At 33.6% G+C, this 43,246-nt stretch carries 32 protein-coding genes; 18 read left to right on the top strand and 14 right to left on the bottom strand.

The window, feature by feature from the left end:
* On the bottom strand, positions 1 to 232 hold a 232-nt coding region (locus BMW37_RS03210), incomplete at its 3' end, for a transposase (protein WP_218139452.1).
* Between the two features lie 977 nt (positions 233 to 1,209).
* Entirely contained in the window at positions 1,210 to 2,094 is an 885-nt protein-coding gene (locus BMW37_RS03205) for an IS982 family transposase (protein ID WP_177168563.1), read from the bottom strand.
* 433 nt (positions 2,095 to 2,527) lie between these two features.
* Here BMW37_RS03205 and BMW37_RS03200 point away from each other — a divergent pair, with 433 nt between their 5' ends.
* From BMW37_RS03200 to BMW37_RS03175, 6 genes are all read left to right on the top strand, one after another.
* A complete protein-coding gene (locus BMW37_RS03200) occupies positions 2,528 to 4,912 on the top strand; it encodes a DUF3772 domain-containing protein (protein ID WP_143047591.1) in 2,385 nt (794 codons plus the stop codon).
* Between the two features lie 331 nt (positions 4,913 to 5,243).
* Complete coding sequence (gene infA, locus BMW37_RS03195; RefSeq protein WP_093317776.1) at positions 5,244 to 5,462, top strand: translation initiation factor IF-1; 219 nt, start codon at positions 5,244 to 5,246, stop codon at positions 5,460 to 5,462.
* A gap of 304 nt (positions 5,463 to 5,766) precedes the next feature.
* Positions 5,767 to 6,063: a DUF5339 family protein gene (locus tag BMW37_RS03190; RefSeq protein WP_093317775.1), complete on the top strand. Its 297-nt coding sequence runs from the start codon at positions 5,767 to 5,769 to the stop codon at positions 6,061 to 6,063.
* Positions 6,064 to 6,210: 147 nt separating this feature from the next.
* Positions 6,211 to 7,284: a BMP family lipoprotein gene (locus BMW37_RS03185; protein ID WP_093317774.1), complete on the top strand. Its 1,074-nt coding sequence runs from the start codon at positions 6,211 to 6,213 to the stop codon at positions 7,282 to 7,284.
* Positions 7,285 to 7,371: 87 nt separating this feature from the next.
* Positions 7,372 to 8,283: an EamA family transporter RarD gene (rarD, locus tag BMW37_RS03180; protein ID WP_245711011.1), complete on the top strand. Its 912-nt coding sequence runs from the start codon at positions 7,372 to 7,374 to the stop codon at positions 8,281 to 8,283.
* Between the two features lie 73 nt (positions 8,284 to 8,356).
* Positions 8,357 to 9,295 (top strand): SEL1-like repeat protein, encoded by a 939-nt coding sequence (locus tag BMW37_RS03175; protein ID WP_093317769.1) that lies wholly within the window; start codon positions 8,357 to 8,359, stop codon positions 9,293 to 9,295.
* Here the strand turns inward: BMW37_RS03175 and BMW37_RS03170 are convergent, their stop codons facing one another.
* The 4 genes from BMW37_RS03170 to BMW37_RS03155 are packed head-to-tail and all read right to left on the bottom strand — an operon-like array spanning position 9,296 to position 13,786.
* A complete protein-coding gene (locus tag BMW37_RS03170) occupies positions 9,296 to 9,742 on the bottom strand; it encodes a SufE family protein (RefSeq protein ID WP_093317768.1) in 447 nt (148 codons plus the stop codon). It abuts the gene before it with no gap.
* A complete protein-coding gene (locus BMW37_RS03165; protein WP_093317766.1) occupies positions 9,735 to 11,006 on the bottom strand; it encodes an ABC transporter permease in 1,272 nt (423 codons plus the stop codon). Before BMW37_RS03165 ends, BMW37_RS03170 begins: the two co-directional genes overlap by 8 nt.
* Before the next feature lie 42 nt (positions 11,007 to 11,048).
* Positions 11,049 to 12,239, bottom strand: a complete 1,191-nt coding sequence (locus tag BMW37_RS03160; protein ID WP_093317764.1) for an ABC transporter permease — start codon at positions 12,237 to 12,239, stop codon at positions 11,049 to 11,051.
* 50 nt (positions 12,240 to 12,289) lie between these two features.
* On the bottom strand, positions 12,290 to 13,786 hold the full coding sequence (locus BMW37_RS03155; RefSeq protein ID WP_093317762.1) for an ABC transporter ATP-binding protein: 1,497 nt from the start codon (positions 13,784 to 13,786) through the stop codon (positions 12,290 to 12,292).
* A 719-nt stretch (positions 13,787 to 14,505) separates the two neighbouring features.
* Here BMW37_RS03155 and tamA point away from each other — a divergent pair.
* From tamA to dinB, 8 genes are all read left to right on the top strand, one after another.
* Positions 14,506 to 16,413 (top strand): autotransporter assembly complex protein TamA, encoded by a 1,908-nt coding sequence (gene tamA, locus BMW37_RS03150; RefSeq protein ID WP_245711010.1) that lies wholly within the window; start codon positions 14,506 to 14,508, stop codon positions 16,411 to 16,413.
* Between the two features lie 37 nt (positions 16,414 to 16,450).
* Positions 16,451 to 20,401 (top strand): autotransporter assembly complex protein TamB, encoded by a 3,951-nt coding sequence (gene tamB, locus BMW37_RS03145; RefSeq protein ID WP_093317760.1) that lies wholly within the window; start codon positions 16,451 to 16,453, stop codon positions 20,399 to 20,401.
* A 24-nt stretch (positions 20,402 to 20,425) separates the two neighbouring features.
* Complete coding sequence (locus BMW37_RS03140) at positions 20,426 to 21,388, top strand: acyltransferase family protein (protein ID WP_093317759.1); 963 nt, start codon at positions 20,426 to 20,428, stop codon at positions 21,386 to 21,388.
* A gap of 196 nt (positions 21,389 to 21,584) precedes the next feature.
* Positions 21,585 to 22,100, top strand: a complete 516-nt coding sequence (locus tag BMW37_RS03135; RefSeq protein WP_093317757.1) for a CinA family protein — start codon at positions 21,585 to 21,587, stop codon at positions 22,098 to 22,100.
* 137 nt (positions 22,101 to 22,237) lie between these two features.
* The gene (recA, locus tag BMW37_RS03130) at positions 22,238 to 23,302 is read left to right on the top strand and encodes a recombinase RecA (protein ID WP_093317756.1); all 1,065 of its coding nucleotides are present in this window, start codon (positions 22,238 to 22,240) and stop codon (positions 23,300 to 23,302) included.
* 173 nt (positions 23,303 to 23,475) lie between these two features.
* A complete protein-coding gene (hemC, locus tag BMW37_RS03125) occupies positions 23,476 to 24,396 on the top strand; it encodes a hydroxymethylbilane synthase (protein WP_093317755.1) in 921 nt (306 codons plus the stop codon).
* Positions 24,397 to 24,537: 141 nt separating this feature from the next.
* Complete coding sequence (locus BMW37_RS03120) at positions 24,538 to 25,350, top strand: uroporphyrinogen-III synthase (protein WP_093317754.1); 813 nt, start codon at positions 24,538 to 24,540, stop codon at positions 25,348 to 25,350.
* Positions 25,346 to 26,410: a DNA polymerase IV gene (dinB, locus tag BMW37_RS03115; protein ID WP_093317979.1), complete on the top strand. Its 1,065-nt coding sequence runs from the start codon at positions 25,346 to 25,348 to the stop codon at positions 26,408 to 26,410. The genes BMW37_RS03120 and dinB overlap by 5 nt, the downstream gene beginning before the upstream one ends.
* Here dinB and rsuA read toward each other — a convergent pair whose 3' ends face one another.
* Both rsuA and BMW37_RS03105 read right to left on the bottom strand, forming a co-directional pair.
* Positions 26,411 to 27,109 (bottom strand): 16S rRNA pseudouridine(516) synthase RsuA, encoded by a 699-nt coding sequence (gene rsuA, locus BMW37_RS03110; protein ID WP_093317753.1) that lies wholly within the window; start codon positions 27,107 to 27,109, stop codon positions 26,411 to 26,413.
* Positions 27,109 to 28,719 carry a DUF945 family protein gene (locus BMW37_RS03105; protein WP_093317752.1) on the bottom strand — a complete coding sequence of 537 codons (1,611 nt, stop codon included), beginning with the start codon at positions 28,717 to 28,719 and terminating at the stop codon, positions 27,109 to 27,111. Before BMW37_RS03105 ends, rsuA begins: the two co-directional genes overlap by 1 nt.
* 804 nt (positions 28,720 to 29,523) lie before the next feature.
* Here BMW37_RS03105 and topA point away from each other — a divergent pair.
* Positions 29,524 to 32,145, top strand: a complete 2,622-nt coding sequence (topA, locus tag BMW37_RS03100; RefSeq protein WP_093317751.1) for a type I DNA topoisomerase — start codon at positions 29,524 to 29,526, stop codon at positions 32,143 to 32,145.
* A gap of 450 nt (positions 32,146 to 32,595) precedes the next feature.
* Here the strand turns inward: topA and BMW37_RS03095 are convergent, their stop codons facing one another.
* Together BMW37_RS03095 and fldB are read right to left on the bottom strand one after the other, a co-directional pair.
* The gene (locus BMW37_RS03095) at positions 32,596 to 33,459 is read right to left on the bottom strand and encodes an SAM hydrolase/SAM-dependent halogenase family protein (protein ID WP_425441754.1); all 864 of its coding nucleotides are present in this window, start codon (positions 33,457 to 33,459) and stop codon (positions 32,596 to 32,598) included.
* A 182-nt stretch (positions 33,460 to 33,641) separates the two neighbouring features.
* Positions 33,642 to 34,223: a flavodoxin FldB gene (gene fldB, locus BMW37_RS03090; protein ID WP_093317749.1), complete on the bottom strand. Its 582-nt coding sequence runs from the start codon at positions 34,221 to 34,223 to the stop codon at positions 33,642 to 33,644.
* Positions 34,224 to 34,704: 481 nt separating this feature from the next.
* On the opposite strand from fldB, the gene BMW37_RS03085 reads away from it, so the two are divergent.
* Together BMW37_RS03085 and BMW37_RS03080 are read left to right on the top strand one after the other, a co-directional pair.
* The gene (locus BMW37_RS03085) at positions 34,705 to 36,246 is read left to right on the top strand and encodes a DUF4118 domain-containing protein (RefSeq protein ID WP_093317744.1); all 1,542 of its coding nucleotides are present in this window, start codon (positions 34,705 to 34,707) and stop codon (positions 36,244 to 36,246) included.
* A complete protein-coding gene (locus BMW37_RS03080) occupies positions 36,231 to 36,959 on the top strand; it encodes a response regulator (RefSeq protein WP_093317743.1) in 729 nt (242 codons plus the stop codon). Before BMW37_RS03085 ends, BMW37_RS03080 begins: the two co-directional genes overlap by 16 nt.
* Before the next feature lie 371 nt (positions 36,960 to 37,330).
* On the opposite strand, the gene BMW37_RS03075 is transcribed toward BMW37_RS03080, so the two are convergent.
* Complete coding sequence (locus BMW37_RS03075; RefSeq protein WP_093317741.1) at positions 37,331 to 38,542, bottom strand: hypothetical protein; 1,212 nt, start codon at positions 38,540 to 38,542, stop codon at positions 37,331 to 37,333.
* 478 nt (positions 38,543 to 39,020) lie between these two features.
* On the opposite strand from BMW37_RS03075, the gene BMW37_RS03070 reads away from it, so the two are divergent.
* The gene (locus BMW37_RS03070; protein ID WP_093317740.1) at positions 39,021 to 40,178 is read left to right on the top strand and encodes a transposase; all 1,158 of its coding nucleotides are present in this window, start codon (positions 39,021 to 39,023) and stop codon (positions 40,176 to 40,178) included.
* 833 nt (positions 40,179 to 41,011) lie between these two features.
* Here BMW37_RS03070 and BMW37_RS03065 read toward each other — a convergent pair.
* The 3 genes from BMW37_RS03065 to BMW37_RS03055 all read right to left on the bottom strand — a co-directional run.
* Entirely contained in the window at positions 41,012 to 42,004 is a 993-nt protein-coding gene (locus tag BMW37_RS03065; protein WP_093317738.1) for an IS30 family transposase, read from the bottom strand.
* A gap of 91 nt (positions 42,005 to 42,095) precedes the next feature.
* Complete coding sequence (locus BMW37_RS03060; protein ID WP_245711018.1) at positions 42,096 to 42,962, bottom strand: nucleotidyl transferase AbiEii/AbiGii toxin family protein; 867 nt, start codon at positions 42,960 to 42,962, stop codon at positions 42,096 to 42,098.
* Positions 42,963 to 43,018: 56 nt separating this feature from the next.
* The coding region (locus BMW37_RS03055) for a type IV toxin-antitoxin system AbiEi family antitoxin domain-containing protein (RefSeq protein ID WP_177168562.1) at positions 43,019 to 43,246 on the bottom strand (228 nt) is incomplete at its 5' end.

The following is a 43,246-nucleotide window of genomic DNA, read 5'->3' as shown; positions in this document are numbered from 1 at the left end:
TAACATCACTAAGATTATGCCAAGACTGTAATAAAATAACTTTAAACATCATTATCGGCGCATAAGAAGCGGCACCTAATCGGTTAGGCTTTTGCTCTAAGAGCTTATTAAGTATGATTATTATTTGATCCCAGTCAATCAAAGCATTTATTTCATCAAACTCTTCAAATGCTTTGTGTTGCTTAACGTTAGTTTGTTTGAACTGCAGTCTAGGTTGAATATTTTTCCACATATAACGCTCCTAAGAATATGATTTAAAATATTATATCACATGCAGCTCAAAAAATAAACGAAATTTGAATGATTATTAACCAGATTTGCAAAGCTCTCCTTTTATATTTAATAAACGGCATCGCAATACGGTATAATGGCTTCGCCAAAAATCAACTATACCATCAAGGATAAATTGGACGTTGTTATGCCAAGAAAAATGTTAATAAATAAAACTTGGGATCTAATCAAAGAAAACCTTCTGGAAAATAAACGTATTTAAAATAAGTACAAGCATCTCTCTACATTTGAAGGCATCCTGTATCGAATAAGAACAGGTATTCAATAGCGTGACTTACCTAAAGAGTTTAGCTCGCTGAATACCATATTCTGCGTTTTAATCTTTGATAAAAAAAGGAAAGTTGAGTAATTTTTTGAAAACTATCCTCAATCTATGATCCGCAATGGATATTTATAGATGGGAGTATTATCAAAACGCATCAGAATAGCTATGGTGTAAGGCATTCTGATAATGAAGCAATAGGAAAAGGTATTTTAAATACATCTGATTAGCTCTATAAGTTATTGATTTTATGTTTAATTGTTGGGGTTTTGATTTTGGTGGAAATTTTAACGTCCTTTTTTGGCGGAAAAAATTGAAAAGGAACCAATTTTATGATCAAATGTAGTTTCTGATACATACAATTTTCATAAAAAGTGGTTCCTATGGCCAATGAATTTATTACATTTTCACCTCCACTTCAATCATTTTTGATAAAATATCAATTAGAGAATTTGCGAGAAAAACAAAGTTCATGCAGCGCATACGATTTTTGTAATCTGAATATTTTTTAAATGTTTTAATTCAAGTGCTTAGTTTTAAATGTCATGCTAGCTTAGCAGATGTTTTGAGAATAATTGATAGTGAACAAGAAACAAGTCAATACAAACCTTTTCACAATCAAACTAAAAAAGCTGAATCCACGCGATGCTCGACTTTTAAAATGCGAGATCTGCGATACTTAAAATCGGTCGACCTTGTTCTTTATTGAATAGGGTGGCCAGCTTGTGTAATAATATTTTCCTACTCAGCCTATTAGTAAAGCTCAGGATTGTTCTTGCGAATGTTCTTTCAATATTGAATTTTTCAGCAAGTTGTCCAATTGTACTTTCAATAATTCTTCTTTTATCATTCCAAAAATTCCTAATGTTTTTAGGGAGTTTATCTCTCATGTTTTTCCTAACGGGTGTTTCAATAGCAATCCCATGGTTTATGCATTGTTCCGCTGTATCAGCCCCCAAATAGCCTTTATCCCCTAATGCTAACCCTGTTTTACCTTCAAGTAACTCTATTAGCATCTCTCTTTCATCTATATTTGCGGGAGTCACATCAAAATTAACAATTTCACCATCTTGATTAACAACGAGATGGCCTTTGAATCCGTAGTAATACTGCTCTTTAGAAGCACAGTAACCTCTAGCTGCCTCTCTCTTAAATCGTTTGCAATGGATAATCCGTTTATTATGACAAACAGCGATTGGAAATCCGTCAATAATATGAAATAAATACCCAGACGAATTCAGGTTTTCTAATATTTTTTGTTTAACAATCCAAAGATTTTGGCACTGTTTGGCAAATTGACTACGGGAAGAGAGATTTGGAAATAAGTGAGTCCAATGCTTGTTAAAGTATCTCCAAATCCCTACCGTACTATCAATGCCAAATAATTCACCAATGAGCTCCATTGTAATGACTTCGCTATCTGAAAGCTTTGGCTTGAACCCTCTTGCTCTAAGAGGTCTATCGTATTCTTCCAGTATTTTATTTAAGCTATCGTCTATTTTAATAAAAGTATAGATGATATAATTTACTAATGATGGCATGGTTTTACTCCTAATTTTGATTGGTGTCTTAATTAGTTGTAAGTTATGCCATCTCCCTCCAAATGATGCAACAAAAAAGTCGAGCATCGCGTTAAATATGCTGCCGACAGTAAAGTGTATGTTTAAACTGTGCCCAAAATATCAGCATAATGTATGATAATCTTTTGGAAAACTATGCTTTGAGTAGCTTTTAAAAAAATATTCTCGTAGTATTTGCCTTCAAATATTTTTCAATTGATTAAAAAATCTGTTATCTTAGTCTATTGTGGATTGGAATTAACGAATTAAGTAAGTTAACTTAAACTTGGAATTCTAAATAGTACATAGAATTAAGCACCTGTTTTTGCTAATTAAAATTTCAGTCATAGGCACATTAAAATTATGTCCAGTGTGCTGTGTAAGAATTTTTGAACATAGAAAGGAGACAAGGATTGTGCTAAATAATAAGTTAAATATTAATTTAATCAATGTAATATGTGTTATTTTTGTGTTTGCATTTGCTGTTTGCTTCCAAGGTTTTGCTTTTGCAGAAGAAACAAACTCGACTAAAGCAGAGCAAAATACACCACCTCCATTAGATTCGCTCAAAATCAGTCAATCGCTTAGTGATATACAAATTGCGTTAACAACTGCAGAAACAATAAGCGATATTGGTAAGTTATCTGAAGATGCTCAGTCTCTGATTAAACATATTGATGAATATGCAGCTTATCAAAGGATTGAATTAGAAGTTATTGAAAATGCATTAGTTGCATTAGGTGAGTCTAAGCCAATAGTGGTGCAAGAGGGTGAAGAGAGTGCAATAGCGAGTGAGGATAAAGCGATTACAAAAAAAAGAGAATCGCTTTTAAAACAGCAGGAAGTAATTAGATTAACTATAGAAGAAGCTTCAGCACAAAGAACTTTAGTTAATGAGGTCATTCAACAAATTGCAAAAGTAAGACAGCAAAAATTTAAGACCCAACTTGCAACAAAAAGTCAGTCAATTATTAGTAGACAATTTTGGCAGCCTATTTTTGAGCCAACACAAGCGCAAAATAATCGATTGAATCATTTTAAAAGTAAAATAAGCGCAAGCATAACTCAGGTTGTAGATAATAATTTAGGTTATGCAGTGCTAATTGTTTTATTTAGTTGTACATTATGGACTGTCATTAGGTTATGGGCTGAAAAGTTATTATACAAGTTTTCTATCAAATATATCCCTTTTGGTCGATTTAGAAGAAGTTTTGTTGTTATTGCTATCCCTGTAGTCACGATTTTATCGACTATTATTTCACTTAATTTGTTCTTTAGACCAATTTTATCACAAAGTGAATTATCACCAATTATTTTAGATTTTATCAATCAGTTTATACAGCTTGCAGCTTTTTGTGCACTAGTGACTGGATTAGGTAGGGCATTTCTTGCAAATAAGATTCAATCAAGGCGGTTAGTCAATATTCCTGATGATACTGCAAAAAAACTGGCTTATTTTCCTGTTTCAATTGCAATTGTTGCGCTGTTTTTTGGAACAATTGAAATTATCAATAATGTTACTGGCGTGATTGTAGGGCTTACCATATGGTCAACTGGATTAAGTGCAATTTTAATTGCATTATTGATGCTAGTATTCCCTGTTCGAATTTACCATACACACAATAATGATGATGAGCTGAATAACACATCGAAACAAGGATTGATTCATGTGCTTATCCTAATAAGCTCACTCTTTATTATTGTTACTGCACTTTTAGGTTATATATCCTTATCCACATTTGTTGCTTATCAAACCTTATGGATTGCAATTGTAATAATTGCGTTTTATTGTTTAAAGCATTTTTCACAAGACTTTTGGCAGGCAATGTTTTACCCAGCTAATCGCAGTGCAAAATTTATTAAGCAAACTTTAAATCTAAATGATAGATTGCTCGAGCAAATTAAAGTAGTTTTAACCGCACTGTCAAATTGTGGTTTGATTATTATTTTGATTATGGCATTACTTAATGGCTCATTTAGTGGCGCAACAACACAAACTCTTTTTGATAAGTTGCTTAATTTATTGACTGAAAATGGTTTGGCAGGTTTTGGAATTGTTCCCGCCAATCTAACGAATGCGGTTGTTATCCTATTAGTTAGTAGTTATGTGCTAAGATCATCTAAACGTTGGTTAAGTAAAGAGTTTTTACCTAAAACAAATGTGGATATTGGAATAGCAGCATCTTTAGTGACATTATACAGTAACATTGGCTACGTGCTTGTTATCATGTTTACCTTGGCTGCACTAGGAATTCAATGGAGTAATCTCGCTTGGATAGTCAGTGCATTGTCAGTTGGTATAGGGTTTGGTTTACAAGAAATTGTGAAAAATTTTATCTCTGGTATAATATTATTAACAGAGCGCCCTGTAAAAGTTGGGGATAGTATTGGGATTGCTGGTATTGAAGGGGATATTAAGCGTATTAATGTAAGAGCAACCGAAATACAATTAAGTGATCGCTCCACTGTTATTGTACCGAATTCGCAGCTTATTGCACAGAATGTTAAGAATAATTCAAAAAATAATCCTAAAGGTGTCGTGTCAATTGAGTTAAACTTTGCTATTAATAGTGATCCTGAAGTCATTCAAACAATTTTGTTGGATGCCTATAAGTCACATCCTGCCATATTAAATGAACCTGCGCCAGAAGTAAGATTCAGTCAACTAAACAGCACAGCCATGAATTTAACAATAACTGGGTCAGTGCAAAGCCCAAGACTAGTCGGGAAAACTAAGAGTGATCTTTTATTTATTATTCTCAAAGGATTGAGAAAAGCAGAAATCTATCCTAATAATTAGGTAATGGTTTGATATGAGTAAAGTTTGCATAGCGTAATAATTGGTTTAATCTATTTTTATGAGCTAGTAGTACCAATAATAGGGATGAACTAGCTCTAGAGTTAATGAAATAAAAATTACTGTATTTTATTGATTTTGATGTTTTTTTTATGATTAAGGCTAAAGGTAACTATTTTTTTAGTAAACAAAGTGACAATTATTCGATAAATAGTCAAATGCTATGCTAAAATATGTATATTCGCGTACTGAACTGTTCAGTGCGCTTTTTTATGATGAACGTTTATTCATATGTATTGCCACAATACATAAAGCAACAAATTAAGAGGATTAAATGGCAAAAGAAGATAATATTGAAATGCAAGGAACCATAATTGAAACTTTACCAAATACAATGTTTAGGGTTGAGTTAGAAAATGGTCATGTTGTGATGGCTCATATTTCAGGTAAAATGCGCAAGAATTATATTAGGATTTTAACAGGTGATAAAGTTAACGTAGAACTCACTCCGTATGATTTAACTAAAGGTAGAATTATTTTCAGAAGTCGTTAGTCTAACGATCACTTCAATTAAGTATAATCAATACATTTATTAAGGCACCATCTTTAGGTTTACAAGCTTAAAGATTGTGTTGTTTCCTGCGCGCTATAAAAGGATTATCTTTGCTTGCAAATTAAAATCAAAATGTGGCTCATGCAACATTTATATTAATTATCACTATTGATTATTGTAATGTTCTGTTATGATCGATTATGTTACTATATGTCTAACTTTGTTTTTCATCTGAGAATAATTTTGTTCGTGTTGTAACATAACATCTTTACCACAATTAATTATATTTACTCAAAGGTTTAATATGAAAAAGATAATTTTAAGTGCAGTTTTAGTTCTTTCATCTACAGCTGCTTTTGCAGGACCAAATTGTGATTCTTACATTAAAGAAGTAGATGCAATGGTGAATATTGCACGTGAACACGTTAAGAACCCAGATGAATTAAAAATGATTGATGATCAAATGGGCCAAATGAAAACTATGCTAGACAGTATTCCTGAAGAACAACGTGAAGCAGCATGCGCACAAGCTTTAGAACAAGTGCCAATGATGAAACAAATGATTAATCAAGCAGTAGAACAAATGAAAGCTGAAGGTTAATTAACCTAAAAAGCCTAGCGAATGTCTAGGCTTTTTTATAGATGTTTTTAGTTATGAAACAGCATAACAACGCTTAAAAGAAATTTTCTTCACCCTATCTTCAACTATAACTAATTAAAAGCCAAATCCAATAGGAGAGTTTACCTAATGACATTTAACAAATTCAATATATCCAAAACAGCAATCGCAACGGCATTCACTTTTCTAACATGTTCAACTTTCATCACTCAAACAGCTAATGCTGAAACGATAGAAAATTTTGTTCCATGTATGGTGTCAGATAGTGGTGGATTTGATGATAGGTCATTTAATCAATTAAGCTATGAAGGTCTACAGGCTGCGGCAAAAGAATTAGGTGTTGAAATTAAGCAAGCTGAATCTCGGACTGAAACAGACTTTAGTGGTAATCTCTCTGGACTTATTGATGCTGGATGTAATATCGTTGTTAGCGTTGGATTTTTACTTGCTGATGCAACAATTGAAGCGGCTGAAAATAATACGGATATTAATTTTGCACTTGTTGATGTTGCTGATACAGGACTTCCAAATGTTCAATCAATTGTATTTGATACAACCGGAGCTGCATTTTTAGCTGGTTATGCGGCTGCAGATACAACTAAAACAGGTATAGTCGGTACCTTTGGTGGAATGCAAATTCCTGCTGTAACTATCTTTATGGATGGATTTACGCAAGGAGTAAATTATTATAATGAAAAAAATAACAAAGATGTTAAAGCTTTAGGGTGGAATTTTGAAACTCAAAATGGCTTATTTACAGGTGGATTTGCTGCTAATGAAAGTGCAAAATCTGCTGCTGTTGCTTTGATCGATCAAAATGCAGATGTGATCATGCCTGTAGGCGGACCTGTATTTATTAGTGCTGCAGAAGCAATTATCGATAGCAAAAAAGAAATTGCAATGGTTGGTGTGGATTCGGATCTTTTTATCAGTGAGCCAAAATATAGAAATCTTTATCTAACTTCCGTGTTAAAAAAACTAGATGAAGGTGTGAAAACTTCAGTTGTATCAGCAGGTCAAGGGAATTTTTCGAATGTTGCTTATATTGGTACCCTAGCTAATCAAGGCGTTGACATCGCACCATTTCATGATTGGGAGTCTAAAGTTAGACCTGAACTAGCAGCTGAACTTAGTGCTATTAAGCAAGGAATCATTGCTGGGGAAATTAAAGTGAGTTCACCAGCATCTCCTATCAAGCAGTAAGATTATCTTTAATGATGAGTGAATGATTTTGCTCATTTCAATTGTATAGCCTCATTTTATTGAGGCTTTTTCTTTTAGAGTAATGAAATGCAAAGCCCACAAAAACCGATTGAAACTTATCCTGACATGAAAAGGGGCATATTATTTGCTTTATCTGCGTATGTAATTTGGGGAATAGCACCAGTCTATTTTAAACTTTTAGAGCATGTACCAGCTGAACAAATTGTCGCTTTTAGAATCTTTTTTTCTTGTTTCTTTATGATTATCCTTGTAAGTTTTTATAATGGCTGGAAAAAAGTGAAGGCGGTTTTTAGAGCCCCTAGAAAATTATTATGGCTATTTATAGCATCTCATCTAATAGGACTGAATTGGTTCATCTTCATTTGGTCGGTCAATAATCATCATGTTCTTGATACTAGTCTAGGTTATTTTATTAATCCTTTGATTAATATACTCATCGGTACATTATTTTTAAGTGAAAAATTAAGACCGATTCAATGGACTGCCGTTGGATTAACCGTATTAGCTGTGCTATACCAAGTTTGGCAATTTAATTCAATTCCTTATATTGCATTAAGCCTTGCTATTACATTTTCAATATATGGTTTAGTTAAGAAAAAAATCGCTATTGATGCACAGACTAGTATGTTTCTAGAAACGATGATGTTATTACCTGCATCTGCAATGTTATTCATATTTATTGTGGACGATGCACACTCTGTTATTGCAAATTATTCAATAGGTTTTATAGGAATTATTGCTTTATCAGGTGTTATAACCACTGTCCCATTAATTTTTTTCTCTGCTGCAGCAAGTAAAATTCCTTTTAGTTATTTAGGTTTTTTTCAATATATAGGGCCTTCTATGGGTTTTGTTTTAGCGATAACGCTATTTGGAGAAACCTTAACAGTTTCAAGACTGATCACATTTGGAATAATATGGTTTGCGTTAGTATTGATTATTTTTGATGGGATTAAAAAACGAAGACACATGCGATAAATTAATTGGTACTTTAAGAATTGCTAACGGATATGCTAATCTTGTTTAAGTAGTCTACTAGGAGATTAACTTAATGAATCGTGCAATATTTTCCAAAATATTTGCGGTGCTTCTCGTAATATTTGGTATATTTAAGTTTATAGGTATTTTCAAAGATATCAACAGCGTATCAAGTGGGTCTAATAATAGTTATCAAAGCACACATACTGCATCTGAGTTTCTGCAGCTAAATAAGCATATGGAGCAGTATTACCAATTTTGTGAAGAGCAAGGATCTTGTAATGATAGTGTTTATAATCTTTACAATATGACTCAAAAAGCAAATTTAGGAGATAAATCAGCACTTAATGATGTAGCGTTAGTTTATGCATTTGGTTACAATTTTAATGGTCAAGATGAAGGAGTAAAACCATCATTCGCAAAAGCTGTAATTTTTTCTAAATTACTATCTGAAGCCGGAGATGCTCGCGGACTTTACTACCTAGGTATGATTTATCGAATTGGCGATAAATCCATCCAGCAAGATTTTGAGCAATCAACAAGTTATTTCATTCAATATATTGATGAAACAAATTCAGATAATGAAGAATACGCAACTTATAGAGCAAAGGCTCTTATGATGATTTTACAGTCATATTTCAACAAAAAAGCACCTAATAATATTAATGAAAACAATATAACAAGGTATAAAAACATGTTTTTTGATGAATATTCAATTATTGCAAGCCAAGGAGAACCATCGGAAATCGGGAGATTTAGCGCGATATATTTTCAATTAGCCAATACCCTTCAAGAGAAGCAAATTGCTTATGCATGGTCAATCATCGCACTTGAACAACTAGAAAGTAGCAGTTTACAAGCAGAAGAAAAATTAAAAATAAAAGCATTGTTACAAAAGAACCAAGCCTCTATGGCTAGTGAGCTTACGCACCAAGAGATAGCACAAGCCCAGCTAGTAGCAAAAGAGTGGTCTTTAGGAAAAAGCATTACAAAAATGCAATTTATGCATTAATCATTTTTTATTTGACGGTTTTGCAATAGTTGAATTAATTAGGTTTAAGATTTTTGCATTAATTGCATCTATCCCTGTTTTTCTACTTGCGCTTAAGGAATGATAAATCCCCATTTGGGTAAAAAACAAATTAAGGCTATCGGATTTAAGTTTATCAGGTGTCGTTGAATTCAAAAAAGCTCGTATAACATATAAAATACCTCTCAATATTTTACTATCACTGTCAGCCTGCAAATCCATTCGTAGTGAATCAGAATCAACTGATAATACTAACCAGACATTTGACTCACAACCATGTAATAAATTATCATCAAGCTTTAATGCTGGGTCAAAATTGGGTAAATTTTGACCCAATTGAATTAATATTTTAAAGGCAGATTCCCAATTCTTTGCCTCTTTAAATTGATTTTGAATATCTACAGCACTCACTGCATCAATATTACACATAAGGTTTTCCTACTGCTGCAGGGGAATTTGATTTACCGACTAAACCTGCTACTGCAAAAATTGTGATAACATACGGTAGCATTAGCAAAAATTCACTCGCAAAGTTACTGCCTGTTGCACCTATGACAGTATGGAGATTTGACGTGAATCCGAATAATAATGCCGCACCAGTAGCTTTAAGTGGGTGCCATTTACCAAATATAACTGCGGCTAAGGCTATAAAGCCTAATCCCTGCGACATTTCTCTATCGAAAGCACCTACTGAACCTAATGTGAAAAATGCTCCTCCAAATCCTGCAATTGCGCCAGCTAATAATACATTTAGAAAACGAGTGCGATTCACATTGATACCAACAGTATCAGCAGCTTTAGGGTGCTCACCAACTGCTCTTAAGCGAAGACCCCATGTCGTGTAAAACAAGCCATAATAGACGGCAATTACCATAAAATACATTGCATATATGATAATCGTTTGTTCAAAAAGAATTGGGCCAATTAAGGGGATGTCTGAAAGATAGGGAATTGCAATTGCTTCAAAACGTTGAGGATCATTAAGACCAGCTTTATTTCTAGCAAGTACCGACGTTGCTAAAAAATTGGTCAACCCAATCACTAATACATTTACAACCACACCTACAATTACTTGGTCGACGATATATTTAATTGCAAATAAGGTTAAGATTAAAGATACAAAGACGCCCGCTACAACAGCACCTAATAATCCTAAATAAGGATTGCCTGTTATTGTGGCAATCACTGCTGATAAAAATGCACCAGCTAAAAGTTGACCTTCAATTGCAATATTAACTACACCTACGCGTTCAGAAATTATTCCACCTAAAGCACCAAAAATAATAGGTGCACTTAATGCAATTGCTCCAGATAATAAGCTTACAATTTGAAGCCTTGCATCTGCAGAGATAAGGACAAGAAATCCAAATAAAAGAATAAAACAATATCCTATAGTTAACCAAATCGGTATATTTTGCTTTCTTACTCTTAATAAAAACGCACTAATTGTGATAACAATTAATGATATGCCAGAGAAAAAACTATACCTAGGAGTTGATAGCTCTAATATCCAAGGTAACTCTGTATTTCTAGCTGAGAGAACAAAATAGCTCGTTGCATCAGCCACGTTAACCATAAAGAAATAACTTGTTGCTAATGTGAAGAGTATAAAAATAATAGGCAATTTATAATATTTAAGTAGTTTACCTAGTGCAAGAGTATTTGTTTGCTTTGCCTGTATAGTGTTATTCATCATTAAATCCGCATTTAAGAAAAAGATTGGTCTTCGGTTGGTTTAAAATGTCTTTTTAGGATCAGGTAATCTAAAAATTGTTCTCACTAATGGAGGTGCTGCAATAAATAGCACGATGAGAGACTGCACAACTAAAATTATATCAATTGGTACTTTTACATCTGCTTGCATTTTGAAACTCCCAGCTTGTAATGCACCAAACAGTAAGCCAGCTGCAAATATTCCCCACGGCTTAGAACGACCCAAGAGTGCAACTGTTATCGCACTGAAACCAATTCCTGCATCTATAGTTGAGCTAAATCCTCTAGGAGATTCACCAAGTGCTTGAAATACCCCGGCTAATCCAACAAGTGCTCCTGAAATTAACATAGCATATATAGTCATTCTATTGACATTAATTCCTGCAACTCTTGCAGCAGTGATATTTTCCCCTACGGCTCTTAATTTAAATCCAAGAACTGAACGGTTTATAAGCCAAGAACAAAAGAATGTGCTTAAAATTACCAGCGCAAAACCCCAGTGAAATTTATTATGAAAGCTTAGTATATTCGGAAAAATAGCAGTTGCTTCAACGGGACCTGATTTGGGGAAGTTTGAGCCCGGTGCCTGCAAAAAGCCTGGGGTTCTTAACATCCATGAGATCAGATAGTAGGCAATATAGTTGAGCATAATTGTTACAATTACTTCATGAGCACCAGTATAAGATTTTAATAACCCTGCAATCATGGCATAAATTGCGCCTGCTAGCATACCTACAGTTATTGCTAAAGGCAGATGTAAGTAAATTGGTAGGGAGAATGTAAAGCCAATATAAGCTGCAGCACTTGCTGCAACAAGCATTTGCCCTTTACCACCTATATTGAATAATCCAGCTCTAAATGTTAAACCGATACCAAGTCCTGCTGCAATAAGGGGAGTAGCCTTTGATAGGGAGTCTAAAAGCGGTTTTATTTTGTGATTAAAACTTCTGCCAGAAAAGTTATAAATAGAACCTTCAAATAATGCAATATAAGCTTTAGAGACAGCTTGCCAGACACTGTTGATAAAATTCAGAGGGTGGTCAATTATTTGGACCGCTGCAATTTGAACAGCGCTATCTGTCCATGCAATAAGAATACTACCAACTAGTAAAGAGAGGAATATAGCACAGAAGGAGAGGAGGGCGCTTCCTCTAGTAATTTGATAAAATAATTTTGTCATTGGTGACAAATGAGCATGAATATCATTGGACATGTTTTTTAATTCCTTAAGCGTATTAAACTTAAATTAAGCTAATCTAAATTCTAATTTCGTAGACCTGCCATCATCATGCCAATCGTTTCTCTTGGAGTTGACGAATCTACAATTCCCATAATTTCTCCATGGTGCATGACTGCTATCGTGTCAGCAATTGCATAAACTTCATCTAATTCAGTTGATACTACGATGACAGGAATACCGCTATCTCTTGTTTTGATAATTTGTTTATGGATGAATTCAATTGATCCAACATCTAATCCACGTGTTGGTTGAGAAATGACTAGCAATTTAAGTGCTTTACTCATTTCTCTAGCTAAAATGACTTTTTGTTGGTTGCCACCAGAGAGAGTACCAATAGGTGAAAGATGACCCTGTGAACGAATATCATATTCTTCAATTTTTTGCTTGGCAAAATCATGCAATAAATCAAAGTCAATCGTTCCATTTTTCACAAATGGTGAGTCTTGAGTTCTATCTAGCATTAGATTTTCAGATATAGTAAAGTTACTTACCATTGCATCCCTATGACGATCTTCAGGCACATATCCTACACCTAAGTTTAAAATTGAATTGATTGAGAGACTTTTAAGTGAATTTTTATTTAATTCAATTTCACCAGTAGCTTCAGGCCTTAATCCCATTATAGCTTCGATTAATTCAGTTTGACCGTTTCCTTGGACGCCAGCAATAGCAAATACTTCACCCTTAGTAACACTAAAAGATATGTTTTTTAGAATATCGATATTTTTGTCGGATAGCTTAAGATTTGTTACTTTAAACGCTATCTCAGATGGAATGAGTGGCGATTTATTAACTGTTAGATTTACTGGCCTACCAACCATTAAAGATGCCAGTTCTTCGTTGCTTGCGCTTGGCAAAGCAGTTCCAACTACTTTGCCTAATCTAATAACCGTGATTTTATCTGCAATCTCTTTAATTTCTCGTAGTTTATGGCTAATGAATATGATTGCTCTACCTTCATCACGTAGTTGCTTCATGACGTTAATTAGCTCATCTGTTTCTTGTGGAGTAAGTACTGCAGTCGGTTCATCAAAAACAAGTACTTTAGCGTCCAGCGCTAATGCTTTTATAATTTCTACTCGTTGTTGAATACCAACAGGTAAATCTTCAATTTTTGCATCTGGATCAACATTAAAACCGAAGCGTTCTGATATTTTTATGACTTGTGCCCTAGCATGGTTTATATCTAGTTTTCCAAACACAGTTGAACGTTCATGCCCTAGAGCTACATTTTCAGCCACGGTAAACACTGGGACAAGCATGAAATGTTGGTGTACCATTCCAATACCTGCACGCATTGCATCACCGGGGCCATTAAATGTGTGTTTTTTACCGTCTAATAAGATATCACCCTCTTCGGCTTGGTAGAGACCATATAAAACATTCATTAAAGTAGATTTGCCTGCACCATTTTCGCCAAGTAAAGCATGAATTTCACCGGGATTAACGGTTAAATTGATTGCATCATTTGCAATAAACTGACCAAAGCGTTTAGTTATGTTGTTTAACTCTAATTTCACGTGAGTGTTTCCTTTGTATTTCATACATTCATACAGTTAACGATTAATTAAGTGGGCACAGAGAACACGCATTTTGAATATATTATAAGATTTTGGGATCATCTTAATTCAAAGATTGAAATCATAAACGACTCTATCTTGGAGTCTAGCACACTATATTTGTAAGTTTCGTAAACTAACCTAGTAAGAAAGTTCTGTTTGCTACTGTACATTTGCAAATTTTTAAATACATGACGTGGCTTACATCTGATATTTTTTCAGTACGTTATAATAAAGCGGTATCACTTATTTTTCTTGAAAATTGATTAAATCAAAAATGAAAAAATTATTGATTAGTAGCTATTCCCAATTAAGGATTTGTAGTAAATCATGAGGAATTTTGACAGCCTATTTTTCCATATGATTACCTAATTAAGCTAATTAATTTTTGGGGATTTACAAGTTGCTTAGGTGTCAATTTAAATAAATCTCAATTTCATGATTGAAAACGTGATATTCTTAAAATACGTACTGTAGTAGGAATTATACAGAATTTTGAATTTCTCTCAACTTAATGCCATCAAAGTGGAAATTTTTTACTGAAATTATGGTTTGTAATCAAAAATAGTAAAAATTGATTTTGAATGGTTTCTTTGTATGAAATGTGATATAAATTAAGGTTTTAGAGTCTATTGAGTTGCTTGAGTGATTTGAAAAAGAGATATGGTTTAATTTTTTTTATGCATAATGTTATACTACTTGCGCACAGGCAAAGCGAGATGTTGGACGCGGGAAGTAAAGGAATATATAAGGATGCTTTGATTACTATGGGTAGACATAATACAAAAACAATTTTACATACTCATAGGATACTATTTCTTTCTCTTTGTTTAGCTATTTTTATGTTAACAGGTTGTCAATTTTTTAGTCGTTCAGATGAGCAGTCTAAAAATAGTTCAAATAACCCACATCAAATCACAATTCGAATTCAGTTAGAAGGACTTGAAGGTGATCTACAACGAAATGTAAGAGCACGCTTATCAAGAATACAAACAAATGAAATTAGCAATGATGCAAGATTTCGTGCAAGGCTTACAAATGAAATTAGACTGGGACTTAAAGCTCTAGGCCACTATGAACCAATAATTGACTTTGAATTTGAACCTAGAACACCTCCTTCTCGCCCTGTTCTATTTGTTAGAGTTAACCCAGGGCCTCCTATTTTATTAGTCAAAACAGATATCAAGATATTAGGAGATGCAAAAAATGATCCTGCCTTCGATGAACTCATAGAGCGTTTATCTCCAGAAATTGGTAAACCAATCAATCATGGTCAATTTGATCAATTTAGGGCAGCTATAAATAATTTAGCTCTAAACCGTGGATATTTTGATGCCACATTTGTACAAGCTAAATTAGGCATTTCAATTGAACGCCAAGAAGGTATTTGGTTAATTGAGTTCGACAGTGGTCATCGCTACAAATACGGAAATATCACTTATACTGGTTCTCAGATAGATGATGATTTTTTAAATAATTTAGCACCATTTAACATTGGTGACCCATATCTTGCAGACGATATGGTTGAATTCAATAGACGGCTTAGTAGAACAAATTGGTTTAACTCTGTGATTGTCACACCGGATTTAGATAATTTGAATCCTACTGAGCCAATTAATTTGAATGGTGCTTTAAGCGCTAGAACGAAGAACTCAATAGATGTTGGTATGGGATATTCCACAGATGTAGGAGTCAGAGGGATATTTACATGGCGTAGACCTTGGTGGAATTCATTTGGACATAGTTCTGAAACAAACTTGAATATTTCTGCAAAAGAACAAATTGCTGATTTTAATTATCAAATCCCATTAAAAAGAAATGCACTTGATCATTATTATTTGATTCAAACTGGTTTTAAAAGACAAGATTTTAATGATACACGCTCTGACTCAGCAACTATTAATGTCGCTCGTTTTTGGGGACGTTTTTTAGGTTGGCAATTGTCAACAAACCTTAGGTGGAGTATTGATGATTTTACACAAGGGGCAGTAAATAATAGGACTATGTTGATTATGCCAGGGGTGAATGTTAATCGAACTAGAACTGTTGGAGCTGGTATGCCGACTTGGGGTGATACACAACGTTATTCAGTTGATTTTTCAAATAAATCCATTGGATCTGATATAGATTTTGCTATTTTACAGGCACAGTATGCACTTATAAGAACGCCATTTAATAATCACAGAATATTGAGTCGAGCTAATATTGGTTGGATTGAAACAAATTCGTTTGATGCAGTTCCTCCATCGCTGAGATTTTTTGCTGGCGGTGATAGGAGTATAAGAGGATATAGCTTTAGAAGCATTTCTCCTAGAGATGAGTTAGGAAAATTAGCGGGTGCATCACAATTAGCTACAGGTAGTCTTGAGTACCAATACAATTTTTCGGGTAGTTGGTGGAGTGCAACTTTTATCGATGCCGGTAATGCAAGTAATGCAGTGTTTGAAGATAATGTTAAAACAGGCGCAGGCATAGGTGTGCGCTGGGCTTCCCCTGTTGGACCTGTGCGATTTGATATTGCTACACCGATAAATGATCGAGATAATAATAGCATCCAGTTCTATATTGGGCTGGGACCTGAACTTTAAAAATGAGAAGGTCAGAGCACAAAGGTAGATTTTAAATATGCGTATCGTAAAAATTATTTTGTTATATCTATTATTCCCTATATTTCTCCTAGTCAGTGGCCTCATTTATTTTATTACTACTGAAACCGGCATTAGAACTATTGCAAATGTCATTCCAAAATTAATTCCCATCGTAAGTATTGAGGGAGTAAGAGGTAACTGGGAAAATTTAGAAATTACTCAGCTTCGAGTCATGCCACAAGGGGTATCCGTCGTTGTAGATGATATAGCTCTTTCTATTAATCCTAGTTGCTTAAGATCTCTTAACCTTTGTATTAACCAGTTAACAACAAGCTCAGTTGATGTTTCAGTTGATACAAATGCATTGCCAGAAACAGATCCTACGCCGCTACAGCCCATTAAACTTCCACTTGAAATCTATTTGGATAAGCTGGATTTAAAAAATCTCTCCATTAGAATTGATGATGTTCAGATGAATCTTGAATCGCTTAATGGTAATGCAATATGGCGTGATACACTTAGTGTTAAAGAACTCTCATTATCTCAAATGATAGTTAACCTACCGAAGAAACTAATTGATGATACCTTAGAGAAAAATGAAGTCACATATGCTGCTGACACTAACATTCCTATTGAAGATCAAATTACTCAAATTCAGGAATTTTTGAACTCACCTTTACTAGCGGAACTCCCTTCAGTTTTGATCCCTATTGACCTAGATATACAAAAATTTAATTTAAACCAATTAAAATTAATCCAGGCAAGTCAAACAACGCAAGTTGAAAACTTTTCTTTAAATATGGCAACTCAAGGTGAAAAAGTCATCATTAATGAGTTAAAAACAGGCATGTCTTTTTGTAATTATGAAATAAATACTCAAGCGCTTTGCCTGTTCGCACATATCAATGGTAATGGTCACATAGATATGAAGAATAAATGGCCTATTTTATTCAGTTTGCAAGTTAATTCATTAAAAGATGATGGTCTATTTGCTTTGCAAGGAGTTAATGTTAATGATACATCACTAGAACTCTCTTTAAGTGGAAATGTTAATGATGAAATAAATACAGTTTTTCATATCAAACGGTTAGATGAAATGTTAATTGCAGCTGATGCAAACTTAAATATAAGCGTTGTGCCACTAGAATTTAATATCATGGTTGATAGTGAAAATTTAGCTTGGCCAATGCATGATTTATTATCAATCGATCAAGATAAACTGCAGTTTAACAATTTGGAAGAATCTGAACACATAACCGATGCTCAGATGATTAAAGAAAAGCAATATATTCCTAAAAACACTTATTCAGTTTCAAAATTTAAATTAATAGCAAAAGGTAGTTCAGATGAATTTTCTTTAGATCTATCATCTGGTATCTCATTGCCCGAACTCAATACAAGTCAAATTAATTTAAATATTAAAGGTAATCCTAAAATTATAGAAATAGATAATTTTTCAATTATGCAGCAAGCAGATAATGCTGAATTACCTTTGTCAGCTGAGTTATTAAAACTCGAAGGAAAACTAAATTTAGATAAAGGACTAAGTTGGGATGTCACCCTAGATTCAAATAATATTTCTTACCTTGATAAAGTTAAAGATCTGAATACAATGGTTTCAGGTAACCTCTCAATAATAGGATCGTTGAATTCTAAGTTTTGGGATATTGTTATTAATGATATTGACCTAGACGGTAGCATTAACGGCCATACATTAAGCTTAGCAGGAAGTTTTTCTGGTAACTCTAATCACATTTGGGAGGTGGAAAAACTAGTTGCTAATTTAGGAGATAATACTTTTTCGTTATCAGGTTTATTAGCAAATGAAGTTAATTTAGATTTAACAGTTAATGCGCCAAAACTACAAGGTATTTTACCAGAGTTAAGTGGATCAATTGTTGGAAATTCAACTGTGAGGGGCTCTCTCTCTCAACCAGATGTTTTTGCTGATATGGAAATTAGACAGTTTAGGTTTGGGGATATTTCAGTAAAAAATGCAACACTCAAATCTACAATAGAAACGGATCAAATTATTTCTGGCGATCTAAGTTTAGATGGCAGTGGAATAAATGTATCAAATGCATCATTTACAACATTAGCACTTAAAATAAATGGGGATGAAAAAAATCATTCAATTACTCTCAATGCAGCAGGTAAGCCAATTAGTTCTGTAATTAAGATTGATGGTTCTTTTAATAGAGATACTCTTATTTGGCAAGCATCAATTAGTCACTCCAATTTTACAACTAGCGAAGGGCCAATTAACTTAGAACAACCTTTTAAAGTTCAGCTATCTCCTGACTTAATTAATGTTGCTCAGCATTGTTGGGTTCATGAGGCTGGGAGACTTTGTTTATTAGAACCATTTGAGCTCAAAGAAGAAAGCCGCTTATTACTTGGCTTAGATAAAGTGAATCTTACTTTTTTAAATCGATATTTAGGAGAAGGTACACAATTAAATGGAGGGGTAAAGGGACAGCTTGACTTACTGATTTTTCCAAATAGAAACATTAGAGGAGAACTAACACTTGATGGTGAGGCTGTTAATGTACAGCAATTTACCGATAATGCCTGGCTGAAAGCAGAATTCGAAACATTTAGGTTAAAATCTAATATTGAAAATGATGAAATAGTGTTTGATTGGCTTTTTGCTTTAAAAAATAATGGATCATTAAATGGTGTGCTTTCAATTAATGATATTACGGGAGCAAGGAGTTTAACTGGAAAGATGGGAATTAACCAATTGAATTTAAACTTGCTTCAGCCATTGTTTGGGCAAAACGAAGTGATTTCTGGTGCCATAAATAGCCAACTTAATTTTTCGGGTAACATAGATAAGCCTTTAGTGAATGGTGAATTTAATTTAGATGATTTAAAAGTTGTTAGTTATCGCATACCTTTTGATATTATTGATAGTAATCTTAATATTCTTTTTACAGGTCAACAATCAGTAATGACGGGTGAAATTATTACACCGGATGGTGCAATATCATTAAATGGACAGGCTAACTGGCAAAATACTGCGAATTGGCAAACAGTCCTAAATGCTAGCTCAACTAAATTAAAAGTTACCGTTCCACCTATGGCTGAAATTGAACTGCAACCAAACATCACTTTTGAAGCTAATAAAAATAAGATGCTATTAACGGGTAATGTAGATATCCCTTGGGGAAGAATTGTAGTAGATGCTTTACCTGAAGCTGTAGTTGAAGTCTCTAGTGACCAAGTTTTTTTAGATACTAATATGCAACCTATTGAACAATCAACAAATAGCTTACCAATCGAAGCAAACTTAATGATAAATTTAGGCAATGATATCCAACTAAATGCCTTTGGATTGATAGCCAATTTAACAGGTCATTTGAATGTCATACAATCTGAACAAGGAACTTCTATTTTTGGTGAGGTCACAACACCAACTGGTAGGTTTAGAGCTTACGGTCAGGATTTGATACTGAGAAAAGGTGTTATCACTTTTGCTGGTACAGCTGATAGACCTAGATTGAATGTTGAAGCAATACGCAATCCCCAGAATATTGAAAATGACGTTGTCGCAGGTGTAAGAGTATCAGGGTATGCTGATGATCCCAGAATTGAATTATTTTCAATCCCAGCTATGGCTCAAGAAGAAATTCTATCATACATTCTACGAGGACAAGGGCTTGATGTTGCAGGAGCTGATAGTGGCTTAATGACTTCTATGCTTATTGGATTAGGAACGGCTCAAAGTGGTCAACTTATTGGCACAATAGGGGAAACATTTGGGGTTAAAAATTTAACCTTAGATACACAAGGTACAGGTGATAGTTCACAAGTAGTCGTTTCTGGTGATATTTTTCCAGGGCTACAAGTTCGTTATGGGGTTGGAATATTTGATTCTCTAGCGACTATTACCTTGAGATACCAATTAATGCCAAGGCTTTACCTTGAAGCTGTATCTGGATTAGATCAAGCTATAGATCTATTATACCAATTTGAATTTAATTAATGTTAAATAGGGAAAAAGCAATTAATGAGAAGTGTTGGTTTAACCGTATTAAAAACGATTAGTTGCTTTGCTGCTGTTACATTTTATTCTACAAACCAGTTATGTGATGAAAAGTGTTTTTTAAGCACCACTACCTTAGGCATACTTTACTTTTTATCTATTATTGCAACACCTTTATTTTTTCTCGTCAACGGATATGCGGATACTGAACGAGCAAAAAAAGGTATTGATTGGCAACGCGTTATTGCAGTGGTGGTTATTTTTACATTTTGGAATATAGTAGGTCTATTCACGTTTGACCATGTAGCACAAAATAGTTATTTTCTACAAAGTTGGTTACTAATCTCATTAGCATCAATTTATTTGTTGAATCCTATTTTTACAAAAACTTTAAAAAATGAAAACTTGTCATTGTATGCATTATTTGCGTTTGTAGCTGTTATGCTTATACTCGATATAGTAAGCCTTTTTAGACAAAAAACATTTTTAGGCGACATACCGGATTCGTTTAGAGTGTGGACATGGTATTTTTACTATTTTTTAGGTCGATTTTTAGCACTTCGTAAATGGCGCCTTTTAACAAAACGAAAAGCAATTAAACGATTTGCTATATTAAGTTTTCTTCCTATTTTTATTTTATTGTATGTTTATGAAAAGCTAATAATCAAATTTATTTATAAAAGTTTTAATGCAGGTTATTTTTTAGATAGTGTTTTTGTTATTGCAGCTACACTTTGTGTTTTTGTGATATTCGACAATATCAATATTCAAACTAAAATCATCAAAAAAGCATTTCACTATATTGCACCGACTATGATTGGTGTTTATATTTTACATGATGCAGTTTTCTATTATATTAATAAAATTTACCCAGCTCATAATGTAGGTTTGGCATTATTATATCTATTTACAGTTTTCATCTTATCTGTTTTGATCGTTCGATTTATTATGCTTAATCGTTGGACTGCGAAACTTATCAGTATTTAGCAATCTCATCTTATCAGGTGGAATGTTTGATGTGCAAGATGCGCTATAGCTATCTTATTATTCGTGAAATGGGGATGTGAGAATTTAAATGTAGCTAAGTAGCCATTTTTGCTTATTGAAACTAAGCAAGAAAATGAAAGGTCTTGCCTAATTAGAGTGGTGAGAAGTCGTAATTTATTTGTGAGGAGCGGTGTATATGAGTTTTCAAGATTTTCATCATGAAATTACAGCATCATCTTTAGATCTTGGGGGTAAATTGAATGAACTAGGCCTTATTATCACCACCGCAGAATCTTGTACTGGTGGTATGCTTGCTGGATACATTACTGCTATTTCAGGCTCTTCTGCTTATTATCACCAAGGATGGGTAACCTATAGTAATAGCGCCAAAATTGAAAATCTAGGTGTAAGTAAAGATAACCTGACGCAATTTGGTGCAGTGAGTGAACAAGTTGCAGCTGATATGGCGAAAGGCGCATTAGTAAATAGTCATGCTAATATTGCTATTTCTATTACTGGAATTGCTGGGCCTGAAGGTGGAAGTCTAGAAAAACCTGTTGGAACTGTATTTTTTGGATTCGCATTTAATAAAATTGATACAGAATCTGTGCTGCGATGTGATGTGATAAAGCAAGTATTTAAAGGTAATAGAGAGGACGTGCGTTTGCAGGCATGCTTATATGCAATCAATTATATTTTAGGGAAAATATGAAAATTAAGTTGATACTGTATAAATAACCAGTATAATGGATTCATACATAGAAGCAAAACTTTAAGAATGATAACTTATATTGTATTAGTTTTGTAGCATCATATAATCGAAATACACAGAAGATACGAGGAAATAGAATGAGCAATATTGACGAAAATAAGCAAAAAGCACTTGCAGCAGCAATTGGTCAAATTGAAAAACAATTTGGTAAAGGTACTATCATGAAACTTGGTGAAGATAGGACTATGGATGTTGAAACTATTTCGACTGGTTCATTGGGCTTAGATGTTGCACTAGGTGCAGGTGGTTTACCTTTAGGCCGTATCGTTGAAATTTTTGGACCTGAATCTTCTGGTAAAACAACTCTTACATTACAAGTTATTGCTGCAGCTCAAAAGAATGGTAAGGTGTGTGCTTTTATTGATGCAGAACATGCACTCGACCCAATTTATGCTCGTAAGTTAGGTGTTGATATTGATAACTTATTATGTTCACAACCAGATACAGGTGAGCAAGCACTTGAAATTTGTGATGCATTAGCCCGTTCAGGTGCCGTTGATGTCATTATTGTAGACTCAGTTGCTGCATTAACACCAAAAGCTGAAATTGAAGGTGAAATTGGTGATTCTCATATGGGATTGGCTGCTAGGATGATGAGCCAAGCAATGCGTAAATTAACAGGAAATTTAAAAAATTCAAATACATTATTAATTTTTATTAATCAGATTCGTATGAAAATTGGTGTAATGTTTGGTAGCCCTGAAACTACAACAGGCGGGAATGCATTAAAATTCTACGCTTCAGTTCGTTTAGATATTAGAAGAACTGGATCAGTTAAAGAAGGCGATGAAGTAATAGGAAGTGAAACACGCGTTAAAGTAGTAAAAAATAAAATTGCAGCGCCTTTCAAGCAAGCTGAATTTATTATTACATATGGAGAAGGAATCAATATTCAAGCTGAATTAGTTGATCTAGGTGTGAAACACAATTTGATTGAAAAAGCTGGTGCTTGGTACAGCTATAAAGGCGATAAGATTGGCCAAGGTAAAGCTAATGCTTGTCGATATTTAAAAGAACACCCTGAAATTTCAGACGAAATTGATAAAAAATTGCGTGAGATATTATTGAATCCTAATAATGTTATTGCTGAGACTTATGAAGGGGATGATATTGAATTAGTAACCGAGCCTGATCTAGAGTAATCTTTCTTAGTGCGAAGTGAAAAGTTCTTTTTCAAACAGGTATAAAATAATATTTAAAGTACTTGAAATCATCATACTGAAATGATTTCAAGTACATAAGCTAATTAAAACACCTGCATCCAATTTAAATGGTGTAGGTGTTTTTTTTTAAATTAATCTTAAGGTCTATTCACATGACAACACTTAGAATTGCGACTAGAAAAAGTCCACTTGCAATGTGGCAAGCTGAATTTGTAAAAGCAGAATTAGAACGGCATTTTACAGAACTAAAGGTTGAATTAATCCCATTTGTGACAAAAGGCGATATAATTCTTGATACTCCACTTGCTAAGGTAGGCGGTAAAGGATTATTTGTTAAAGAGTTAGAAATGGCTTTATTAAATAAAGAGGCTGATATAGCAGTGCATTCCATGAAAGATGTACCAGCTGAATTTCCAGAAGGGCTCATGCTAGGGGCAATTTGTGAAAGAGAAAATCCACAAGATGCGTTTGTTTCGAATAAGTTTAGCTTAATAAATGAATTGCCTAGTGGGTCGGTGATTGGAACATCAAGTTTGCGCAGACAAGCCCAGATAAAAGCATTACGACCAGATATCATCATAAAGGACTTAAGAGGAAATGTTGGGACTCGTTTAGGGAAATTGGATAACGAAGAATATGATGCGATAATACTAGCAGCAGCTGGTTTAATCCGATTAGGTTTGAATGATAGAATAGCCAGTTTGCTAGAAGCAACTGATTGCTTACCAGCAGTAGGGCAAGGTGCAGTAGGTATTGAATGCCGTATTGAAGATGAAAGAACTCGCTCATACCTAGAAGCTATTAATCATAAGCAAACAGCAATTTGTGTACTTGCAGAAAGAGCATTTAACCATTATTTACAAGGTGGTTGTCAAGTGCCTATTGCGTGTCATGCAAATTTGATTGATGGAACACTTAGTATCGATGGATTAGTTGCAAGCTTGGATGGACGGAATGTAATTAAAGATACCTGTAGTGGTGATTCTTTAGATTATGAAATCTTAGGGCAGACTTTGGCAAAGAAATTAGTCAGTCGAGGCGCTAAGGAGTTATTGGCAGAAATAGGGTTGTAGGATTCATTATCTCATAACTGAATGAAATTAATTAATGAATTTTATTTTGTTTGGATCATAAGACAAAATAGAATTCTAAATTTAAAAATGCAGTGGTACTAGATAGAATTGAACATTTAACTAAATTTACTGGACTAGGGTATGACTATCAATAGGCGTATAGTAATATGTAGACCATTAGCTAAAGCTCAAGAGCTAGTAATGAACCTTTCTTTAAATGGTATTGAATCATACAGTGAGCCATTGATTAGTATTTCAATTGGTCGAGACATTGATTTAATTGAAACTGAATTGTTGTCATTGACAGCTGATAGCTTGGTTTTTTTGCTCTCTCCGAACATATTTTATTATAGTAATGCTTTACCTCGGTTAGAGGCACTTAGAATTACTCGTGCATTTAAAGATTGTTTAGGAAACTATTTTGCTATTGGGCAATCAACAGCATCAAAATTTTTACAATTAACACAAAAAAATGCATATTATCCTGATGGTCGCGAGATTAGCGAGAATCTTATAAAGTTACCGATACTCGAAACTGTAATTAAAGAATGCAATAATTTAAAAAAACAAGCTTTAATTATAAGAGGTAATAGTGGACGAAATATAATTTCAGATTACTTAACTAAAAGAGGCCTAGTTGTTAAAGAATTAGAAAGCTATAGCAGAATTCCAATTAATTTTAACCAAACAAATATAGAAGAACATGTTACTTTTGGTGGGATATGCCTTTTTATTGTCACGAGTGGTGAAATTTTAAGTTTACTTACAAAGGGAATCCTTAAGATGATCGGTGGAGCTGAATATATCAAAACTCACGAGATTATGGTGGTAAGTGAACGACTAGTTAATCTTGCAATTCAAAGCGGTTGGAAAAATATATTTTTATCAACAAATGCAAATAATGAGGATATTACAAACACAATAATTGAGATTGTGAAAGATGGCACAAATTAAAAAATTTATTCATATTGATATGGATTGCTTCTACGCAGCTGTTGAAATGCGTGAAAATCCGCACTATAAAACATTACCATTAGCGATAGGCGGGCCACCTGACAAAAGAGGTGTTATTTCAACAGCTAATTATATAGCGAGGCAGTTTGGAGTCAAAAGTGCAATGGCTACAGGGCAGGCAATAAAACTATGTCCTAATTTAATCATTTTACCGGGTCGCATCAACTTTTATAAACAAGTATCTGAACAAATACACGAAATTTTCAGACGGTATACAAATCTAATAGAGCCTCTTTCACTTGATGAAGCCTATTTGGATGTTACCAATAGTAGAGTATTTGACGGATCTGCTACTTTAATTGCACAAGATATAAGAAAAGCAATTTACGATGAATTAAATTTAACCGCATCTGCAGGGGTGGCATCACTCATGTTTTTGGCAAAAATTGCTTCCGATATTAATAAACCAAATGGTCAATTCGTAATTACTCCAAATGAAGTGAATAGTTTTATCGAGGGATTGGAGCTTCGCAAAATTCCGGGTATAGGGAAAGTCACGGCTGAAAAACTTAAAATATTAGGTTTTAAAACTTGCCTTGATATTAAAAAATCTAATTTACCTTTTTTGGTCCAAAAGTTTGGAAAATTAGGTATTTCAATGTGGAATAAAGCACATGGTATAGACGATAGAGAGGTTGTATCAGATAGAGTAAGAAAATCAATTAGTGTTGAAAAAACATTAAATGAAGATATTTATGATTGGAAAGAATTTACTCATCACTTTGATATTTTGTATCGTGAATTAGAACAAAGAATAAATCGGAATGATGCAATACAACTAATTCGTAAAATTAATGTTAAAATCAAATTTGAAGATTTTAAACAAACGACCTTAGAAATGGTATCATCTGAATTAAATTACTTAGCATACATGGATTTATCGAAGAGAGTATGGGATGGAAGACGTAATATGAGAGGGGTAAGAACAATAGGGCTAGGAACAATTCTGAGTGCAAAAGAACCAATAGAAAAACAGCAACTTTCTCTGATGTTCGATTAGTTAATTAAATAGAGCGATTTCATCTTGTGTTAGCATCCTATATTCACCTAAACCTAGAGATTCATCCAGTGCTAAATTACCAATCTTAATGCGCTGTAAATTAATCACTCTATTATTAACAGCCGCAAACATGCGTTTAACTTGGTGATACTTACCTTCATAAATTGTTAGTTTTGCTGTATAAGGGGTTAAAATCTCTAAGTCAGCAGGTGCTGTCGGAAACTTTTCTTGATTTAGCATAATTCCGGCTTTGAAAATAGCTACAAGGGATTCATCTAAAGGCGCTTTAACTTCAGCAATATATACCTTAGAACACAGCTTTTTAGGCGAGGTAATACGGTGAGACCATTGACCATCATCAGTTAGCAAAACTAAGCCCGTTGTATCAACATCTAAACGACCAGCCGCATGCAGGCTATAAGCACTAGGCTCATCAAGCAATGATGTGACTGAAGGATAAGAACTATCATTATTAGCGCATACCAAACCAACGGGTTTATTTAACATAAAATAGCGAGTATTGCATAAAAGCTTTATTAATGAATCATCCAAACATACAGCATCATCGAACGAGATTTTATGTGAACTCGACTTAATATGAGAACCATTAATAGTAATACGTTTTGCTCTAATTAGCCTCTGAATTTCAGCTCTGCTGACACTTAGCGTTTGAGCTAAAATTTTATCTACTCTTTCCACTAGTTACTCCGAGTTTGCTCTGCAATATATCCATTTAATTTGATGAGGTTAGCGGGAGATAAAAGGCCGCTTTGACGCAATGAAACTAATGAAATAAACTCTAATATTTGATTCCTTGAATAGGGAATGCCGTTTAATACATAACTATTATTCGCATATGAGAAGGTAAAGCGAACAGTGTTATCATTCAACATAATAACACCACTATTTACTAATAGGCCTATATTATTATCTACCAATTGACTATTTTTAGACATTGCAACCGACTCTTCTATGCCCATTATTTGATCAATGTGTGTTATAAGTTGGGGTAAAACCCCTTTAGCAGCTGCTATATCAAGATGAAATACATTTATATTTTTATATGGAGAGGTGGTGTTATTAGACGAATTATAACTAAGATTACTTGCGAAAAGGACTTCTGAGTTAATCGTTATTTCACCTTGACTATTTCTCCAGTTAAGCGGAGAAATTTGGTACCCAGGGTTATCTTCAAGAGATCTAAAAATTGATTCTAGAGATGCTAAAAATGAGTCTATTGAAGGATCAGGATTTATTGTGGTTCTATTAGACTCCTCAGAGACAATAAAATTAAATGCGTTAGTATAAAAATTAATTGCATCTTGGAAACTACGATGTAATGAAATGAAAGTTAAATCACCACTACCAAAATTTAAGCCATAAATAATAAGATTATCAAGAAGAAGAGCATTTTCTATTTCAGTAATATTTTCACGTTGTATTTCATTTTGTTTCAGTTCAAAATTATCCATGCCTAAAATGGGGTATTTAGAAATATTGAATTTAAAATTAGTAATATTCAGCTCTTTATCACCTAAGTTAAAATCATTGTGAGCTGGATTAGCAAGATATTTAAAAGAAAATGAACTAAATTTAAAATGATGCCTAGGAGAAATATTTGATTGACTTACAATTGCATCAATTATGTGACCGCTTGGAATCCACGGTGAATTTAATTTAATGTCTACATCTTCTAAGTTCATGGTTAAATTAGAGATGATATCATGAGCTGATATGGAGAAATTTACATTTCCTCCATTGAATTTGATAGGCATCTTAGGTTGACTATACTCAAAGGGCAAAAAATTACCTGAAACAGAAATATTTCTATTAAAAGAACTGCTAAATGTCATTACTGCAATAGGATCTGTTCTTGCGATATCAGCTGGTCTATTAAGAAATGCCCTATCAAATACCGACGGAGGTATTTCAAGTGTATATTTAGATAATAAAGGTGTGAAATCAAATTGGACTAGGTTGGAAGTGGGGAAAGGACCACTTTCAATAGTTAAATCAAGATTGTAACGTTTTAAATTTTGTTGATTTGAAGGTAGGTTTAATTCGGATTTTGGTACAATGCTGACTATAATTCTATGCTGACTACTGAGTAAATTATTTTCTAATTCTCGATGATTAAGGCTTATGCTTAAATTTGGAGGAATATGTTTATTCTCACTTAAGTCTACATTTACCTGCTCGATTAGCGTGAGTAATTTTTGTTTAGCTATAACACTTGAGTAGAAGCTAAAACCTAGATAGGCTGAAATTAGCACAATTAAAAAAAGAAGTGTAAAAAATATTTTTTTCATATTAGTCAGATTTTAGAGTTCGGTCATGAGTTCATTCTATCAGAGTTAATAACGCGTTAGTACTTTAAACCAAGGTAAGACAGGATATTAAAATAGTTAAAGATTAAATGCTTAATGAATTTTTGTTGTTCAAGAACTAGAGGTAAATGTCATGATCTTTTAAATAAAATCATAAGTTTACTTAATCTTATTGAATATCCAATCAAAAAATACTGTCGTTGGATAAATGCATATCTTCAACTTGTTTCAATGTGAAATCATGATAAAAGTTACAGGACAAAATTAATATTAGACTTTACAAAACTATAAGCAATAATTTTATCAGGCTATAAAGAAATTCAATGCCACTTTATCATTACGTGCTTTATTATACTTAAATTTTGAACTGAAACAATTAAATTCATGCTATTGTAAAAAAAGGTAAATGATTCATGCTCGTATGGCCAGTGTTTATGTGAGTTTTATTAAGTAAATGCAGATATTGAAACATGCATATGATATCCCTGTTTATCTAAAATTTCTTCTTATAGCACAATTAAAATTGTTTTTTAAACGAGTTTTGTGTTATGTTTTAAAATGAGCATAAAATTTGAATCAAATTATATGAGTCAAAATAACACTAAATTCAAATTTATACAGAAAAAAATGTAACTTAATGATAATGTGATTAGTGAAAAATATCGATTGAAAAATCTCAATATGGCCTTATATAGTCATTGTTGTCCTTGGTAAAGATTCTGAACCCTTTTCTGAATGAAAATAAATTTATAGATTGAATGTCAATCATTTTATTAGGTGAGTATTATGGGTAAGTCCCTTGTTATAGTAGAATCCCCGGCAAAAGCCAAAACAATCAATAAATATCTTGGAAAAGATTTCGTTGTTAAATCTAGCGTCGGTCATATACGTGATTTACCTACTAGCAGCACCTTATCTACTAAGGCAGAACCTGCTAAAAATGGAAAAAAAACAGGTGAAATAAAAGCTACTAAAAGGCTTAAAGCTGATCCAAAAGATGCTTTGGTAAGAAGGATGGGAGTTGATCCTTATAATGATTGGCGGGCAAATTATCAAATTTTACCAGGAAAAGAAAAAGTTGTTAGCGAGTTACAAGCACTAGCAAAAAATGCAGATCATGTTTTTCTGGCAACGGATCTTGATAGGGAAGGAGAAGCTATAGCGTGGCATTTGCAGGAAATAATTGGAGGAGATTCTTCAAGATTTAGTCGAGTTGTATTTAATGAAATTACTGAAAATGCGATTAAACAAGCATTTGACAATCCTAGTGAAGTTAATTTACAAAGAGTCAATGCTCAACAAGCTAGACGATTTATGGATAGAGTTGTTGGGTATATGGTTTCCCCTCTGCTTTGGAAAAAAGTAGCAAGAGGATTATCTGCAGGTAGAGTTCAATCAGTTGCAGTGAGATTAATTGTTGAGCGTGAACATGAGATTAAAGCATTCATACCAGAGGAGTTTTGGCGTATACATGTTGATGTATTGACTAAAAGCAAAGAGCAGCAAGTTCTAAAAGTTGAAGTGCATACTAAAAATGGTAGCGCTTTTAGGCCTGTGAGTAGTCAAGAAGCTATGATAGCAGTATCAGAGCTTGAAAGTGCTAAATTTGTTGTTTCTGAAAGAGAGGCAAAACCCACTCAAAGTAAACCGAGCGCACCATTTATTACCTCTACTTTGCAACAAGCAGCAAGCACACGCTTAAGTTTTGGCGTCAAAAAAACGATGATGCTGGCTCAAAGATTATATGAAGCTGGTCATATTACATATATGCGTACAGACTCAACTAATTTAAGTGCTGACGCACTTGTTATGGCGCGAGATTACATTTTAAAATATTATGGCGATGCCTATTTACCAAGCTCTCCAAACCATTATAGTAATAAAGATAACTCTCAAGAGGCACATGAAGCAATTAGGCCATCTGATGTCAACGTTTTATCTGAAATGTTGAATGATATGGAACCTGATGCAAAAAGGCTTTATCAATTGATTTGGAGTCAATTTTTAGCATGTCAAATGACACCAGCTAAATATGATTCTACCTTAATAAGCATCTCTGCTGGAGAGTATATCCTTAAAGCAAAAGGCCGCACATTAAAATTTGATGGTTGGACAAAAGTTTTAAATGCTATTCGTAAAAATGAAGAAGATAAAACTTTACCGCTTGTCAATGTAGGTGATGAATTACCACTAGGTGAAATTTTCCCAGAACAGCATTTTACAAAACCACCAGCAAGATTTAGTGAAGCCTCATTAGTAAAAGAATTAGAAAAAAGAGGTATAGGCAGGCCTTCTACTTACGCTTCAATTATATCTACTATTCAAGATAGGGGATACGTTAGAGTTGAAAATAGGCGGTTTTATGCTGAAAAGATGGGGGAAATTGTTGTTGATAGATTAGAGTCTAGTTTTAAGGACCTAATGAGCTATGATTTTACAGCAAATATGGAAAATAATCTTGATAAAATAGCTAAAGATGAAGCTAATTGGAAAAAAATATTGGATATTTTCTTTGCGGATTTTACCAAACAATTAGAAACTGCTGAAAAAGATGTGGAAGAAGGCGGCATGCTTCCTAATAGCGTTGTTTTAACTGCTATTGATTGCCCACTATGTAACAGAAAAATGGGAATTCGTACTGGTAGTACGGGGGTTTTCTTAGGATGCTCAGGTTATTCACTAACACCAAAAGAACGTTGTAAATCGACAATAAACCTAATCCCGGAAGTTGAAGTATTGAACATACTTGAAGGCGAAGATGCTGAAACTAAGGCATTACTCGCTAGGAAAAGATGTCCAAAATGCTCAACTGCAATGGATAGTTACCTTATCGATCCTAAAAGAAAACTTCATGTATGTGGTAATAACCCTAACTGTGAAGGCTATGAATTAGAAATTGGTGAGTTTAGGATAAAGGGGTATGAGGGGCCAATTGTTGAATGTGAAAAGTGTAGCAGTGAAATGCATTTAAAATCAGGTCGATTTGGTAAATATATGGGATGTACAAACGACGATTGTAAAAACACGAGAAAAATACTGCGTAATGGTGAAGTTGCACCACCAAAAGAAGATCCTATCCCATTGCCTGAATTAGAATGTGAAAAATCTGATGCTTATTTTGTTTTAAGAGATGGGGCTGCAGGGGTCTTTTTAGCTGCGCATAATTTCCCTAAATCTAGGGAAACACGAGCACCTTATGTGGATGAATTAAAAAGATTTGAGGATAGATTACCTGATAAATTGCATTATCTTTCTACTGCTCCTTTGACTGATGATGAGGGAAATCGTACATTTGTCCGGTATAGTCGAAAAACCAAGCAACAATATGTATCCTCAGAAAAAGATGGAAAGCCGACAAGCTGGTCACGTTATTATGTCGATGGAAAATGGATTAATCCAAAAGATTAATTTTGTGCTATACAAAGATACAAAAGGCGGCAGTCGCGGCCTTTTTATCCTGTTTGCTGTGAAATCCCATCTTTCTTTGCGGGAGATAGAGGCTTAACGATATAATTGTTAATGTTTTCTTTGTTGTTCTATATAATTTGATGATGGTATTGAAATTTTAAGAGTGTTGCATCCAAAAAAGCAATTTGCCTATAAATTAGCTTGGTAAAGTCTATATTTAATTGATGCACCACCTAAAAATACCAATCGAATATGTTATTGATTCTCTATATAGAAAGAAAATCGTTCAAAGCATACTCATTTAATGCGAATGTTGTAATTTATTAACAGCTGGAGTCAGCAGTAAGAACTCACAATGGCGAGTTGATAATAAACTAACCGCAATAGAGCGCCTTCCTTATAGGGAGGGGAAATTTCATCATATCAAAATATTTATTTGATAATCATATCTCAGTCACATTTTTTCAAGTTAATATGCCAATCTGCACCAGATCCAATTCCATGTTTTTCAGCAAAACTATCCATGTTGAGAGCAATTGATACTTGTAATAAGCTATTTAAATAAATAAGTGGTGAACCTTCAGGTACTTCGCCGAAACTTGTTACATAAGGGGCTTTCCCATCATATTTTTGAGTCTCGCCTTGATTAATTGTAAAACATACATTGTCACCATAGTTGACCCCGATCTTAGTTAGGAAAGATTCATCAATATTACTCCATATATTACCGTATTGGATGTCTAAAATTGGAATTGTCCCTTTTACATTACCAGAATCTTCAGTTGCTTTTTGATACTCAATTGAAACTACTTGATTTGGCAAGATTGGGCCTACCTCTTCAAATGTTATCGCACCTGAAGCTAATCTTGCACCTGTGTAAGAATAGACATCTCTACCATGGAACGTATAAGATTTTTCAGAACCTTTAAGTCTATTTTTTGTTTCATCAATTTGTCTAATCGCTTCGATACCAAAATGTTCAGCAACTAGTGTTAAGGTACCGTTATCAGGAGACACAATAAAATGACCGGTTTTAGTTTTAAGTACAACTGAATGTCTATCAGTTCCAACACCAGGATCGACAACACTGACAAACACGGTCCCTTCAGGCCAATATTCAATGGTTTGATACAATCTGTACGCGCCTTCCCAGATATTATATGCTGGTACTTCATGCGTGAGATCATAAATAGGTAATGTTGGTGAAACACCAAATGCAACACCTTTCATTGCAGATACAGCCCCGTCTTTTAATCCAAAATCAGTTTGTAGCACGAGTGCATTATTTGCGAGTGTTGCTGTGCTGATACTCATAAAAATAGCGGCAATCACGCTTTTTTTTAGTTTATTGATTTTCATAAAATCTCCTATACAAATAGTCATATTAATTTAACGTTAAGTTATTAATATTAAATATCTTAATATCATGGTTTAACGGGATGCTAAAGAAAAAAGTTACTTAAAAATTACTTGTGTTGCAATTGACCTGCTATAGGCTAAATTATATTTAAGGTTTGCCACTCATTGATAAGTTGCTTACACCATAAATCAATCCGATTATCTGTTAATTCATATTGAGAATCTTCATCTAATGCTAACCCAACAAAATATTTACCATCTAGCGTAGTAGGTAGAGTACTTGTGAATGTATAGCCATTTGTAGGCCAAAATCCACACCAGTTAATAGAATCATTTTTGATTGATTGGTACAATAAACCCATCGCATCTAAAAACCAATCACTATAGCCTAATTGATCACCTAATCCAAATAGTGCAATTGTTTTATTATCTAAGTTTAAATTTTTTATGTTATCCCATTGAATCAGCCAATCTTCTTGGAGTTCTCCAAAGTCCCATGTTGATATCCCTAAAATGAGTACATCAAATTCATTGATATGAGATAAGGGGGTATCTTTAATATTATAGAGCTCAATTGCAAAGCTACTCGAGCTGCTAGACGTCTTTATTAATTCAATAAGCTTATCTTGAATTTTTTCAGCAACAATTTCCGTATAGCATGTTGTTGAACCAAAAAAAATTGCAAATTTTAAATCTTCATTAGGGAGTAATGTCTTCATATTTCAAGTAAGTTTTATAAGAGCCTTGTTGTTTAAATGTAAATATTTAAAATCGTTTGAACAGAGCATAGTCTATGTTATGCGAGCAATCAATACGTATATTGATATTGATTCAGAATATTAGTTAAGTAGCTTTCTACTGAATTTTTATGCATAAATATTAAGTGTAAAAGTTACCTTGATTTATAGGGAAATAAGTTATCAAGTTAATGCTTAATAGTGATAAAAATGTTGCTGAGTGATAATCCTGCTAATTCTTGATTATTTCTTTATGAAAAATTTACCTTTCTGATGAAATTTTAGACATTTTTTTTATCTTTAGCAGGTTAATCTAACACCATCACAAGTGACTGGTCAGAGCATAAGTATATTTAAACTCAAGGTTATTTTTTCAATCATTATTTTAGCATAGTTATTCATAGGGTTGGTAAGTAAAGTTTAGCGATCAGATGTGAATAATTAGAGTATATATAGAGTAAAAATGTATTCATCTTTTTTAAATTACATAAATAATTGCAGGTTACCCCCTTTAAAAGGGTATTGTTTTGCGGTACTTATTTGTTTTTTTACGGTAATAATTACAAAACAAATAGTAAGCTCTTTTGAAACAGCAAATATCATGATGATATTTCTTCTAAGTGTCGTTGTTATTGCCGTTAAAGCTGGAAGAGGGCCGGCTGCATTAGCTGCATTTATTAATGTTTTAGCTATGGATTTTTTCTATATTGGACCAGTTTTCACTTTTTCAGTGTTAGATCTTCAGTATTTGATGACTTTTGCCATTATGCTTGGGGTAGGTTTGCTCATAGGACAATTAACAGCAGGATTAAGGTTTGCGGCGACACTTGCTGAAAAAAGAGAGCAAAGGGCATCATCTTTGTTTCAACTCACTCAACACTTATCAGCAGTGGTTTCAAGAGAACAAGTTAAGACAATTGGAGAACGAGTTATAAGGCATTTTTATTCTGGAGAGGTGGTTTTTTTACTTGTAAATGATGAATTCGAGTTGCAGTTAGATGCATTGCAACATCCAGATATAGAAATTGAAGCAATAAATTGGACATTCTTTAATGCGAAGATTTCTGGAATTTATACGCGCCATTTCAGTGATTCGAAATGGCTCTATATGCCTTTAGAAGCGCCATCATCATTGGGCGGAATTTTAATGCTAAAAGCGGATAATCCAGAAGGATTATCATCTCCTGAGCAGTTACGCCATCTGCAAACCATTACACGGCAACTTGCAATTGCTTTAGAGAGAATACACTTTAGTTGTAAAGCACAAACAGCATATATCAAATATGAAACAGAGCAGTTGCGAAGTACTTTATTGTCTGCAATTTCACATGATTTAAGAACACCATTAACAGCTTTAACTATTATGGCTGAGCAGTTAAAAAATGAATATAAAGAAAATAAAAAACTATACTATCAAATCGATAATCTAGTCGCTAAAACATGTCAAATTAATAGATTAGCAATGAATCTTCTTGAAATGGCAAGACTTCAAAGTGGTGATGTAAATATCGCAGCAGATTGGCAATCGATTGAAGAAATAGTTGGTTCAGCATTACGATCTGTTGAGCAAAATATACCTAAAGATAAACTTATTACCAAGTTACCTTGTGATTTACCACTAGTTCAATTTGATGCAATGCTTATTGAGCGTGTATTAGTTAATTTAGTCGAAAATGCAATTAAATACGGGAAACCCCCGATAGAGATAAGTGTTGAGGTATTGCCATCTTTCTTGGTAATTAAAGTATTAGATCATGGCGATGGTATACCTCAAGATTTAGTTGGCAAAGAGTATAAACTCTTTGAAACGTTCACTCGCGGTGTCTCTGAATCTGCTCAAACTGGTGTTGGTTTAGGGTTAGCAATTGTTAAAGCGATTGTTTTAGCCCACAAAGGAACTATAACAGCAGCTAATAGCAAAACCGGTGGCGCATGTTTTACAATAAAATTGCCAAGGAAGGCACCGCCAGAAATTATGGAAGAAGAAATATGCAGTTATCAATAGCAGTAATTATTGAAGATGAACCTCAAATTAGGCGTTTTGTAAAAGAAGCGTTACAAGAAAATAATTGGCAAGTATATGAAGCGTCTACTTTAAAAGACGGTTTAATTGAGGTTGCAACGAGGCAACCTGATTTACTTATACTTGATTTAGGATTACCTGATGGTGATGGGCAAAATCTTATCAAAGAAATCAGAACTTGGTCAAAAGCGCAAATTATTGTGCTTTCAGCAAGGCATGATGAACAAAATAAGATTAAAGCATTAGATTCTGGTGCTGATGATTACCTTTCTAAGCCTTTTGGTATTGGGGAACTGTTAGCAAGAGTAAGAGCATCCCAAAGAAGACCTAAATCCGATTCTTCGAACCAATCAAATAGTTCTGGATTTAATATTTCAAAAGAAGAAAGCTCTTTTACATTTGGGAATATCATTGTTGATAGGGTAGCAAGGCTAGTTAAAAAGAATAACAAAGCAATTCATTTGACTCCTATAGAGTATAGGTTATTAACTGTATTAATTTCTAATGCAGGCCGAGTGTTAACGCATAGGCAATTATTACGTGAAGTATGGGGAGCCGCTTACTCTGATAGAGGACATTACGTTAGAATTTACATGGGGCATTTAAGGCAAAAATTAGAAGATGATCCATCACAACCAAGACACTTATTAACAGAAACAGCGGTTGGATATCGGCTGGTTGTTGATGAATTGTAAAAGCATAATTTTTTGTTTCTAAAACACTATTTAAAATTTTGTGCATCATTATGTTCTATATTATCCCTTTGCTTATGCAAGGGGATTCCTGCAGAGTCATTTTAGTCTAAATAAGGGCTGTAAAGTAGTCTCGTTTTTGCGTCTCTGGCAATTTTTAATTTTAAAAACAAATATAATAAAGATGAGTAAATACACTATTTAAATTACAGCCTCTAATAAGCTATTAATAACCCAAATACTCTGTACCTTTGTATTCAATTTGTATGTGACTGTGAAAATTTTGATGATTAATTAATGCTTTACGATTGACAGTGGTTAAGATCATATTATATAAGTTCACATAAAATTAGTTTAACAAATAGGTTTGGTTTTTAAAAGGCTAGTGACTCACCTTCATTTAAAATATATAACCGTTTAGTGTCTTCACTATTTCTATATTCTGGATAAACCACAAATCCTTTTTTGAACACAGATACATTTGGTTGGTAATCAATATTCATCTGCCAATCAATAACTTTTTTATCTAACCGATATCTAGATAATTTATATTTTTCATTTTCAATGCTTCTATCATTAATTTGAAGTAAAAGTGCATAAGTATCATTATATGAAAGCAATGAATATATAGGATTAGCAGTGATTAATTCAGCATCATAAATTTGATTTTCGAAAGGTATATAGTCATTTTCATCACTTTTTCCTCTGTAGATATAATTTAAAAATTCATTTTTAATTGTGATATATGTTTTTTCATATACGACCTGTTTTCTTTTTTTCTCTGGAGGATTACTTAACCCAGCTTTAAAAGTTGCTTCGCTTATTAAAGTATTTGAAGACGGGTAATAATAGTAAAAAGCATTGTTGTTAGTTTCTAAGAGTAATGAGCTGTGATTGTTAATGTTTATTTTTTTTATGCCTGAATTTAATTCTTTAAAAGTATTAAAAATTGTCGAGTCAAAAGGTATCACTTCAAAGCTGTTCTCTTTTAAATCATCAAATTTGATTTTAAAAATCTCTTTACCTAGAACTATTACATAAATAGTTCTATCACCTATTCTAGATGAAGATATTGTTTTTTCTATACCTACATATTCATTTGACCATTTATGGGTAAATGCTCTTAAGTCAACAATACCTTTTAAATCTATTGATGTGATCTCACCAGTTAATAAGTTTTCGACTACCAAAAAAAAATCATCTGAATCATTATATACCTGTTTTATGGATAAATTATAAGGGACGTCTAAATCAGTTGAACTCAAATTATTTAGCCTTAAATAACTAAATTGATTATAGTCATCATCAGCATCTATTATTTGGCCATAGGTAATAACACTATAACCCTCACCAGGTGCGTTTTGCTCTTCAAAACTCATACCATAAGATGGCAAGCCATTTAGTGACTCTTTAGGTAGTGACTTTTCTAATGTTGATGTCTTTCGGTTGTGATTTACAGCTTCTAAATCGACTTCTAGCAACTCATTTGTAATTACTGGTTGTAACGCCAGCTTTTTATGGATATATATTCCAACAAAAAATATTAATGCCCCCAAAAATAAAACAACAGTCTTTTTATTTTTCATTAAACACATTCCTTATGAAGGTGGTCACAATAGTACAACTAAAATAAATTTTTAATTTATCATATTATGTTGTAATACTTACCATTGTGAAAGTACTTTTGGTTAAATGACGTATTTTATTCTTCAATCTTAAAAACTCCGTATTCAAGGGAAGAGGAGCTCAAATGATTTATCAACTAAGTCTAGATTTAAGATTTTTTCCTTAATTACGCTTTGGAATAACTCATGTTTTCTGAGGTTAAGAGTGTTTTTTTTTAAAAGCGTTTGAATTATAACTTTATTAGTAATCAGATAGTTAGAATAGCTAATGTGTTTCATTAAACTTTCAGAATGTAGAGGTAGTTGCAAAATTAGGGTTGGGTAATAAGATTATTTGAATTAATTTCAATATTTGTGATGTGAAAGTAAGGTAAGTGTTAGATTCCTAACCATTTTATGGTATAATGAGTTCGCAAAAACTAAATAAGGAACCTAACCCATGAATACTACCGAATTCAATAGATTAATGCAATTAAATTTTTACGTGCACAATTCACTATTCCCTTTTCTTTTAAATCAAGATATTGTTTTAACTGATAAATTACGCGAGCTGATAAAAGCAATTGAAATCTCTGAAATAGATAAATTTGTTCGCCTTAAATCCAAAGGTTTTGCAGGAAGACCACCTGCAGATCGCATCCAATTCGCTAGAGCCTTTATTGCTAAAGCCGTATTTAATTTGAGTACAACAAATCAGTTAATTGAGCGCTTGACTTATGATAATACTTTGCGGGTTATATGTGGTTTTTCTACTACACATAACTTACCTGATAAATCCTCTTTTTCAAGGGCTTTTAAAGAATTTTCTGAGTATAAGTTACCAGAAATTACTCACCAATCTTTTATCAAAAATCATCTCAGTAATGTACTATTTGAATCAGTTAGCCATGATTCAACAGCAATAGAATCAAGAGAGAAAGCGATTAAAAAATCAAAAGAAATAGAAGGTAATACAAATAATACAACAGTTGATGAGCCTAAGAAAAAACGAGGACGTCCTTCAAAGGAAGCATTAGAAAAAAAGAAAATGATGCAACAAATTCAAGAAACACCTATAAGTTTTATTGATGCACAACGGAAAAAAAGTGTTGCTGAAAATATTCAAAATTTACCCAAAGTCGCGGCATATAGCTGTAAAAAAAACAGTAAGGGATTTAAAACAACTTGGCTTGGTTATAAACTACATATTTCTACTGCACCTGGTGATATTCCTATAAGCTGTATTTTAACTTCAGCATCTGTTCATGATAGCCAAGTAATGGTCCCATTAATGCAAGAAACAACAAGCAAGATAGATTACTGCTATGATCTAGCTGATGCAGGATACTGCAGCAAATCGTTAAGAGAAGCTTCTTTAGAACTTGGTCATGTGCCATTGATAGATCATAATCCGAGGCGGGCAGATAAAAAGGAATTTGAAGCATTTGAAGCGATAAAATATAAGGCTCGTAGTGGAGTGGAAAGAGTCAATGCTCACCTTAAAGACTTTCACGGTGGCAGAAATATATGGGTGAAAGGCGCCGAAAAAGTTATGACACATCTTATGTTCGGTGTACTAGTGATTACTGTTGAGCAAACTTTGAGATTTGCGACCTAATAGACTCACTTTCACAAAATTAAAAGGTAAAATTAGATGCATATTTGAATGTGTTGAAAGCACTTTACCCGAAAAAGCTAAATTGTTGGCTTTTTCGCCTAAAAGCAAAAAAAATCGCGATCTCCGCTTCGCGGAGACTTACAAAATGGTATTTTGTTTGATTTTGCAACTAACTCTGTATTAAATCATTAACAGAGATTGAAATAAATTGATAACCGCTAACTATCAAAGATATAGGTGTATTATTGATTCACTAACAGCATCTCTGGTGATTTTGGAGCTATCAGTTGAATCATCTGTAATTGCTTCTATGCTCGGACAAAAAAGCCATAAACGAGCACTTATGCTTTAAAATCGTTAACTGGTAGTACAACAACGTCTAAATGTATTGAGAGACCACATCTAGATACACATGTTTGTTTTTAAATAGCACGCTTTAAAACAGTAATCCGATTGAATTTATCGTTTTGTTTATCAATGTGATTATGAAACACTCTAACTGCTTCACCAATACCTATAGATGTAAGTGTCGATTTCTTGAAAATTTTTTGTATTTGATTATTTAGCATGTAATGATAATAGGCTTTAATGTGTAGCGATTTGTATTGAATAGATATTTGGTGCTCATTTTACAGGGCACCAACGAATTAAAGTGCCGAACACACAATTTTATATAGAAAGCCTTTAATAATGAAATAGTTTGCTTAACTCCCACGCAAACCTGCTATGTGTTAGAATGGCTAAACTATATCCCCCTGGATAATATAGACTTTTGACCATTTTTATTACTATTTTTTAAATTTATTGCTTTACAGGTATTTATAAAGGCGAATTCAAGTCATAAGTGCATAACCCTCGAAAATTTTTTCTTTGGTTATGCCTGTTAGTTCCTCGAATGCTTCATAGGGTGTTTTATAACCCAAACATTTTCTTGGTCTGCTATTTAGTTTATCAATAGCATCAAGTACTTCTACTACTTCAACATCATTCAGTTGCCTCGATTTAGGGAAGTATTGCCTTAAGAGGCCATTTGCATTTTCATTTTGTCCTCTTTCCCAAGAATGATAAGGTTTAGCAAAATACGTTTCACATCCTAATATGCTCGCTATGACTTCATGCGCTGCAAACTCCTTGCCATTATCAAATGTGATACTTAGTACTACTTCTTTAATAGGCTCAAGCATTTGCGTAATCGCATGCGTGACCTCTTCAGCGCTTTTGCGACTAACTGGCAAAGCTAGTCGTAGTTTTGATTTTCGCTCATCCAAGGTGGCTAATGCACCCTTGTGTTTGTTTTCAATCATGGTATCAGCTTCCCAGTCACCGATTCGTGTTCGGTTATTGGCTGCTTCAGGTCTTTCATCAATATCTCTTCTATTAGGTATACCAGACCTGCTACCTGTGGTACCGTAACGCTTTCTGTAGGACTTGCCCTGATGTCTTAAATGTGTATACAAATCACCGCCTGCTTTTTTATCTGCCAAGATATATTGGTAGACTGTTTCATGATGCAATTTAATTATGCCTTCACTTGCTAACCGTCCCACTATTTGTTCAGGGCCCCATTCTCGACGATGGTATTTATCAATTTTTTTAGTTATCTCAGCTGTCAATTTTACAAGTTTATGCTTGTCTTTATTACGGTTTACTTCTCTGCTAATTGTACTTTGTGAACGCTCAAGATCTCTTGCTATTTGTGATAAAGACATTCCTTTTTTCAATGAAGTATTGATATAATGCCCTTCTTGAAGACTCAGGTGATTGTAGCTCATTGTGTAGCCATCTGCTTTGTTTCGTCGCTTAGCATTATATCTCTGAGTTTTCATCTTTTCGACCCTCAATTAATGCCATGCGACTGACAGCGGCTATGCACTTATTATACGAATCAACGAAATATAAATATCTATTTTTTAGAAATCATATCCCGAGAACATTCTTTAGCTTTTCTAGAGCTAACATATGCTTCTCATTCGACATTTTTGCCAAATTGACTTGTTTCCATTTGATTGCAGGAAGCTCACTAACTCCTTTCAAACCAAGTAACGACCAATAAGGCTTTCTACTTTTAAAAGATAGCAAAAAAGACTTTTCAATATCAGTCAGTTCCAGATGAATGAGATCTACCAAGCGTAATCTTACAGTTTCTAATTCTGCCAACGAGACATCTATCTGAGCCATGTTGATAAATTCACCTTCATAAGTGGCAGTAATATCCTTAAATTTAGGACTAAGTAATTCTGCCATTGGCCGATTATGGCATGATAAATAAACGAGTAATGCTTTACGAATTTCATCTGTTAGCCCTTCATTGTCCAAAAGCAACTTTACATCAAATAAGTCCCTTGGATGCTGTCTATCCAATGCCGCACATATCTTCCCAGCATATAGATCAGCGAGATCAACAACGGGCATTTCAACATAACCAAATTCGTCTTCTACGGATGTGCAAACTTCCATCAGTTTTGGTTTATAAACAGTGCCTCGCAATACAGGTGATAGTTCTACCTTGACCTGTACACCATTACGAGCAACAATCAACCTAAGTGTATCTTGTTTTGAACGATAAGCTTCCGTTAGCTCAACGTCTTTAAACGCTTTTTTTAAATCCACACCAATAGTATCAAGCGCTTCACAAATTTCCAACAATGCATCATCACGAAGCTTCATTGGGAGATACACTAAATCAATATCGACCGATAAACGAGGAAACTCTCTAACAAATAAATTGATTGCTGTACCACCTTTGAGAGCAAAGCATTTTTGTTTAGCAACGAAAGGCAACACCCGTATCAAAAGCTCTACCTGTTTGTAATAAATAGTATTTTTATTCACCTATGAACTCATCCTTTAGTTCCAACCGCTATATGCTCAGGTACTGTTATTAGATACTCTTTATCCAACGTGCCCCCCTTAACAATAACACGTTTACCTGAGCCTAAATCATAATTTTCTACATTTAACTTATCAAACCAAGAATAAGCTTGGCGTTTTGCAAGCCAAAAGAACAAGCGTTTAGCCTTAACACTTTTACACGCTTTTAATAATATATCAAGCTTTCTAGGTGATAA

This window comes from Thorsellia anophelis DSM 18579, from assembly GCF_900111395.1.
Taxonomy (GTDB): Bacteria; Pseudomonadota; Gammaproteobacteria; order Enterobacterales; family Thorselliaceae; genus Thorsellia; species Thorsellia anophelis.
Note: the sequence above shows the minus strand (reverse complement) of the source record. Positions and strands in the feature narration are given on the sequence as shown.

Bases quoted from the DNA above. Each gene is read 5' to 3' on its own strand.
- BMW37_RS03185 (WP_093317774.1), top strand. From the start codon at position 6,211: ATGACATTTAACAAATTCAATATATCCAAAACAGCAATCGCAACGGCA.
- BMW37_RS03075 (WP_093317741.1), bottom strand. From the start codon at position 38,542: ATGAAAAATAAAAAGACTGTTGTTTTATTTTTGGGGGCATTAATATTT.
- BMW37_RS03165 (WP_093317766.1), bottom strand. From the start codon at position 11,006: ATGAATAACACTATACAGGCAAAGCAAACAAATACTCTTGCACTAGGT.
- rarD (WP_245711011.1), top strand. From the start codon at position 7,372: ATGCAAAGCCCACAAAAACCGATTGAAACTTATCCTGACATGAAAAGG.
- BMW37_RS03085 (WP_093317744.1), top strand. From the start codon at position 34,705: ATGTATTCATCTTTTTTAAATTACATAAATAATTGCAGGTTACCCCCT.
- tamB (WP_093317760.1), top strand. From the start codon at position 16,451: ATGCGTATCGTAAAAATTATTTTGTTATATCTATTATTCCCTATATTT.
- infA (WP_093317776.1), top strand. From the start codon at position 5,244: ATGGCAAAAGAAGATAATATTGAAATGCAAGGAACCATAATTGAAACT.
- tamA (WP_245711010.1), top strand. From the start codon at position 14,506: ATGCATAATGTTATACTACTTGCGCACAGGCAAAGCGAGATGTTGGAC.
- BMW37_RS03095 (WP_425441754.1), bottom strand. From the start codon at position 33,459: ATGAGTATCAGCACAGCAACACTCGCAAATAATGCACTCGTGCTACAA.
- BMW37_RS03080 (WP_093317743.1), top strand. From the start codon at position 36,231: ATGCAGTTATCAATAGCAGTAATTATTGAAGATGAACCTCAAATTAGG.
- BMW37_RS03070 (WP_093317740.1), top strand. From the start codon at position 39,021: ATGAATACTACCGAATTCAATAGATTAATGCAATTAAATTTTTACGTG.
- recA (WP_093317756.1), top strand. From the start codon at position 22,238: ATGAGCAATATTGACGAAAATAAGCAAAAAGCACTTGCAGCAGCAATT.
- BMW37_RS03140 (WP_093317759.1), top strand. From the start codon at position 20,426: ATGAGAAGTGTTGGTTTAACCGTATTAAAAACGATTAGTTGCTTTGCT.
- topA (WP_093317751.1), top strand. From the start codon at position 29,524: ATGGGTAAGTCCCTTGTTATAGTAGAATCCCCGGCAAAAGCCAAAACA.
- BMW37_RS03190 (WP_093317775.1), top strand. From the start codon at position 5,767: ATGAAAAAGATAATTTTAAGTGCAGTTTTAGTTCTTTCATCTACAGCT.
- BMW37_RS03135 (WP_093317757.1), top strand. From the start codon at position 21,585: ATGAGTTTTCAAGATTTTCATCATGAAATTACAGCATCATCTTTAGAT.
- BMW37_RS03105 (WP_093317752.1), bottom strand. From the start codon at position 28,719: ATGAAAAAAATATTTTTTACACTTCTTTTTTTAATTGTGCTAATTTCA.
- BMW37_RS03175 (WP_093317769.1), top strand. From the start codon at position 8,357: ATGAATCGTGCAATATTTTCCAAAATATTTGCGGTGCTTCTCGTAATA.
- BMW37_RS03065 (WP_093317738.1), bottom strand. From the start codon at position 42,004: ATGAAAACTCAGAGATATAATGCTAAGCGACGAAACAAAGCAGATGGC.
- BMW37_RS03160 (WP_093317764.1), bottom strand. From the start codon at position 12,239: ATGTCCAATGATATTCATGCTCATTTGTCACCAATGACAAAATTATTT.
- BMW37_RS03170 (WP_093317768.1), bottom strand. From the start codon at position 9,742: ATGTGTAATATTGATGCAGTGAGTGCTGTAGATATTCAAAATCAATTT.
- BMW37_RS03205 (WP_177168563.1), bottom strand. From the start codon at position 2,094: ATGCCATCATTAGTAAATTATATCATCTATACTTTTATTAAAATAGAC.
- BMW37_RS03120 (WP_093317754.1), top strand. From the start codon at position 24,538: ATGACTATCAATAGGCGTATAGTAATATGTAGACCATTAGCTAAAGCT.
- fldB (WP_093317749.1), bottom strand. From the start codon at position 34,223: ATGAAGACATTACTCCCTAATGAAGATTTAAAATTTGCAATTTTTTTT.
- hemC (WP_093317755.1), top strand. From the start codon at position 23,476: ATGACAACACTTAGAATTGCGACTAGAAAAAGTCCACTTGCAATGTGG.